Annotated in this window: 46 protein-coding genes and 6 pseudogenes (1 of these 52 running past the window's edge); 28 read left to right on the top strand and 24 right to left on the bottom strand. The window is 72.2% G+C overall.

Annotation, left to right across the window (positions count from 1 at the left end):
- Together ABT263_RS23305 and ABT263_RS23300 are read right to left on the bottom strand one after the other, a co-directional pair.
- Positions 1-128, bottom strand: the start of a protein-coding gene (locus tag ABT263_RS23305; protein WP_352292881.1) for an STAS domain-containing protein. 187 nt of this gene lie to the left of the window's left edge; only the first 128 of its 315 coding nucleotides appear in the window; it begins with the start codon at positions 126-128; its stop codon lies off the left edge, out of view.
- Complete coding sequence (locus ABT263_RS23300) at positions 128-4,303, bottom strand: SpoIIE family protein phosphatase (protein ID WP_352292879.1); 4,176 nt, start codon at positions 4,301-4,303, stop codon at positions 128-130. The genes ABT263_RS23305 and ABT263_RS23300 overlap by 1 nt, the downstream gene beginning before the upstream one ends.
- Positions 4,304-4,603: 300 nt before the next feature.
- Here ABT263_RS23300 and ABT263_RS23295 point away from each other — a divergent pair, with 300 nt between their 5' ends.
- The 9 genes and pseudogenes from ABT263_RS23295 to ABT263_RS23255 form a co-directional block, all read left to right on the top strand.
- Positions 4,604-5,449 (top strand): STAS domain-containing protein, encoded by an 846-nt coding sequence (locus ABT263_RS23295; protein WP_502885851.1) that lies wholly within the window; start codon positions 4,604-4,606, stop codon positions 5,447-5,449.
- Positions 5,446-5,826, top strand: a complete 381-nt coding sequence (locus tag ABT263_RS23290) for an STAS domain-containing protein (protein WP_329485169.1) — start codon at positions 5,446-5,448, stop codon at positions 5,824-5,826. Before ABT263_RS23295 ends, ABT263_RS23290 begins: the two co-directional genes overlap by 4 nt.
- Entirely contained in the window at positions 5,823-6,248 is a 426-nt protein-coding gene (locus ABT263_RS23285) for an anti-sigma regulatory factor (protein WP_352292875.1), read from the top strand. The genes ABT263_RS23290 and ABT263_RS23285 overlap by 4 nt, the downstream gene beginning before the upstream one ends.
- A complete protein-coding gene (locus tag ABT263_RS23280; RefSeq protein ID WP_352292873.1) occupies positions 6,236-7,432 on the top strand; it encodes an ATP-binding SpoIIE family protein phosphatase in 1,197 nt (398 codons plus the stop codon). The genes ABT263_RS23285 and ABT263_RS23280 overlap by 13 nt, the downstream gene beginning before the upstream one ends.
- Before the next feature lie 32 nt (positions 7,433-7,464).
- The gene (locus ABT263_RS23275; protein WP_352292871.1) at positions 7,465-9,219 is read left to right on the top strand and encodes an ATP-binding response regulator; all 1,755 of its coding nucleotides are present in this window, start codon (positions 7,465-7,467) and stop codon (positions 9,217-9,219) included.
- Positions 9,216-10,862 (top strand): SpoIIE family protein phosphatase, encoded by a 1,647-nt coding sequence (locus ABT263_RS23270; protein WP_352292869.1) that lies wholly within the window; start codon positions 9,216-9,218, stop codon positions 10,860-10,862. Before ABT263_RS23275 ends, ABT263_RS23270 begins: the two co-directional genes overlap by 4 nt.
- Positions 10,863-10,943: 81 nt before the next feature.
- Positions 10,944-11,297, top strand: a complete 354-nt coding sequence (locus ABT263_RS23265; RefSeq protein WP_352292867.1) for an STAS domain-containing protein — start codon at positions 10,944-10,946, stop codon at positions 11,295-11,297.
- A 468-nt stretch (positions 11,298-11,765) separates the two neighbouring features.
- Complete coding sequence (locus tag ABT263_RS23260; protein ID WP_352292865.1) at positions 11,766-12,293, top strand: hypothetical protein; 528 nt, start codon at positions 11,766-11,768, stop codon at positions 12,291-12,293.
- A gap of 128 nt (positions 12,294-12,421) precedes the next feature.
- Positions 12,422-12,693: pseudogene (locus ABT263_RS23255) on the top strand (low molecular weight phosphatase family protein); the annotation flags it as partial.
- 295 nt (positions 12,694-12,988) lie between these two features.
- On the opposite strand, the gene ABT263_RS23250 reads toward ABT263_RS23255, so the two are convergent.
- From ABT263_RS23250 to ABT263_RS23235, 4 genes are all read right to left on the bottom strand, one after another.
- A complete protein-coding gene (locus tag ABT263_RS23250) occupies positions 12,989-13,918 on the bottom strand; it encodes a hypothetical protein (RefSeq protein ID WP_352292863.1) in 930 nt (309 codons plus the stop codon).
- Positions 13,915-14,265, bottom strand: coding sequence for a PadR family transcriptional regulator (locus tag ABT263_RS23245; protein ID WP_352292861.1), 351 nt, complete (start codon positions 14,263-14,265; stop codon positions 13,915-13,917). Before ABT263_RS23245 ends, ABT263_RS23250 begins: the two co-directional genes overlap by 4 nt.
- 405 nt (positions 14,266-14,670) lie before the next feature.
- The gene (locus tag ABT263_RS23240; protein ID WP_352292859.1) at positions 14,671-14,862 is read right to left on the bottom strand and encodes a hypothetical protein; all 192 of its coding nucleotides are present in this window, start codon (positions 14,860-14,862) and stop codon (positions 14,671-14,673) included.
- Between the two features lie 237 nt (positions 14,863-15,099).
- Positions 15,100-15,552, bottom strand: a complete 453-nt coding sequence (locus tag ABT263_RS23235; RefSeq protein ID WP_352292857.1) for a winged helix-turn-helix transcriptional regulator — start codon at positions 15,550-15,552, stop codon at positions 15,100-15,102.
- Between the two features lie 95 nt (positions 15,553-15,647).
- Here ABT263_RS23235 and ABT263_RS23230 point away from each other — a divergent pair, with 95 nt between their 5' ends.
- Both ABT263_RS23230 and ABT263_RS23225 read left to right on the top strand, forming a co-directional pair.
- Entirely contained in the window at positions 15,648-16,931 is a 1,284-nt protein-coding gene (locus tag ABT263_RS23230) for an MFS transporter (RefSeq protein WP_352292855.1), read from the top strand.
- A 123-nt stretch (positions 16,932-17,054) separates the two neighbouring features.
- Positions 17,055-17,318: pseudogene (locus tag ABT263_RS23225) on the top strand (integrase core domain-containing protein); the annotation flags it as partial.
- Between the two features lie 94 nt (positions 17,319-17,412).
- Here the strand turns inward: ABT263_RS23225 and ABT263_RS23220 are convergent.
- On the bottom strand, positions 17,413-18,471 hold the full coding sequence (locus ABT263_RS23220) for a HEAT repeat domain-containing protein (RefSeq protein WP_352292853.1): 1,059 nt from the start codon (positions 18,469-18,471) through the stop codon (positions 17,413-17,415).
- Positions 18,472-18,540: 69 nt separating this feature from the next.
- On the opposite strand from ABT263_RS23220, the gene ABT263_RS23215 reads away from it, so the two are divergent.
- Complete coding sequence (locus ABT263_RS23215; RefSeq protein ID WP_352292851.1) at positions 18,541-18,774, top strand: hypothetical protein; 234 nt, start codon at positions 18,541-18,543, stop codon at positions 18,772-18,774.
- A 193-nt stretch (positions 18,775-18,967) separates the two neighbouring features.
- Here the strand turns inward: ABT263_RS23215 and ABT263_RS23210 are convergent, their stop codons facing one another.
- Positions 18,968-20,236, bottom strand: a complete 1,269-nt coding sequence (locus tag ABT263_RS23210) for an ATP-binding protein (protein ID WP_352292849.1) — start codon at positions 20,234-20,236, stop codon at positions 18,968-18,970.
- Between the two features lie 731 nt (positions 20,237-20,967).
- On the opposite strand from ABT263_RS23210, the gene ABT263_RS23205 reads away from it, so the two are divergent.
- A complete protein-coding gene (locus tag ABT263_RS23205) occupies positions 20,968-23,229 on the top strand; it encodes an HAD-IIB family hydrolase (RefSeq protein WP_352292847.1) in 2,262 nt (753 codons plus the stop codon).
- Between the two features lie 345 nt (positions 23,230-23,574).
- Here ABT263_RS23205 and ABT263_RS23200 read toward each other — a convergent pair whose 3' ends face one another.
- On the bottom strand, positions 23,575-23,766 hold the full coding sequence (locus ABT263_RS23200) for a hypothetical protein (protein ID WP_352292845.1): 192 nt from the start codon (positions 23,764-23,766) through the stop codon (positions 23,575-23,577).
- A 1,351-nt stretch (positions 23,767-25,117) separates the two neighbouring features.
- Here ABT263_RS23200 and ABT263_RS23195 point away from each other — a divergent pair.
- The 4 genes from ABT263_RS23195 to ABT263_RS23180 all read left to right on the top strand — a co-directional run bounded on the left by ABT263_RS23195 (position 25,118) and on the right by ABT263_RS23180 (position 28,604).
- On the top strand, positions 25,118-25,687 hold the full coding sequence (locus ABT263_RS23195; protein ID WP_352292843.1) for a DUF5994 family protein: 570 nt from the start codon (positions 25,118-25,120) through the stop codon (positions 25,685-25,687).
- 649 nt (positions 25,688-26,336) lie between these two features.
- On the top strand, positions 26,337-26,492 hold the full coding sequence (locus ABT263_RS23190) for a hypothetical protein (RefSeq protein ID WP_352292841.1): 156 nt from the start codon (positions 26,337-26,339) through the stop codon (positions 26,490-26,492).
- A 308-nt stretch (positions 26,493-26,800) separates the two neighbouring features.
- Positions 26,801-27,406 (top strand): SigE family RNA polymerase sigma factor, encoded by a 606-nt coding sequence (locus ABT263_RS23185; RefSeq protein WP_352292839.1) that lies wholly within the window; start codon positions 26,801-26,803, stop codon positions 27,404-27,406.
- Entirely contained in the window at positions 27,396-28,604 is a 1,209-nt protein-coding gene (locus ABT263_RS23180; RefSeq protein ID WP_352292837.1) for a hypothetical protein, read from the top strand. Before ABT263_RS23185 ends, ABT263_RS23180 begins: the two co-directional genes overlap by 11 nt.
- Before the next feature lie 149 nt (positions 28,605-28,753).
- Here the strand turns inward: ABT263_RS23180 and ABT263_RS23175 are convergent, their stop codons facing one another.
- Together ABT263_RS23175 and ABT263_RS23170 are read right to left on the bottom strand one after the other, a co-directional pair.
- Positions 28,754-29,593: a hypothetical protein gene (locus tag ABT263_RS23175; protein ID WP_352292835.1), complete on the bottom strand. Its 840-nt coding sequence runs from the start codon at positions 29,591-29,593 to the stop codon at positions 28,754-28,756.
- A 544-nt stretch (positions 29,594-30,137) separates the two neighbouring features.
- Positions 30,138-31,394 (bottom strand): serine/threonine-protein kinase, encoded by a 1,257-nt coding sequence (locus ABT263_RS23170; RefSeq protein ID WP_352292833.1) that lies wholly within the window; start codon positions 31,392-31,394, stop codon positions 30,138-30,140.
- 106 nt (positions 31,395-31,500) lie between these two features.
- Here ABT263_RS23170 and ABT263_RS23165 point away from each other — a divergent pair, with 106 nt between their 5' ends.
- Together ABT263_RS23165 and ABT263_RS23160 are read left to right on the top strand one after the other, a co-directional pair.
- Positions 31,501-37,215, top strand: a complete 5,715-nt coding sequence (locus ABT263_RS23165; RefSeq protein WP_352292831.1) for a DNRLRE domain-containing protein — start codon at positions 31,501-31,503, stop codon at positions 37,213-37,215.
- The gene (locus ABT263_RS23160) at positions 37,212-37,451 is read left to right on the top strand and encodes a hypothetical protein (protein ID WP_352292829.1); all 240 of its coding nucleotides are present in this window, start codon (positions 37,212-37,214) and stop codon (positions 37,449-37,451) included. Before ABT263_RS23165 ends, ABT263_RS23160 begins: the two co-directional genes overlap by 4 nt.
- 136 nt (positions 37,452-37,587) lie before the next feature.
- Here ABT263_RS23160 and ABT263_RS23155 read toward each other — a convergent pair whose 3' ends face one another.
- Positions 37,588-37,902, bottom strand: a complete 315-nt coding sequence (locus tag ABT263_RS23155) for a DUF3459 domain-containing protein (protein WP_352292827.1) — start codon at positions 37,900-37,902, stop codon at positions 37,588-37,590.
- Positions 37,903-38,001: 99 nt separating this feature from the next.
- On the bottom strand, positions 38,002-38,784 hold the full coding sequence (gene map / locus ABT263_RS23150; protein ID WP_352292825.1) for a type I methionyl aminopeptidase: 783 nt from the start codon (positions 38,782-38,784) through the stop codon (positions 38,002-38,004).
- Positions 38,785-38,905: 121 nt separating this feature from the next.
- Between map and ABT263_RS23145 the strand changes: the two genes are divergently transcribed.
- Positions 38,906-39,154: a helix-turn-helix transcriptional regulator gene (locus tag ABT263_RS23145; protein ID WP_352292921.1), complete on the top strand. Its 249-nt coding sequence runs from the start codon at positions 38,906-38,908 to the stop codon at positions 39,152-39,154.
- Between the two features lie 229 nt (positions 39,155-39,383).
- Here ABT263_RS23145 and ABT263_RS23140 read toward each other — a convergent pair.
- A pseudogene (locus ABT263_RS23140) lies at positions 39,384-39,905 on the bottom strand (GntR family transcriptional regulator); the annotation flags it as partial.
- Here ABT263_RS23140 and ABT263_RS23135 point away from each other — a divergent pair.
- Together ABT263_RS23135 and ABT263_RS23130 are read left to right on the top strand one after the other, a co-directional pair.
- Positions 39,904-40,251: pseudogene (locus ABT263_RS23135) on the top strand (YbhB/YbcL family Raf kinase inhibitor-like protein); the annotation flags it as partial. The pseudogenes ABT263_RS23140 and ABT263_RS23135 sit on opposite strands and share 2 nt — an antisense overlap.
- 33 nt (positions 40,252-40,284) lie before the next feature.
- A complete protein-coding gene (locus ABT263_RS23130) occupies positions 40,285-41,166 on the top strand; it encodes an SCO6745 family protein (protein WP_352292823.1) in 882 nt (293 codons plus the stop codon).
- 607 nt (positions 41,167-41,773) lie between these two features.
- On the opposite strand, the gene ABT263_RS23125 is transcribed toward ABT263_RS23130, so the two are convergent.
- The gene (locus tag ABT263_RS23125; protein WP_352292821.1) at positions 41,774-42,295 is read right to left on the bottom strand and encodes a hypothetical protein; all 522 of its coding nucleotides are present in this window, start codon (positions 42,293-42,295) and stop codon (positions 41,774-41,776) included.
- 443 nt (positions 42,296-42,738) lie between these two features.
- Here ABT263_RS23125 and ABT263_RS23120 point away from each other — a divergent pair, with 443 nt between their 5' ends.
- Both ABT263_RS23120 and ABT263_RS23115 read left to right on the top strand, forming a co-directional pair.
- Positions 42,739-45,279 carry a DUF7617 domain-containing protein gene (locus ABT263_RS23120; protein ID WP_352292819.1) on the top strand — a complete coding sequence of 847 codons (2,541 nt, stop codon included), beginning with the start codon at positions 42,739-42,741 and terminating at the stop codon, positions 45,277-45,279.
- Positions 45,280-45,980: 701 nt separating this feature from the next.
- Positions 45,981-46,939: pseudogene (locus ABT263_RS23115) on the top strand (IS3 family transposase); the annotation flags it as partial.
- A gap of 617 nt (positions 46,940-47,556) precedes the next feature.
- On the opposite strand, the gene ABT263_RS23105 reads toward ABT263_RS23115, so the two are convergent.
- On the bottom strand, positions 47,557-48,192 hold the full coding sequence (locus tag ABT263_RS23105; RefSeq protein WP_352292813.1) for a TetR/AcrR family transcriptional regulator: 636 nt from the start codon (positions 48,190-48,192) through the stop codon (positions 47,557-47,559).
- Between the two features lie 98 nt (positions 48,193-48,290).
- On the opposite strand from ABT263_RS23105, the gene ABT263_RS23100 reads away from it, so the two are divergent.
- Positions 48,291-49,265 carry a zinc-binding dehydrogenase gene (locus ABT263_RS23100; protein WP_352292919.1) on the top strand — a complete coding sequence of 325 codons (975 nt, stop codon included), beginning with the start codon at positions 48,291-48,293 and terminating at the stop codon, positions 49,263-49,265.
- A gap of 227 nt (positions 49,266-49,492) precedes the next feature.
- On the opposite strand, the gene ABT263_RS23095 is transcribed toward ABT263_RS23100, so the two are convergent.
- The 4 genes from ABT263_RS23095 to ABT263_RS23080 all read right to left on the bottom strand — a co-directional run bounded on the left by ABT263_RS23095 (position 49,493) and on the right by ABT263_RS23080 (position 52,997).
- A complete protein-coding gene (locus tag ABT263_RS23095) occupies positions 49,493-49,708 on the bottom strand; it encodes a DUF6199 family natural product biosynthesis protein (protein WP_352292811.1) in 216 nt (71 codons plus the stop codon).
- Positions 49,709-50,074: 366 nt separating this feature from the next.
- Positions 50,075-50,305: an e9imm peptide gene (locus ABT263_RS23090; RefSeq protein ID WP_352292809.1), complete on the bottom strand. Its 231-nt coding sequence runs from the start codon at positions 50,303-50,305 to the stop codon at positions 50,075-50,077.
- Between the two features lie 5 nt (positions 50,306-50,310).
- On the bottom strand, positions 50,311-50,820 hold the full coding sequence (locus ABT263_RS23085; protein ID WP_352292807.1) for a hypothetical protein: 510 nt from the start codon (positions 50,818-50,820) through the stop codon (positions 50,311-50,313).
- Positions 50,821-51,365: 545 nt separating this feature from the next.
- Positions 51,366-52,997, bottom strand: a complete 1,632-nt coding sequence (locus ABT263_RS23080) for an IS1182 family transposase (protein ID WP_352292917.1) — start codon at positions 52,995-52,997, stop codon at positions 51,366-51,368.
- On the opposite strand from ABT263_RS23080, the pseudogene ABT263_RS23075 reads away from it, so the two are divergent.
- Positions 52,957-53,082 (top strand): annotated as a pseudogene (locus ABT263_RS23075) (IS5 family transposase); the annotation flags it as partial. The gene ABT263_RS23080 and the pseudogene ABT263_RS23075 overlap by 41 nt on opposite strands.
- A 689-nt stretch (positions 53,083-53,771) precedes the next feature.
- Here the strand turns inward: ABT263_RS23075 and ABT263_RS23070 are convergent.
- Together ABT263_RS23070 and ABT263_RS23065 are read right to left on the bottom strand one after the other, a co-directional pair.
- Complete coding sequence (locus tag ABT263_RS23070; protein ID WP_352292805.1) at positions 53,772-54,212, bottom strand: DUF6262 family protein; 441 nt, start codon at positions 54,210-54,212, stop codon at positions 53,772-53,774.
- Positions 54,202-54,345: a hypothetical protein gene (locus tag ABT263_RS23065; RefSeq protein WP_352292803.1), complete on the bottom strand. Its 144-nt coding sequence runs from the start codon at positions 54,343-54,345 to the stop codon at positions 54,202-54,204. The genes ABT263_RS23070 and ABT263_RS23065 overlap by 11 nt, the downstream gene beginning before the upstream one ends.
- 154 nt (positions 54,346-54,499) lie before the next feature.
- Here ABT263_RS23065 and ABT263_RS23060 point away from each other — a divergent pair, with 154 nt between their 5' ends.
- Positions 54,500-55,186: a DUF6000 family protein gene (locus tag ABT263_RS23060; protein ID WP_352292801.1), complete on the top strand. Its 687-nt coding sequence runs from the start codon at positions 54,500-54,502 to the stop codon at positions 55,184-55,186.
- Entirely contained in the window at positions 55,183-55,458 is a 276-nt protein-coding gene (locus ABT263_RS23055; protein ID WP_352292799.1) for a hypothetical protein, read from the top strand. Before ABT263_RS23060 ends, ABT263_RS23055 begins: the two co-directional genes overlap by 4 nt.
- Positions 55,459-55,481: 23 nt before the next feature.
- On the opposite strand, the gene ABT263_RS23050 is transcribed toward ABT263_RS23055, so the two are convergent.
- Positions 55,482-57,326: a tyrosine-type recombinase/integrase gene (locus ABT263_RS23050; protein ID WP_352292797.1), complete on the bottom strand. Its 1,845-nt coding sequence runs from the start codon at positions 57,324-57,326 to the stop codon at positions 55,482-55,484.
- 39 nt (positions 57,327-57,365) lie between these two features.
- Positions 57,366-57,671, bottom strand: a 306-nt coding sequence (locus ABT263_RS23045) for an integrase core domain-containing protein (protein ID WP_352292795.1), incomplete at its 5' end; no start/stop codon positions are given.

Here is a 57,671-nt window from a genome sequence, read left to right as displayed (position 1 = left end):
GACTCGGGGATCCGGTCGATGGCCGCGGCGAGTTCGTGGGCGTTGGCCAGGTCGATCTCGCCGGCCGCCCGCAGCACGGGCGAGCCGCCCGGGCCGTGGCCGGGGGTGAGGACGAGCGCGGTGGTCATCAGGCGATCCTTAGCTGCATGTCGACGGTGGTGCCGCCGCTGCCGGGGGTGATGGTGACCTGCTGCATGAGGGCGTTCATCAGGGCGACGCCGCGACCGCGGTCGGTGTCGGCCCGGTGTCCGGGGATCTTCCAGTGGCCGGTGTCCGCGACGGTCAGGCGCAGCTCGGCGGCCGTGGCGACGGCGGACAGGCGGATCCGGGCGCCCGGCGCGTCACGGTGACCGTGTTCGATGGCGTTGGCGCACGCTTCGCCGGCCGCGACCAGGACGCCCTGCACGGTGGGCGCGGGCAGCCCGCACCGGTTCAACCAGCCGCGGAGGCTGTTCCGGACGGGGGCGAGCTGCCCGGACTCCGCGGGGAAGGTCACCTCCAGCGGGGCGGGGTGGCGGTGGAGCAGGATGGCCACGTCGTCGTCGTACCCGTCGTCGGGGGCGAGCGCGGCCATGAGGCGGGCGGCGAGGTCGTCGACCGGCAGCGCGCGCCCTTCCCGCAGGATGGTTCCGGCCCGGTCGACGCCTTCGCTCAGGGGGCGGCGGCGGCGCTCCACCAGACCGTCGGTGTAGAGCAGCAGGGTGGAGCGCGGCGGCATGGTGCACCGGACCTCGGGCCGGTCCGCACCGGTCCGGACGGCGAGGGGCAGCGCGTTGCCGTCCTGGAGGAGGACGGTGGTCCCGTCGGGGTGGGTGAGGACGCCGGGAGGGTGGCCGGCACTGGAGTAGACGAGGTGGCCGTCGGCGGGGTCGAGCACTCCGCAGAAGACGGTGGTGCACATCGCCCCGGGGATGTCGGCCGCGAAGCGGTCCAGGGCCGCGAGAGTGCGGGCGGGTGAGGGGTCCTGGAGGAGCAGGGCGCGGCAGGCGCTCCGGAGTTGGCCCATGACGGTGGCCGCGGTGAGCCCGCGCCCGACGCAGTCCCCGACCACGATGCCGGTGCGGCCGTCGGGGAGGGCCACGATGTCGTACCAGTCGCCGCCGACCTCCAGGGGGCGGGTGGCGGGCTCGTAGCGTACGGCGAAGCCGCCGGGCAGGTGGGAGGGGCCGAGGATGGCGCGTTGCAGGGTTATCGCGGTCTCGCGCTGCTGGTCGATCCGGTGCACCCGGGCCAGTCCCTGGGCCAGGCGGCCGGCCAGTTGGGAGAGAAGGAGCCGGTCCTGCTCGGTGAAGGGTCGCTGCCCTTCGCGGTCGATCCACAGGAGGAGCGTGCCGCGCGGGTGTTCGAGGACGATGCCGGAGCCGTCGGCCCGGTCGGTGACCGGGGTGAGGGCGGGGCGCGTGCCCAGGGCGGTGAGGGTCTCGCGCCGCTCGGCCGGCAGGTCGTCCCAGCGCTGTTCCGGGTCGGTGGCGGTCAGCACCGGGGCCCCGTCGGGCGGGAACAGCACGGCGAGGACGGTGTCGGCCCGCCAGACCCGTCGCAGCTCGGCCATGGCCGCGGCCATGGCGTCGGGCAGGGTGGCGGCTTCCGCGAGGCGCGTGCCGAGCGAGGCCAGGGCCGTCGCCCGTTGGGCCGCGTGGTGCTCCGAGGTGACGTCACGGACGGTGCCGACGATGACGCGGCGCCCGCTCTCCGGCTCCTGGACGCGGTTGAAGGCGGCTGCCACCCACACCTGACGGCCGTCGCGGTGGGTGGCCGGGATGGTGCAGGTGCCGTGCTCCCGGCCGGTCAGTTCGGCGAGGGCGTCGGCCACCAGCCGGTGGGCGTCGGGGTCGGCGTCGCGCTCGGGCCACCACGGCTGGGGGTACCGGTAGGGCAGGCCTTCGGGCCCGTGGCCGAGGATGGCGGTGAACGCGGCGTTGACCTCGATGACGTCGCCGTGCTCGTCGCAGACGAAGAACCCCTCCTGGAGGGAGTCGACCAGGGCTGTGCGCCAGCGCGCGTGGCGGTTGCGCAGCCGTGTCATGTCGATGGTGGCGCGGACCCGGGCGAGCAGTTCCGCCGCGGCGAAGGGTTTGACCAGGTAGTCGTCGGCGCCGGCGTCGAGGCCCTCGATGGAGGCCTCCTGTCCGGCGCGGGCCGAGAGCAGGATGACGGGGACGGCGGCGGTCCGCGGGTCGGCGCGCAGCGCGGCCACGAGCCGCACACCGTCGAGGCCGGGCATCATGACGTCGCTGACGACGAGGTCGGGGGTCTCGGCACGGACCGCCTCCAGCGCCGCCAGGCCGTCGGCGACGGCCCGGACCAGGTAGCCGGGGCCGGTGAGGAGCCGGCTGAGGTACTCGCGCATGTCGGCGTTGTCGTCGGCGATCAGCACCCGGGCGCGGGGCTGGGCCGACCGCCCGCCGAGGGGTGCGGCGCTGTCCGGCACTTCGGTGGACCGGGAGGGGGCGGCCCGTTCGCTCCCGGGGAGCCAGCGCAGCGCCTCCTCCAGGTAGGGGTCGGCCGCGGCCGACGCGCGGGCGGGCGCCACGGGCGCGGGGGCCAGCGCGTCCTGGGGGAGGTGGGCGTGGCCGAACGGCAGGCGGACGGTGAAGGCCGTGCCCTCGCCCTCGCGACTGCGGGCGGTGATGGTGCCACCGTGGGCCTGGACGAGTTCCTGGACGAGGGCGAGTCCGATGCCGCTGCCCTCGTGGGAGCGCGCGCGGGTGTTCTCGATCCGGTGGAACCGTTGGAAGAGGCGCGGCAGCTCGGCGGCGGGCACCCCGACGCCGGTGTCGGTGATCGTGACGACCGCGTGGTCGTCCTCCCGGTGCACGGCGACGCCGATCGAGCCCTCGAAGGTGAACTTGAGGGCGTTGCTGAGCAGGTTGAGGACGACCTTCTCCCACATGTCCCGGTCGATGTGGACGGGCTCCGCCAGCGGTGGGCAGTCCATCGTGAAGGCCAGGCCGGCCTTGTCGACGGCGGAGCGGAAGACGCTGGCCAGCTCCGCGGTGGTCGCGGCCAGCTCGACCGGTTCGTAGCTGGCCCGCAGGTGGCCGGCCTCGATCCGGGAGAAGTCGAGCAGGGTGTTGACGAGCCTGCCCAGCCGCAGCCCGTTGCGGTGGATGACGTCCAGTTCCTCCCTCGTGCGCGGATCGGCGTCGGCCAGCCTGGTCCGAAGCTCTTCGAGCGGGCCCATGATCAAGGTCAGGGGAGTGCGGAACTCGTGGCTGACGTTGGAGAAGAAGGCGGTCTTGGCCCGGTCGAGTGCGGCGAGTTCGTCGGCGCGCTGCTGCTGGGCCTGGTACTCGCGGGCGCCGGCGACCCCTGCCGCGACGTGGCCGGCGGCCAGCTCGACGAATCCCCGGTAGCCCTCGTCCACTGCCCGGTAGCGGTTGAGCGCCGCCACCAGGAAGCCGTAGGGCGCGTCGCCCCGGCGCAGCAGCGGGACGACCAGGGCATGGGTGGGCGGAGCCGGCCGGCCGAAGGTGGGAAGGTCCGCGAACGCGGGACCGTCGAGGGCGACGACCACCGGTTCGGCCTGCGCCGCCAGCGGGGACGGCCACACCCCGGGTGTGCCGCCCGGGGGCAGGAGGGCCGGGGCGGCGGGGTGCCCGGCGGGCAGGCCGGTCGCGGCGGCCAGACGGGCGGATCCGTCGGGCCGCGCCAGGTAGGTCAGGACGAACGGCAGGTCATGAGGGTTGGCGGCGAGCTGACGGGTGCTGAAGGCCAGTGTCTCCTCCTCGGTGCGCACCACGCTGAGGTCCGACCCGAGGTCCCGCAGGGTCGCCATCCGCCGCTCGCCGATGACCCGGTCGGTCTCCTCGCTGACCACGCACAACAGGCCGCTCACGAGGCCGTCGTCGTCACGCAGGGGACTGTAGGAGAAGGTGTGGTAGCTCTCCTCGGGATATCCGGAACGCTCCACGAACAGCAGCAGCGCCTCGTCCCAGGTCGCCCGGCCCGTGGTCAGCACGGTCCCGATCCGCGGGCCGATGTCGTCCCAGATCTCCGCCCACACCTCGCTCGCCGGCCGGCCCAGTGCCCAGGGGTACTTCCGGCCGAGGGTGTCGCGCCGGTAGGCGGCGTTGCAGAAGAACGTCAGGTCCTCGCCCCAGGCCATCCACATCGGGAACCGGGAGGAGAGCAGGATGCTCACGGCCGTGCGCAGGCTCTGCGGCCAGCCGGTCGGCGCGCCCAGCGGCGTCGCCGTCCAGTCCACCGCCGCGAGATCGCGCCCGACCTCGCGGTCGCCTTCGAAGATGTCGACACCGGCACCCGCCGTCGCCCCGTACTCGACTCCTTCGGGCTGGCCCATCCGACGCGTCCTCTCCTTCCGTACGGTTCGCACCGGCGACCATCCGCACCTCTCGCCACCGGCTCCGACCGTCGCCCCGTCCGTGTCGAGGCACCTGGCCCCATCGTAGAAGCCACGACGCCCCCGTCTGCCCCGGACGGGCGTTTCGAATCGTCCGATGACAGCGCCGCGGGCGCCGCCCCCGCCGCGCGGGAGGGAGCCGGACCCGTGCGCGAAGACGCAGGTTTGGCCCGCCGCGTCCGTGGCATACGGGTGCCGGAGAGCCCGTGAGGTCGGGCATGATCGATGGAGAGTGCCCAAGTGGCGGATAATGCAATGTCGGTGCGTTTGGTGGAGCTCTTGACGGAGCAGCGGAAGGCGCTGGGTTCGGCCTGGGTGGACGCGGTGTCGCGGACGCTTCGGGGGCGGATCAGTGAGGCCGAACTCGACCGCGAGTTGCAGGAGCTGTTCACGGCCCTGGTGGAGGGCCTGCGCCAGGGGGGTTTCGACTGGCAGGGCGAGGACTTCGCGGAGGTGCGCGCGCTGCTCACCGAGCTGTCGCGCAACCGGGCCCGTCAGGGTTTCACCACCACCGAGACCGCGACCAGCGTCCTCGCGTTCAAGGCGATCCTGGCGCCGACGACGGACAGTTCGGCGCAGGACATCACTGTCTACCTGCAACTGTCACAGTTGATGGACGCGTTGGCGTTGTTCACGATGGAGGTGTACGCGCGGACCCGTGAGGAGCTCATCAGCGCGCAGTCGGAGCAGCTCCTGGAGCTCTCCACCCCTGTGGTGAAGCTGTGGGACGGTGTGGTGGCGGTGCCGCTGGTCGGCACGCTCGACTCGATCCGCACCCAGGTGGTGATGGAGAAGCTGCTCCAGACGCTCGTGGACACGGGTTCGGAGCAGGCGATCATCGACATCACCGGGGTGCCGGCGGTGGACACCGAGGTCGCCCAGCACTTGCTCAAGACGGTGGTGGCCGCGCGGCTGATGGGCGCCGAGTGCACCATCTCGGGCATCCGCCCGCAGATCGCGCAGACGATCGTGGCTCTGGGCATCCAGTTCGGGGACATCGTCACGAAGGCGACGCTCGCCGACGCGCTCAAACACGCGCTGCGCCGTGGTGGTGTCGACCCGATGACGGCTGGTGGCCGGCCGTGACCGAACGCGTACCTGTCCTGAAGATCGGCGAGGTCCTGCTGGTGTCCATCCAGGTCGACCTGGAGGACCAGACCGTCCTGGACCTCCAGGACGACTTGGCCGCACGGATCGTGGCGACCGGTGCGAGCGGGGTGGTGATCGACATCACCGCGGTGGAGATCGTCGACTCGTTCGTGGGCCGGATGCTCGCCACCACCGCCGCGATCTCCCGCATGCTGGACGCCGAGACCGTGGTGGTGGGCATGCGGCCCGCCGTCGCCATCACCCTGGTCGAACTCGGGCTCTCGCTCGGGGGCGTGCGCACCGCGCTCAGCCTGGAGAAGGGCCTGGCGATGCTGGGCCGGTCGGCCGACGGCCGCCGTTCGGTCCGGCCGTGACCGGCCTCGCGCCCACGCCCGAGGGTGAGCAGGAGAGCATCCCGGTCCGGTCCAACGACGACGTGGTGCGGGCCCGGCAGTTGGTCCGCTCGCTCGCCCAGCGCTGCAAGCTCTCCCTGGTCGACCAGACGAAGCTGGTGACGGCCGCGAGCGAGCTGGCCCGCAACACGCTGGTCTACGGCGGGGGCGGGGTGATGCGGACCGGGCTGGTCCGCCGGGACACCCGTCTCGGCGTGACGGCGGTCTTCGAGGACAACGGGCCGGGCATCGCCGACGTGGACCTCGCGCTGACCGACGGCTGGACCTCGGGCAGCGGGCTGGGTCTGGGTCTGAGCGGCGCACGGCGTCTGGTCGACGACTTCGTCCTCGACACCGAGGTCGGCCGCGGCACGCTGGTGTCGGTGATCAAGTGGGCCCGGTGAGTGCGGTGTTGCTGGGGACCGAGGATGTCGCCTGGTTCCGGGACGAGCGTTCCATGCCGGCGGCGGCGCGTGGTGCCGCCGCCGCGCTGGCGCGCCGGATCGGCCTCGGTGACCAGCGGGCGGCCGAGGTCGCGCTCGCGGTGAGCGAGGCGGCGACCAACCTGTGCCGCCACGCCGTGGACGGTGCCCTGCTGCTGAGGGTGATCCGCACCGCGACGGACGCCGGCCTGGAGTTCGTGACCATCGACGCCGGCCCCGGGATGGCGGACGTCCCGCGCGCGCTGACCGACGGGGTGTCGTCCGCGAGCACCCTGGGCATCGGGCTGGGTGCGATCTCCCGGCTGGCCGACACCTTCGACGTGCACTCGCTGCCCGGGCGCGGCACCGTGCTGGCGGCCAGGTTCTGGACGAGGGAGGCCGCGGCGTCGGCCCGGATGGCCGGCGAACCGGTGGTGGCCGGGCTGACCAGGCCGATCAGTGGCGAGGAGACCTGCGGGGACGCGTGGGCGGCCCGGTCCCTGGCGGCGCCGGGGGACGGCCCAGGGACCGGCCCGGCCCCGCGTGGCGGCACGGCCTCCCGCGCCCCCCTGAGCTGGGCGGCCATGGCCGGTGTCGACGCCCCCGCGGCGCCGCGAACGGCGCCGGTGCGCGAGGAGAGGAGCGCCGCCCCGGATTCCGACGCCCTGCTCCTGATGTTCTGCGACGGCCTCGGACACGGTCCGCTGGCGGCCCGGGCCGCCCGGTCGGCGGTCGACGCCTTCCACGCCTCGCGGGCCACCCGGCCGGACGCCGTCCTCACGGACATCCACCGTGCGTTGAACGCCGGCCGCGGCGGCGCGGTCGCGGTGGTGCTGATCGGGCCGTCGGCCGGACGGATGCTGTTCTGCGGCGTCGGGAACGTCAGCACCTTCGTCCTCGATCCGGCGACCGGCGGCCGGCGTTCGCTGCCCTCCGCGCCCGGTATCGTCGGCCACCACCTGCCGTCCCTGCGCACGATCGAGCAGGACCTGCCGGCCGGCAGCGCGGTGATCATGCATTCGGACGGACTGACCGAACGGTGGCGGCCGGCGGATCTGCCGGGGTTGCTCGGACACATCCCGCTCGTGGCCGCGGGCCAGCTGCTGCGCGAGGCGGCCGTGCGTCGGGACGACGCGGGGGTGCTCGTGGCGAAGGGAGCGTGGTGAGCTTGCCGGGCGGTACGGGCACCGTCCATCTGATGACCATCTCGGTCGCCACCGAGCAGGACACCTTCGCCCTGCGGCGCTGCGGCCGGTCGGTCGCCGGGGTGCTCGGCGTCGAGAACCAGGACCAGGTCAGGCTGGCCACCGCGCTCAGCGAACTGGGGCGCGACCTGCTCACCGCGACCGCGCTGACGGTGGAGTTCGCCGTCACAGGCGGGGTCCCCGCGGTGCTCCAGGTCACCATGCGCTGGCAGGGCGGCCCCGGACCGAGCCCGGACGCGCTCGGCGCCGTCGCCCGCCTGGTACAGGTCCGCCGGGGGGAGGGGCCCGCGGCCGAGTACCTGGTCGTCGAACAAACACTCCTCACGTCCGGCGAATCACTGGCCGGCCTGATGGAAGGGGCACGCGAGGTGCTCAGCGCACACGGCGGGTCCTCCGCGTCGGAAGACGCCCGGGCCCAGACCAGGGACCTCATCGCGGCCCTGGGGGAGTCCCGCGCTCAACGCGAGGAACTGCAGCGGCTCAACGAGGAGTTGGGGGAGACCAACCGTGGCGTGATGGCGCTCTACTCCGAGCTGTCGCAGGAGCTGGAGGAGACCAACCGCGGAGTGGTGGCCCTCTACGCGGAACTCGACGAGAAGTCACGCCAGCTCCGGGAGGCGAGCGAGGCGAAGACCAGGTTCTGGGCCAACGTCAGCCACGAACTGCGCACCCCCGTCAACTCCGTGGTCGGGCTGGCCGGACTGCTGCTGGCGAGCGGCGCCGACCGCCTCGACGAGGACCAGCGCCAACAGATCGGGCTCATCGCGGCATCCGGGAGCACCCTGCTGACGCTGGTGGACGAACTGCTGGACGTCGCGAAGGCGGAGTCGGGGCGGCTGGAGCCCGTCTGGGCCCGGGTGGATCTGCGGGCCCTGCTCGCCGAACTGCGGGGCACCCTGGGCGTGCGCGCCGGTGAGGGTGTGACGCTCAGCATCGCCGACCCGACGACGGTACCGGGGTTCGTCAGCGACGAGGTGATGCTCACCCGGATCCTTCGCAACCTGCTGTCCAACGCGCTGAAGTTCACCGAACGGGGCACCGTCACACTGGACGTGGCGCTGCGGGAGGGCCCGGACGGCGAGGAACTGGTCCTCACCGTCGCGGACACCGGCGTCGGTATCCCGCAGGAACAACAGGAACGCGTCTTCGAGGAGTTCTACCAGGTGCGCGGCGCGCACCAGCGGGGCCGTTCCGGCACCGGCCTCGGCCTGCCCTACGCCCGCCGCCTGACCGGACTCCTCGGCGGCACCCTCACGCTCACCAGCAGCCCGGGCGAGGGAACACGTGTCGTGGTCCGGCTGCCGGTCCCGGGACCGCCCGTCGAGGAGCCGCCGCAGCGCGTGGCGGTGCTGGTCAGCGTCGACGACGACGAGGCGTACCGGGCGAGTGTGCGCCCGTTGCTCGGTGAGCTGGCGGAGCGGATCGTCGAGGTCTGCGAGGGGGGCCGGGCGGTGGAGACGATCCGGCGTGAGCGCCCGGACGCCGTCCTGCTCGATCTGCACATGCCGGACCTGGACGGGTACCAGGTCCTGGCCCAGCTGGCGGCGGACGCGGAGCTGCGCGCCGTGCCCGTCGTCGTGATCACTTCCGCGAGCACGGCCGGTCTGGAGCACGACCGGCTGGTCCACGCCCGCGCCGTCCTGGAGAAGGCCACTTTGAGGTCCCACCAGCTGGCCGCCGCCTTCGCGGCGCCCGCCCGAGGCAACCACCCCGGTGGGCCGGCCGCCGATGGACGGAGTGTCCGGTGAGCGCCGGGCCCGCCGCCGACGGCGCGGCCGCCACCATCCTGGTCCTGGACGACAACGACATCAACCGCTACCTCGTCCGGAGCTGGCTGGTGCGCGGCGGCCACACGGTGGTGGAGGCCGCGGACGGCACCGAGGGCCTCGCCCTGCTCGCCGCGGCCGGTGACCAGGACCTGCCCGAACTCGCCGTGGTCGACGTCCGGTTGCCGGACATGAGCGGGTTCGAGGTCTGCGAACGGATCAAGGCGGACCCCCGGACCGCGTCCGTCCCGGTCATCCACATCTCGGCCACCGCCATCGAGGTCGACGACCGCGCCCAGGGCCTGCACCGCGGCGCGGACGCCTACCTCACCGAGCCGATAGCGCCGTCCGAGCTGCTGGCGACCGTCACGGCGGCGCTGCGCTACGCCCGCGCCCGCCGTCGCGCCGAGCGGCTGGCCGCCCGGGTGGCGATCCTCAACCGCACCACGCTCGCCGTCCACGGGGTGAGCGGTGCCGAGGCCTTCACGTCGAGAGCGGCCGCCGGCACGGCCACCCTGATGTCCTCCCCGGCCGTCGCTCTCGCCCTCAGCCCGGACGAGCAGGCCCTGCACGTGGCGGTCGTCGACCGGCCCGCCCCGGACGGCGCCACCACCGCCCCCCGACTGAGCACGGCGGACGCGGGCCTCCTGGACCGGCTCACGGACCACGCACTCGGCGACGCGACCGGCGCCGAGACCGCCGTCCTGTCCCGCGCCGACTGGCACGCCCTGGCCGCCCGCCTGGACGCCGGACTCACCGAACTCCTCCCCGGGGAGGTCGCGGTACTCCTGACCCGGACCAAGCACGGCCGGCCGCCGGTCGCACTCGTGGTGGACGCGCCCGCACTGACCGGCCCCGACGACCGCGGGCTCTTCTCCCAGCTCGGCCAGGCCTGCGCACTGGCGCTGGAGGCCATGCGGGCCCGGAGCGAGGAGCACGCGCTCGTCCTCACCCTGCAGCGCACCTTCCTGCCCGACCGGCTGCCCGAGGTCGCCGGGGTGGATCTCGCCGTCCGCTACAAGCCGGCCGCCGACCACACGGAGATCGGCGGCGACTTCTACGAGGCGATCGAGACCCCGGCCGGCCTGCTGCTGGCGATCGGCGACGTCGCCGGGCACTCACTCAAGGCCGCCATGGTCATGGGCGAACTCCGCCACGCGCTGCGGGCCTACGCGATCGAGGGGCACGACCCGCGGACCCTGCTGGAGCGGCTGGACGCGCTGCTCGTCCGCCTGCGGCCGACGATGACCGCCACCGTCTGCCTGGTGCTGGTGGAACCCGGCGGACGGCGCGTCCACATCGCCAACGCCGGCCACCTGCCGCCGCTCCTGCGCCTTCCCGACGGCTCCACCCGCTACCTCACCGAGCACGGGATCCTGCTGGGCCTGAACCTGCCGCACCCGCCGGCCGTCACCCACGCCGTCCCGGCCGGTTCCACGTTGCTGCTGCTCACCGACGGTCTCGTGGAGGTTCCCGGCGAGGACCTCGACGAGAGTCTCGCCGCTCTCGGGAGCGCGGTGTCCGCCGCCCGGCAGGGACTCGACGAGCTGTGCGACCGGCTGTTGGACGACTTCGGCAAGGCGAAGACGGACGACATCGCCCTCCTCGCAGCGAGAATCCACTGACCGTCCCGCACGAGACGACCCGAGCCGGTGCGCACCGCACGGGCCTCCCCGCCTCCCGTCCCAGTCCCTCCAGGAGTTCCGGTGCCCGACTTCGCGTTGGCCATGGCCGTCCACACCCATCCCTCGGGGGCGACGGTCCTCACCGTCACCGGCGAGCTCGACTACCACACGGCCCCGCGGCTCAGCCGGATGGTGGAAGGGCTGCCGCTGACCGCCGTCGTCCCACTCGTCCTGGACGTCGGGGGCCTGTCGTTCTGCGACTCGATCGGGGTCTCGGCGCTGATCTCCGGCTACCAGCGGGCCACCGCGGCCTCGGCGCCGTTCGCCGTCGCGGGCGCGGGCCGGGATCTGGCACAGATCCTCCAGATCACCGGCATCGACCGGATCTTCGGCCTCTACGAGAGCGTGGACCAGGCCGTCGCGGCCCTCGGCTGACCGGCGCGGCCGCGGGGCCGGCGGCTGATGCGACAGGACAGGGAGCAGACCCGCCGGCACCCGGCACGTCCGACCGGCTACCCGGTGGCCGGGCCCACCGAACGCCGACCGGGACGACCAAGGCCTGACCCGCCCTCGATCGTCACCGCGCCTGCTTCCGGGACCGGCCGCGTCGTCGTAACGGCCGCTGCACCCGGCCTTGCCGCGACTGCTGCACCTGACCCGGCCGCAGCACCCTGCGCCCCGCCGAGCGGCGATGACCGCTGGGGCGGGGCGGCCGCCATTTCCCCGTCAGAGGAGCCGTTGGTTCGAGAGCGGGCGGGGGCGGTCAGTGCCACGCTACTTGTTTGTGACGACTGGTCAGGTCACCGCTGGCCGGTGTGGTAGCTGTCGGGTATGCAATGGATGGAGTCGGTTGTCTTCGCGTTCTTTCCGCCGTTCGTGGCTGGGGCGCTCCACAGCCCGGTGATGGCGGTACTGGATCTCCCGGACGTGTGGAAGGGGTGGTGGGTTCCCCCGTGGATCGCGGGACGCGTCCCGGCCCGGGTCGTCCCGGGGCCGGCCGAGATCGCCGGGTACGGCCCGGTGCATTCCCCGCCCGCGATGCTGAAGGAGCACTGCCGCAGGGGAGTTCGACGGTCCTGGGGCGTGGAGACGTGGGCCGCGATCTTCGCCGTCCTCCCCGCGGCGGCGGCTGGAGCGCTTGCCCTGAGCGGCCTCATCCTCACCGTCCACCCGAGTGCTTCGGACAATCCGCAGTACACCCGGCAGCACACGCTGGAATTCTTCTCGCTCTCCGCCGGTCTGGGGAGCGCTGCCGCGCTGACCGCCCTCATCGGTCCTGCGGTGATGTGGGGCAGTGACAAGCTGGGCACGAGGCGCGAACACGCGCAGGCCGTGGCAGCCGCCGTCAACGCCGCCGGCTCCGCGCCCGCGGAACCACCCCCACCGGTGGAGAGTCCCTCAGCGGCGGGCGTGCCCACCCCCAGGGCGTAGCGGGAGATCGTGGCACCTCCGGCACGGTCGCCACGCTCCCGGCGAACCGGGGGTTGCCGACGTCGCCACCAGGTCGGCCGGGTCGAGCGGGGCCTGGACAGCGGCGACGGCCGGTCGCGGTGTACGCCCGCCACTCGGCCCCGGCCGACGGCGTGAACCCGGCTGTGGTCGAGGCCATGAACGAGGTCGGCATCGACATCCGCGCCGGGATCCCGAAGGTCCTCACCGTCGAGGCCGTCCAGGCCTCGGACGTGGTGCTCACCGTGGGCTGCGGCGACGCCTGTCCCTACCTCCCCGGCAAGCGGTCCCTGGACTGGAAGCTGGAGGACCCGGCCGGGGCGTGGACGCCGTCCGTCCGATCCGCGACCGGATCGAGCGGCGCGTCCGCGGCCTGCTCGCGGGGCTCGGTATTCGAGTACGCACGCCCATCCCGGCTACCGAGCGGCGGCCGGCATCTCGGGCGCGGGCGGTGCCCCGGTCTCTCCCCGGCGGCCCGCAGGTCCGCCACCGGGCCTCGGTGCGAAGGCGGTGGCCGGGGTGGCCGTGGTCGGCGTCGGCTGGTCGTGCGGCTGGAGGAGAGTCTGGCCGCGCCGGCCCTCGTGCCTGACGAGGGCCGGCGCGGCCGACCGGGTATCGCGGTCCGACCGGCCGTCCCCCGCACGCCGGTGGGGGACTCGGGGATGGAGCGGGACCGGTCAGGGGTGCTGCGGTTCGGCCCGCCGGGCGAACCGGTCCACCAGCCGTACCGCGAGGAACGTGACCGCGTACCCGGCTGCGAACAGGACCACGGGGCGCACGACGAAGGGAAGGGGGTCCGGGTAGACGTCCACGAGTGCGGGGCAGAGCAGCGGGGGGCCGGCCAGGACCGCCGTGGCCAGGGCCGCGGGCCCCACCGCGCGGGTGGTGCAGGCGATGGCGACGCCGACGACCAGCGGGGCGGTGAAGTCGAAGCCGGTGTGCGGGACCCGCGCTCCGAAGTAGCTCTCGGCCAGGATCAGGGTGGTGTCCGCGGCGGTGATCGAGATGGCCAGTGCCCACGGCATGAGCGTACGCGGGCGTGACGTGCGGTCCGGCGGGGCGACCAGCAGGACGAGGGCGTTGAACGTGAGCAGGACGGTCGCGGAGTCGCTCAGCTCGGGCTCGTAGAGGGCCGCGAGCGGTGGAGTGGTCAGGACGGTGGCCAGGGCCAGGACCCTCGCCGTCGTCCAGCGTCCGGCCAGCACCGCGGCCGCCATCAGCGCCGCCGGGACGGACGCCATCGCCGTGACGGCGACCGTCCGGGCGCCGGAGGGCCCGAACCACTCGAATCCGTGGTCGGTGACCAGCCGGACGACGTACCAGAGGGCCCAGGCCGCGTAGGTGCCGGCCAGGACGGCGGCGAGCGGGGCCGCGGTGGCCAGCGCCCGGCCCATCGGCCGGTGGGAGGTCAGGCCGAGGCGGACCCGGGCGCCGTGTCCGGCCACGTCGGCGACCTCCCGCAGTCCGGCCAGCGGGCCCGCGGCGCGCACGTGGCGCTCGGCGTGGTCGGCGAGTTCGGCCAGCTCGGGGGCGCCGTAGGAGGCGGGGTAGAGGGCGAGGGCGCGCCGCAGGAGTCGGGCGTTGGGGGTGGTTCGGTCCGGGGTCATGCCATGCCTCCGGCGAGTCGGGTGCGGGTGGTCGCCAGGCGCCGGTCGGCTTCGCGCAGGGCGGCCCGCAGCCGCTCGCTCTCGTCGGTGAGGGCCTGGACGCCGGCCGGGGTGAGGGCGAAGATCCGGCGGGAGCGTCCGTCGACGGTCTCCTCCCGTTCGACCCGGACCAGGCCTTCGGCCAGCAGCCGGTCGAGGGTGCCGTACAGGGTGCCGGCGCCGAGCCGTACCCGGCCGTCGGAGATCGCGGTGACTTCCTCGCCGAGGGCGTAGCCGTGCCGGGGCCGGTCGGCGAGGGCGGTCAGCAGGAGGAAGGTTGGCTCCTGCATGGAGCGTTTCTTCGTCATGCCGAGCACCATAGTACGGTCACCGTAGGGTATGGCAAGAGTCACCTGATCGGCCGTCAACATCGTTGCCGAAGAGGCCCGGTGTTCTCGTGCCGGTGGCGCCGGGCCAAAGTCACGGTCGACGGGCGCGCGCCGTGAGGAGGAGGCCGCCCGGGCGCGGCCCGGCCCTGCCGGGCGAAGCGCGGCGAACCAGGTCGACCTCTGGTCGTCTTCGCGGGAGCACCCTGTGCCGGCGCGGGGAGCGGCAGGGCGTACGGGCGGGTGTCCGGTCCCGAGGGTCCTGGGTGGCTGGGCCCGGTGACGGTGCACGGCCTGTGTGGGGCAGACCGTGCACCGCCACCGCCGGTTGCCCCGAGAGTCCCGGGGCACGCCCGGCCGGCCGTAGTTGTGGTTGCTGTTCATGCCTCAGGGCAGCAGCCCGCCCGGGGCCGCGAACACAGGGGTGTGCGCCTGGTCCGAGAACTCCTCCTCACCCTCGACCTGCTCCCGGAACTCGGTGTCGGTGTCGAAGCGCCACCCCGCCGGGCCGCCCGGAGAGCCGGCTACGTGGCAGCGCTTCGTCGGTGGCCGCACGCCCCACTCGCCGTTCGGGTTCATCGCACCGTACGAGTCGACGAACGCCCGGTGATCCGACGGCAGCTGGACCTGACCCGAGCTCGTCCGGGGCCAGCTGCCACGGCACCCGCGCCGGGGTGTGCGCCGACTCGCCCGTAATCGCCCGCAAGCGGTCCCACGCCCCGGTCCTCGCCCGACTCCTCTCCGGGCGTCAGCCCGTCAGAGGCCTTTGACCCCCGATCAGTCCTTGCGGCTCGTCGGGGTGTTCCGGTTCCGGGGTCACTGGGGGGAGACCTTGTGGACGGTGGTGTCGTCGGGTTCGAGCCGCTGCCCGTCCGCCGACAGGACTTCCAGGGGGCGAAGGGGCCGGCCCTGTGAGCGGTCGACGAGTTGCGAGTGGGGTTCGCCGGGGGCGAAGAAGTTCTGCTCGCCCCACTGCCGCAGCGCCACGATAACGGGGAAGAGGGATCTGCCCTTCGAGGTCAGTACGTACTCGCGGTAGGCGCTGCCGTCCGAGGCGGGCACGGATTCGAGGACGCCGCCGGCTACCAGGGCGCGCAGACGGGTGGTGAGGATGTTCTTCGCCACGCCGAGGCTGCGCTGGAACTCCCCGAAGCGACGGCTCCCGTCGAAGGCGTCCCGCACGATCAGCAGAGACCACCAGTCGCCGATGGCGTCCACCGATCGCGCGACGGGACAGTCGCTGTCGTCGAAACGTGTCCGTGCCACCATGCCGTCCTCCACTCAAGCTGGTTGCAAGATGGTACCAAAGAAGTTACGGTCCCCATTGGTGGCAACATAAAACCAATCGCTGGAGGGACGCCGAAATGCCCGGTGACTGCGAGGTCGTGACACCAGAAGCCACAGAGGCCGTGAAGACCGGACCGGCTGCCGCAGCCCGGAGCGGAGGAGGACCCGCGCTCGCACTCTCCCGTCGCGTCGTCCTCCTGTTCGCCGTCGCCTGTGGAGCCGCGGTGGCCAACGTCTACTTCGCCCAGCCGCTCCTGGTGACCGTGGGCCACGACCTCGCGATGAGCCCGGCGCTCGTCGGCGGCGTCGTCACCCTCACGCATGTCGGGTACGGCCTTGGACTCTTCTTCCTCGTGCCGCTGGGCGACGTGATCGACCGCAGACGGCTCGTCGTAGCCCAGCAGCTCCTCCTGGTGGCGGCTCTGGTGGCGGTCGCCACCGCCCACACTTCGGCGCTCCTGCTCGCGGGCATGGCCGTCATGGGGCTCCTCGCGGTCGTCACGCAGACCTTGGTGGCCTTCGCGGCGTCGCTGGCTCCCCCTTCCCAGCGCGGACGCGTCGTCGGTCTGGTGACCAGCGGCGTGGTCCTCGGGATCCTGCTCTCCCGCTCCGTATCCGGTGTCCTGGCCGACCTCGCGGGCTGGCGCTCCGTCTACCTCGCCTCCGCGGCGCTTACCGCTCTGCTCGCCCTGGTTCTGCACCGGACGCTGCCGCGCCATCGAGCCCTCCCGCCGGCCCCGCTGCGGTACGGACAGCTCCTGCGGTCCACGGTCACCCTGTTCGCGCGGGAACGGACCCTGCAGGTGCGGGCCCTGCTCGGGCTCCTGATCTTCGCGGCCTTCAGTACCCTTTGGAGCAGCATCGCACTGCCGCTCAGCGAGCCCCCGCTCGCCCTTTCCCACACCGCGCTCGGAGTGTTCGGGCTGGTCGGAGCCGCAGGCGCACTGGCCGCGGCAGCGGCGGGCCGGCTGAACGACCGCGGGCTCTCCCGGCAGACCACCGGCATCGCCCTGGCACTGCTCGCCGTCTCGTGGCTGCCCCTGGCCTTCATCCGTACTTCGCTCTGGGCCCTGGTCGTCGGCGTGATCCTCCTCGACCTCGCCGTACAGGCGGTCCACGTCACCAATCAGACCCTGATCCACGCGCTGCACCCGGAGGCGGGCAGTCGACTGATCGGCGGGTACATGGTCTTCTACTCGATCGGCAGCGCCGCTGGCGCCCTCGCCGCGACCTCCCTCTACGCGCTGGCCGGCTGGGGCGCGGTGTGCACGCTGGGCGCCGTGATCAGCTGTCTCGCCCTTGTGCTCTGGGCGCTCACCCGGCAGGGCACCCCCGAGCCCACCGCCGACGCCACCGGCTGAGGGACTTCCCTGAGGTCCCCTGACCGTCGAGTTGAGGGGTAGAGCTGCACCGGGAGCGGCGCGCCCGGAGATCGGACCTGCGTCGAGATCGGCGCCGGCGCCTGGCGGGTCTCCTGGTCCCGGGGCATCGCGGCGTCCATCGGCTCGGTCGGCGGCGCCTACGACAACGCCCTCGCGGAGAGCACGATCGGGCTGTTCAAGACCGAGCTGACCAAGCCCCGGCGCCCCTGGCGAACCCTCTCGCAGGTCGAGCTCGCCACCGCCGAGTGGGTCGACTGGTACGACCACCGCCGACTCCACGGCGAGATAGGCCGCGTCCCGCCCGTCGAGTACGAGACCAACTACTACCTGGCCACCGCAAAAACCCTGGTCACAGCCATCACCTGAGCTCCCTACCGAACCCGGGGCGGTTCATTGGTGCCCGCCCCGGCGGTTCGGGACGGGCACCACGGTACGGGTGGTGGTGCTGAGTGAGGGCGCGTCAGCCCGCGGACCGTTTCCTGGTGGAACCGGTGAGGTCGGCCACCACCAGCCCGGCCGCCCGTACCGGGTCCCCGTCGGCGCGGGAGAGAAGCGCGGCTACCTCGTAGCCCGCGTCGGCCGTCTCCCGGTGGGTCAGCCGCATCCCGTGCACCGACTCGTAGCGCGGTGAGCTGAGCGCGGCGCCGATGCCGGGGCGCAGCCGCTCCAGCTCCGTCACGACCGTCCACGCGTCGTCCTCCAGCCGGGCCCGCCGTACCGGGTCGCAGGCCGCGACGGCCCGGTCGGTCTCGGGTGAGGGGTCGCAGGCGGCCAGCGCCGGCAGGAGTTCGGGGACGCCCAGGATCTCCGCCGCGTGGAGGGTGAAGGAGTGGGACCAGTCGTCGGCTTCCAGCAGTCGCGCGATCAATGGGACAGCGCGGGGGTCGTGCCGTCTGGCGAGCCCTCGGGCGCCCTCCTCCCGGACCTCGCCGCACTCGTCGGTGGCGCACGTCCACAGTGCGTCCCGGATGGCGGCCGTGTCCTGCTCCAGTTGGAACCCCAACGTGAAGGCCGCCCAGTGGCGGACCTCCGGGTCCTGGTCCCGGGTCAGCCGGATCAGCGCCCGGACATCGGGCCCGTCGGACAGTCCGCTGGTGACGGAGGTGAACTCCGAGGCGACCAGACGCCGCAGGTCGGCGTCCTCGTGCCTGGACAGCCCGACCAGCACGGGAACGGCACGCCGGTCCTGCGCCCGGGCCAGGGCGCAGACGAGGGACGACAGCACAGAGTTCTCCGTCTCCACCTCGGCCAGCGCCAGCAACGCGGTCGCCGCCTCGCCTCGCAGCGCCTCATGCGTGTCGGCCGCGCTTCCCACCAGATTGCAGCCCACCTTCCGCTCCAGGACGTCGGTCGAGCCCAGCAACCCCGACCCGCAGCGCAACGCCGTCTCCCCGTTCCCCTCCTGCGCCTCCTCCCAGACCAGCGCCCAGTAGGCGTGCTCGTCGTGGTCCGCCTCCGAGGCCTGCGCCACTCGCGCCGCGGTCATCAGCCGCCCTGCCGGTCCCACCCCGTTGTCCATGGGCGCATTCTCGCCCGACGGCCTGGTGCCGGTCACCGGATTTTCATCCAGAGGATCACAGGCCGGCCGGTGGGTGAGGAGATCACCCACCGCGTCATCGACCGGATCGGTCTGCGGCACACCTACTTCCCGGTCCCGGGGGACACCACCGTGCAGGCGCACCCCGAGGGCTACGACCGGCTGACGCCGGGCGGTTCGCTCACCGGCGTGACGCGGCAGGACATGTCCTGGGGTTGGGCCGCGGGGGCGCTGGTCTCCACGAACACCGATCTGAACGGACGAGGACCGCGGGCAGGAGGGTGAGGTTCACTCCCGGAGTGGGGGAGACTCTCGATCGAGGCCCACTCGGTGCCCGTCGCACGGGGAAGTGTCCCGAAGAACCTGGAGCTGACCTCACGGTGTGAGGCCGGATGGTCGGTCGTCCACCGGAGGCGGGCTCGACATGGTCACGGCCGATCAGCTGAGCGACCGAGGGCGACCGCCGACCCGGGCCGCCTCAGGTGCGCCCGTAGCGGACCGCCTGGTCGGCGAACTCCCGGGCCATCTCCTCGGTCACGGTCGGCCGGGTGCGCCGGATGGCGTCCAGGTAGTCCTCGGTGCCGGGTTCGGTGCGTTCCCCCGTGTCGAGGGTGCGCTCGAAGACGGCCTGGGCGACCGCCATGGCGACCTGCCGGATGTCGGCGGGGGTGAAGCCGCTGCTGGCGCCGGCCAGTACAGCCGTGTCGGCCGCCGTGCCCGTCCTGGCGGTGTAGCCGGCCCAGAGGGCGTTGCGGGCCTCGTGGTCCGGCGGCCCCACCGGCAGGACGTAGTCGAACCGGCCGTGGCGCAGGAACGCCGGGTCCAGGGCGGCCACCGAGTTGGTGGCGCAGACGAGCAGCCGGCCCTCCCGGTCGCGGAACCGCACGATCGACTTGAGGAGCTCGTTGACCACGCCTACCCACGCGGGATCGGCGAGGCTGCGGGTGCCGGCGACCTCCTCGACCTCGTCGATGAAGACCAGCACGTGGTCCAGCTGCGCCATCTCCTCGAAGCGGCGGCCGAGCCCCGTGGCGAGCCCTTCCTCCGAGGCGAGTCGCGAGGGGAAGAACTCTACGAACGGCCAGCCGAGCCGACCGGCCACGGCCTTGGCGAAGGTGCTCTTGCCCGTGCCCGGCGGGCCGAACAGCACGACCGCGCGCGGCGGTTCCACCCCGTGGGCGTCCGCGAGTTCGGGATTGGCCAGCGGCAGCACCAGTCGCCGTTCGATGAGCCGCTTCTCGTCGGCCATCCCCGTGAGCTGCCCCCAGAGGCGGGCCTCGGGCACCACCGCGCCCAGCGAGGCCAGCACCGTCGTGCCCTGGCCACTCACCGCCCGCGGTTTCTCGAAGTAGGTGAGCCCCCGGTGAGGGCGGAACCCGGAGTTGCCCAGCGCGGCGGCGCCGGTCTCCTCCTCGGGCAGCAGGGCCGCGACGACTCGCGCCCCGGCATCCTGCAGTCGGTGCTCCAGCGCGGACAGCAGCGCCGTCCCCAGCCCGAGGTTCCGCCAGGCGGGGTGCAGCGCGATCCGCAGCACCCAGGCCCGGTCCCCGTCCACCCGGCCCACCGCGGCGCCCACCAGACGTCCGTCGGCCACCGCGACGACGCTCGGATTCTGCGCCTGCAGCGCGGCGACGAGCTCGGAGAGCCGGAAGACGGCGGGTCGGTCCGTGGTGGCGCTCTCACCGTCGAGCCGCACCACCGCTTCGAGATCGTCGGGAGTGAACTCCCGAACGTGCCACACCGCCATACCGAGCCTCGAACGTCACGCTTCCGGGCTTCCATCATCGTCCGTCCACCGCCCACCCGCTCGCCCGGAGGGCGGAGCCGCGGGTGCGATGCGTCGGCCGAGAGGCGCCGGTGCCCCCGGCCGCCTCGGTGGTTCCAGGCCGTTCAGACGGCGGTCGACGCGGCCGGGGCGTGGGTCCCGGCAGTCCCGCCCGCCGCCACCACGGCCGCCGGCGCGCGTCCGCCGGTCACGGAGGCCATCACCTTCCCCCCGGGCTGAAGCTGGCGGTCCCGCCTCCGGCGCCTCCCAACCCGTCCGTCTCCCTCGGCGCGAGCGGCGCACTCGCCGCCTGCGTGCCGCTCGACCTGCACCACACCTCGGGAACGATCACGTTCACCGGCAGCGGGCCGCTCACCTGCCTGGGCGGCAACCCACCGGAAGCGCGGACGGGTCACGCGGTCTGATCCCGGCACCACCCCCTCCGACTTCACCTTCACCGGCGGGGGCGGTATGCCCCGACGGCGTGACCGCCCTGCCCCTGTCCGGCAGTGTGACGGCCGGCCGTCAGGCGCCCGGCGCACAGATCGGCGCCTGGCGCACCACCGAGCCCCGCTCCGTCCGTCACCACCGTTCCACGCCCGATTCACTCGGCGCTCGGCTCGTGTTAGCGTCCGATGATCCTGATCCGAGCTGCGCCCAGGCCCGTCGGCCGGAGCGCAACTCCATGGGGCGATCGGCGAGGGGGCACCACCATGGCAGCACCGGAGACGAATCGGCGGACGGCGGAGCAGCGGACCGGGTGGGCTGCCGGGCGGACGACCACCGCACCACCCCGAGCAGGACGTTCGGCGAGAGTCCTGGTCACCGATCTGGACGGCACGCTGCTCGGCGGCGACCGGGCCGACCGCCACCGGCTGCACGACGCCCTGGCCCGGCACCCGGAGGTGACCGTGGTCTTCGCGACCGGCCGGGGGCTCTCCTCGGTACGCGAGGTGCTGCGGGAGCCGCTGGTGCCCAGACCGCGCTGGATCATCGCCGATGTCGGGGCGAGCGTCATCGACGGCACCGACCAGAGCCCGGTCGCGGACCTGCAGCACCGACTGCGCAGCGGCTGGCCCGGGGCCGACCGCGTGAGGGCCGCGATGCAGCGCTTCCCGGCGCTGGTCTACCAGCACGGCGTGGCTCAGGACGGCCGCTGCTCGTTCCACCTGCGCCCGGACCAGCTGACCCCGGAACTGACCGAGACCGTCCGGGCACTGGGCTGCGGCTGGCTCTACTCGGCGGACCGCTACTTCGACGTGCTCCCGCCCGGTGCGAGCAAGGGCGGCGCGCTGGCGGCGCTGGCCGCCCAGCAGAACTGGCCGATGAGTTCCGTCCTGGTCGCCGGTGACTCCCTCAACGACTTGTCGCTGTACGGGCTCGGCGCGCACGGTGTGATCGTCGGCAATGCCGAACCCGCCCTGCGCGCCGCCGTCCCCGACGACCGAGCCGTCCACCGGCCCGACCGGCCCGGCGCCGCCGGCATCCTGGCTGCCCTGCAGGAGCTCGGCTGGGTGGAGCGCGACTATCCACTCGTGGTCGGCTACCACCGCCCGCCCGTCCGCCTGACTCCCGGCGGCTGGCGCCCGCCGGCGAGCCCGAACGGCATCCTGCCCACCCTGCGGAGCCTGTTCACCGCCAACCCGCAGGCCATCTGGGCCACCGCCGCCGTTCTCGGACCGCACGCCCGTCCCGGCCGCCTGGACGGGCACGACACCGGTCTGCCGCTCTCCTTCGTCCCGCTGACTCCCGCCGAGTGGGCCGCCTACTTCCACCGTGCGTGCAAGGAGACGCTCTGGCCGGTGCTGATGTCGCAGCCCCAGCGGCTGCGCTTCGACCCGGAGACCTGGACCGGCTACCGCGAGGTGAACGCCCGCTTCGCCGACCACATCGCCGCCCGCGCAGCACCGGGCGCCACCGTGTGGCTGCACGACTACAACCTGTGGCTCGTTCCCGGGCTGCTCCGCCCGGTCCGCCCCGACCTGCGGATCGGCCTGTTCCACCACACCCCGTTTCCTGCGCCCGAGGTCTTCGCGGTCCTGCCCACCGCCGCCGAGATCCGCGACTCGCTGAGTCACCTGGACTGGGCCGGCTTCCACACCGAGACCTTCGCCGAACACTTCCGCCGGACCCTCGTCGGAAGCCGGGGCGCGGCCCGCGTCGACGTTCCGCGGATCGGTGTCCACCCGCTCGGCATCGACCGCGAGGCCATCGCCTCGGCGGCCCGGGCCAGCGTCCGTACCCGTTCCCCGGCCCGCACGGAGGCCCCTACCGACCCTCCCCGGGCCGGCTCGGCCGACGGGCCGCTCGTGCTCTCCGTCGAACGGCTCGACTACGCCAAGGCCCCCGTGCAGAAGGTCGATGCCCTCGCGGCCCTGCTCGCCCGGCGTCCCGAGCTGCGGGGACGACTGCGGTTCCGGCTGGTCTGCCCGCCTCCCGAGCCCGGCATCACCTCGTACGACGTGACCCGGCAAGTGCTGGAGAGCCGCATTGCTGAGGTCAACCAAGCCTGGGGAAAAGGGGGTTGGAAGCCCGTCGAGTATCTTCCGCGCAGCCTGCCCTTCACCGAGGTGATCGACCACTACCTCGACGCCGACGTGCTCTGGGTGACCTCCCTGCAGGACGGGATGAACCTGACCGCGAAGGAGTTCATCGCGGCCCAGCGGGCCGTCGGCCGCTCCGGGGTGCTGGTGCTCTCCCGCCACGCGGGAGCTGCCGCCCAACTCGGTGCCGCGGCGCTGCTCACCGACCCCCACTCGCCCGGGGACCTGGCGGACACCCTGCACCGGGCGCTGACCCTCGGGTCCGACGAGCGCCGTCGGCGGTTGGAACGCCTCGCCGACCTGCTCGGCGACGACCATCCCGCCGTCTGGGCCGCCGAGATCACCGCCGCCATCCGCGGCGACGACTCCCCTGATGCCTCCCGTGATGCCTCCCGGGAGGGCTCCGACGCGATGTCGGTCGCCGAGCGGTGACGGTGCGCGGAGCCCGCCGTCGGCTCTCGTGCGCCGGAACCGGCGGCGCAGGCTGGGGGAGGGGCCCCACCGGCGCGACGTCGCCACCTCCCACCCGCATGCGTGTGCGGTGTTCAGGACCTGCGACGGGCCGCCCCCGGGTAGGACACCCTTCGTTCCGTGCCGTCACGCCGACACGGCCACCTGCCTCGTCCGCCGCCCAGCGGATTGTCGGGGGGGGAATCACCATGCCGCCGCGAGTTCTTGACCGACGGGCAGGACGCCGGAGACCTCTCCTCATGGCGACGGATCGCGGTTCGGAGTGTCCCGTGTCGCCCGGCCGGCCGTCGCCCCCGGCGGGCGGTACTACGCGAAGGACGGCCTCCGGCCGAAGGGGCGTCGCCGCGGGCGGGTGGCGGTCGTGGCGTCGTCACGCTTCGCCATCCCGGCCAGCCGGTCCGCCTGGTGGCCGGTCAGCCGGGGCGGCGGGCCCGAGCCGTTGTCGGCGCGGCTGTGGAGTGGGATCAGGGCGGTGACGAGTGTCAAATAGTCGCTCATTCCAAGGTTCCTTTCGGTCTTCATCCTCTGACCTCAAGGGTGACGTATCGTCATGACGACAGTTTTGCAGGGGTGTCTCGTGTTGGTGGCCGTGAGGTGGACGTCAGGCCCTGGACGTTACCGGGGGCCGCGTGAGTGTTACGGCATGCGTGATGGGGGAGGCTGGAACGTCGACGAACCAGGCAGGCGGCACGGCGTGCGGATCCCCACGGCCGTGACCCGGCGGGACGACCCGCGGGCCTTGGTCGGGCCCACCGGTGAGTGGAACGCGACGACGCGGCCGCCGACGAGCAGTTCCGACATGCGGCCCTGCTCCACCAACCTCGCCGGAGGGCTGCGGCCACCTTCCCCGCCCGTAGCCGGACACCACCCCTGCCCCGTCCGGCGCCGTATCGCCGACGTCACCGCCGGCCCGGTGGCACCGTCGGTTCTTTCGGGTCAGTGGCCTGCGGCTTGATGCGGAGCATGTGACTTGATGCGGGGCATGTGACATGAGCAGCCCCCTATCCAGCCGACAGGCGTGGGCGCCACGGTCTGGCGACAGCGCCCCGCCAAAGCCACAGAGCCGGCCCGTGCGCTGGGGCGCGGTGGCGCGGTTCGTGGTCGTGGAGCAAAGAGGCCGCTCCCGCATTTCTGCGGAAACGGCCCACGCCCTGCATGGAAGCTGAGCTGATCAGCAGGATTTGTACCTGCACCCCCGACGCCCAAGCGACCCCGCTATCCCTCGACCGAAGGGCCGGGTCGGGATTTCGCGATCACGAGCCGCAGAATCAGGGCTCCTGCTTCTCTGATCTGCATCTGCACCTCCTCGTGATCGTCCTGCCGGTAAGTCCTCCGGCGCTGTCCAGGTTACTCCGGGAAGGCGCGAATTGGGGCAATTCAGCTGCACCGGCGGTGGACCGCAACGCGGGCCGCAGCCGCAGTCGATGCTTACAGGATCGATCTGGTCCGGGTGTCGCGGGGTAGCCGGGGCGATGCTCAGACGACAGGACGCCGGTGTGGCGCTCGCGCGGCCGCGTCGGACAAGGCAGGTGCGCCGGCCATGAAGGGGGTCGCCGGCGGGATGGAGGTGCCCGTGGCGGAATCGGCACATGAGGTACGTCCGCCGCCCACGACCGCCGGGCCGACGTCGGCCTATGGCTCGGCGTCCAGGCCGTCGTCGTTCCACCCTGCTCGGATGCGACGACGCGGCAGGAGGCCTTGCGATCATGCGAGGTTCGGACGATACGAGGAGTAGCCTGGGCATCACCGAAGGTACTTCGCATGCCGGCACTTGACACCGGCGTCGTCTCCGGCGAACGGCTATGCCGGATCCGGGCCCCGCTCGGGTTCGGAGACAGGCCCATTGATCATGACTGCGATCCTCGACCGTGCGCCGACCACCTCTGAATCCGCCCTGCGGCTCTCCCTGGCGCCCGGCGGGCGGGCGGGTCGGCTGGACGGGGCCTGGTGGCCTCGGTCTCGTGACCTTCTTCTCGAACTCCCCGACCTGGCCGCGGCTCTCGACAAGCAGTGGGGCCGGGTCACCCGGATCACCGTGAACCCCGCACAGTGGCCGGTCATCCCCCGGCGGATCCCGGTCGCGGGCCACACCGTCCACGCGGGCTGGTTCACCCTCGAACAGGACGAGCACGTGGTCACGGTCTGCTCGTACGCCCCCCGTCGCCTGAACCTGCTGGTCGTCCCGCCGCAGACAGATGCCGTCGATGCCGCCCGACTGATGGCCGAGGCGGCCGACCCCGCGAACACCAGGACCGCGAGCGCCCTGCTCGCCGCCGGGACGGGCGGCGGTGCGGCACAGCCGAAGGCCCCTTCCGACTTCCTGCCGTCGGCCGTAGCACCCGCCGACGGCGCGGGTGCGGCCGGCGAGCGAGCGGATCTCGCCCGGAGCCGGGCCGCCTCCTGGCCGGTTCCCGCGTAGTCGAGCGGCCCCTGCGCTGCCAGGATCACCGTCCGGGTCGGCGAAGCCGACCGGAACGATCGGCGAGGCCGTCCCCGTAGGACAGGCCCTGGGCGGTGACGCCGACCACCCCGAGCACGATCGCCATGATGACCAGGAACAGCGAGAGTGCCAGTGCCGGTTGGGCCTCCCTCTGAATCCGGCCGAGGCCATCGGCGGACCGGCGGTGGGCCGGGAACCGTCCCCCGCGCCTCGGCGAGGGCGCCGGCGGCGGACCTGACGCCCCGCACTCTCGGGGTGGCCCGGCCCCCTGGGGTGTCGGTCACCGGTCTGGTTCGTGGCGGAGTCCACCGGTCGCGGTTGATGGACGTTCCCCGGCTTCTTGTGGCGGGACGTGGCCATCGGCATCAGCGGGCCGGCCCTGGCCTCGCCGAGGCGGGTAGGGGACTGGCCTGTCCGCGCAGCCGACCGGCGGCTGCGGCAGCCAGACCGTTCGTCCCGGTGTGCTTCGGCGCTTCCGTGGTCGTCATCTCGGCGCGGGAGCAGCGCCGTTGAGGACGAGGTTGGTGATCTGCCGGCTGGCTTGTTCCGTGTTGAGCCGGTTGGTGTCGCCCGATGCCATGCGGGCGAGCACGGGGAGACGAGGACGTCGGCGAGAAGGTCGAGGTCGATGTCGGGACGGATCATGGGTGACCGGGCCCAGAGCAGGCCACCCGGCCCGCTGCGCCTGCACCCATCGGCTGAGCGGCTCACCCTGGCCAGGGGCAAGGTGGTCCAGTCGGCCAAGCCGTCGGAGGCCAGCCACCACAGCCGGGTACTGGCATAGGCACGCTGCCGGGCGGCCGGCCCGATGTACCGGGTCCTGCGGGGAGTTCGCCGTACTCCGGGGTGTCCGCGCTTGTACGGTGTGGGTGCGGTCGCCGTGTGGTCGAGCCGCCCAAGCGCCTGTGGGACCCGACCGAGGCAACCGTGGAACGGCCCGTTCCCCAGCCTGACTGGATGCCTCCCAAACCCGAAGTCAGCTCGCGGCGCGGCACCGTCGTGCGTGCCACCGTCCGGACGCGGGTGCGAGTCCGTGGAAAGATCCCTCGCCTCCACTGCCACATGACGGCGGGTCGACGACGTTAGAAGGACATGGACCACTCAACGAGCGCGGAACAGCCGGCCGAGCCGGTGCCGCCCGACTTCCCGGCCTTCGCGGTGTCGCGGGGCCGACACCTGTTGCGCACCGCCTTCCTGCTCACCGGCGGCGACGCCCACCTGGCCGAGGACCTCCTTCAGGAGGCACTCGGGCGCATCTTCGTGAAGTGGCGCCGGATATCCCGCCTGGACAACCCGAGCGGGTACGCCCAGACCGTGCTGGTGAACACCTTCCTGTCGTACCGGCGGCGGCGCAGCAGCTCGGAGCGGGTGACCGACACCCTCCCGGACATCGCGGTGGACGGCCCGGACCCGACGCTGCGGCTGACCCTGTTGCGCGCCCTCGGCGAGCTCCCGGCGCAGGACCGGGCGGTGCTCGTGCTGCGGTTCTGGGAGGACCGCAGTGTCGAGGAGACCGCCGCGGCGCTACGGCTGAGCAGCACGGCGGTGCGCTCGCGCAGCAGCCGGGCGCTGGCCCGGATGCGCGCCACGCTCGGCGAGAGCCTCGGCGCCGACGGGCAGGCCGCCGGCGGCGACACCGGTGGCCGCACCACAACGGATCCCACTGGCAGGAAGGCGGTGCTCGGTCGTGTCCTTTGAGGATGAATTCGCCCAGGCCCTGCGCGGCGCCGTGGCGCTCGCGCCCGAACCGGGGCTGCACACCCTAGCGGCCGCCGCGCAACGTCGCGGCCGGCGCCGGCGCAACCAGCGGCGGGCCCTGGCGGTCAGCGGGCTGGCGGCCGTGCTCGTGGTCGCCGTGAGCCTCACCGCCGTCGTCGGTGGCGGCTCGCACGCGGCCCGCCCGGCCACCGAGCCGGTGCGGCCGATGACCGCCGAGGAGTCGGTCGGACTGTTCACCTCGCTGCTGCCACCGGGGAAGTCCCGCGTGCTGTTCGCCGCGACGCCGGCCGAGGCGGGCCCGAACGGCGACCGGTACCAGACCGGGGGCACGGTGCTGTTCGACGACGGCAAGGGGGAGAGCATGATCTCCTACACCGTCAGCCGCACCGAACTCACCCCGGAGGCGGGCGCCGTCTGCATGGACGGCTTCAGTGAACCCCAGGAGGCCTGTGAGCGCGCCGTCGACACCGACGGCTCCGCGCTGGTGGTCGACAAGCTCAAGGACCGGAACTCCGACAGCCACCGCGAGTGGCGCGCCACCTGGGCGGCGCCGGACGGCCGACGGGTGACGATCATCGAGCACAACGGGCAGCCGGCCACCCCCAACCGGGAGAACCCGCCGCTCGACGCCGAGCAACTGCGCGCCCTGGTGACCGCTCCGGCCTGGGCGCGGCTCTTCGACGCCCTGCCGGCGCGGGACATCGCGCCCAGGCCACCGACGCCCGAGCCCGGTCCGAAGGCGGAGGATCTTCTGGCGGCGCTCGTCCCGCTGCTCCCGCCGGGTGCCGTGCCCTCCGGGCAGGACGGCCGGAACGGGCCGCACCTCACGGTGACGTACGAGGGGCGCACCAGCATGCTCTCGGTCAGTGTCACCGAGCCGGGCGAGCGGGGCGTCAAGGACAAGGAGTACGCCGAGGCGGAGGGATCGGCGGGCCCGCTGGCGGTCCGGGAGCGCCGGCCGGACGGCAGCACCGTCGTCACCAACATGTTCGGCAACGGCAAGACGGCGGTCGACCCGGTCCTGCACTGGGCGGCGGCGGTCCACTACGCCGACGGCCGGGCCATCGAGATCAACGAGTGGAACGGGGAGAACGGCTACACCTTCCGCCCGGGAAACCCGGCACTCGGCGTCGACCAGCTCAAGGCGATCGTCACCGCCCCGGTCTGGCTCCGCTGACCCGGGGGCCTCCCACCGCCGCACGGGGAGCAGCGGTGCGAGGCCCCATCCGGCACCGCCCCACCGGCCCCGGCCGCCACCCTCCCGACCCGCGAAGCCCCCGGGCCCGAGGCCGCGCTGGCCGCAACCGCCCTACCCGACGCATCTGGCTAGGGTCGTTCGAAGTACTGCAGGACGCCGCCGACCGAGAAGCACGCCGCGCCGGCGAAGGTTCCCCAGTTCGCGATGTCGGCGTTGAGCGGACTGCCGGTCTCCGGGCGGGTGAAGGCGGCCAGCGCCGACGCCAGGAAGAGCACGGACCCGACCTGGTCGACCACCACGATCCACCAGCCGAGGTTGCGCGCGTGCAGGCACGGGGGGCCGTGACAGGCCTCGACCAGGGCGAGATGTCCGGAGATCAGGAACAGCGCGCACCCCACCATGTCGGGGGCCCAGACCAACCGGTTGACCTGCTGGGCCGAAAGCCCTTGAAGGAACGAGTCCAGCAGGTTCACGCCGAAAACGAGGGTGCCCACGAACAGGACGAAGGTGCTCAGCCAGTCGATCCGCGTGGGCTCGTAGCTCCACCACCGCCAGCCACCCGTCACCAGCGAGTCCGTTTCACCCGAGCGGCGCGGGGCGTTGACCGCCTGGAGCAGCGAGGCGTAACCGCCGGTGTTGAAGAACAGGCCTCCCGCGAAGTAGATCGAAGCGGCCGCGGTCGCGCCGGCCGAGCCGATCTCGGTGACGGCTGCCCCCAGGGCGAAGAGGGCACCGCCGAGCGTGAACGCTCCGGCCGCGACGGTGTTGAGGATGCGCAGCCGATGAAGTGCCGTGTCGTCCGCGGTGCGCGGCGGACCCTCCGTCCCTTCCTCGGCGCGGATCCTGAGCGTCCCGCGCTTGCGTGCCAGGCGCGACTCCCAGACGGCCGAGCCTCCCTCGGCCGGCCGCCAGGTGAGCCGGGTGGTGAACGGTCCGGCGCCTTCGGCGCGCTCGTCGGGGTGATCCACGGGCCGAGCCTAGTCCCACGTGCTGCCCCAGCCCGGGACCGAAGGCATGTCATCGTCGGGTAGGCGCGGGAGGCGGCGTGGTCAGGCCACCGGTCGTAGTCGCGAGCGAGGCGCCGGTGGAGCACAAGGATGGCGGTGGCGGTCGGACCGCCCCCACCGTCGACGCGACCTCTCCGGGTCACCGAGCTGCGCCTGCGCCTCGGAACCGGTCTCGTACTGACCCTCAGCTGACGGTCCGTCAGGTGTCGGGAAGGGCTGGAGACAAACCTCGCGGTGTGCTCGGGGCAACGGGTGGGCCGACGTTCCTCCGGGTGGTGCGATCATCGCCCAGCCGCAGGGCGGCCGGGCGGGCCCCCGGAGGCCGCCCGGAGCCGGCGGTCGACGACGCGGGGAGGCCGTCCGTCCCGGGATCCGCGTTCGACGTCGGCAGCCGCCTGGTCCGCCTTCTCTCCGGGCGAGGTGACGGTGTTCGCCCAGGCAGGTCCGGGTGCGGGGAGCGGGTGGTCGAGGTGCCGGCACCTCCGGGCGCCGGCCGGGACGGTCGCTACTTGGGCTTCTTCCCGTGGGGGCCGTCGTTCTTCCGGCCCTGCTGCTTCTGCTTGTCCTCGCTCCGGTGGCCGGCGGAGGACCGGGCGGGTGCGGCGGTGGGCGCGGGGGCGGCCGGCTGGGCGACGGGACCGACGGTCGGCGCGGAGGCGGGGGCCGGGGGCGGCGTGCTCGGGGCGACCTCCGTGGCTGCGGGTGCCGTCGCGGGTACGGGTGCGGGTGCGGGTGCGGTGGACGGGGGTGCCGAAGGCACCGCGGCGGGGGCCGGGAGCGCCCTCGGCGGGTCGTTGACGAAGGCCGTGCTGCCTCCCGCACCCGCCAGCGCCAGCACGGAGGCCGCCAGCAGGAGGACGGGCCGGGGAGCGGCGACGTGCGGCCTCCTCGACGGTCGCGGTACGACCGCGGTCCCGGCCGCGGCCGGTTCCGTCGCGGGCGGCGGTGCGGCGAGCAGCCGGGCGCAGGTCGCCGCCGACGGGCGGTGGTCGGGGTCCATGTCGGTCATCCGGCGCAGGACGGCTGCCAGGTCCGCGGGCAGGTGGGGCGGGATGGCGGGCGGGCGGTGGAGCCGGGCGGCGGCGGCTTCGATGGGGGCGCCGGTGTACTCGCGGTGCCCGGTCAGGCATTCGATCAGGAGCAGGCCCAGGGCGTATATGTCGGCGGACGCCAGGGCTCCCCGGCCGCGGATCTGCTCCGGTGCCAGGTAGGCCGGGGTCCCGACGATCAGCCCGGTGCAGGTGAGTGCCTCGTCGCCGGACGAGGCCTGCCGGTCGAGGAGCCGGGCGGCGCCGAAGTCCGCCAGCCGCGGGCGGCCGGCGGCGTCGACGAGCACGTTGGACGGTTTGACGTCCCGGTGGACCATCCCGTGGGCGTGGACGAAGGCGAGGGTCTGCGCCAGGTCCCGCCCCAGGCGTCGGACGTCGGCGGCCGGCAACGGGCCGGACCGCAGGACCGCTGCCAGGGTGGGACCTTCCACCAGCTCCAACGCCAGGTAGGGCTGCTCCGCCACGGAGCCGTAGTCGTACACCTCGATCAGCCCGGGGTGGCTCAGGCGGGCCAGCATCCGCGCTTCGGTGGCGAACCGCCGGACGGTGTCGGCCGTCGCGTCCGGGCGGGGGATCTTGAGGGCGACGGCCCGGTTGAGCCGTTCGTCCACGGCCCGCAGCACGTCCGCGCCGCCGCCGCGCCCCAGGACCGAGTCCACCCGGTACCGGCCCGCGAACAGTGTCCCGGTGCTCCTGCTGGCCGTCACGGTCATGTCGCTCTCCGATGCTGGATCCTCGCGCCTGCGGGACGCGCCCTTGGCCGCCTACCCGGGGATCCCGGGTGGACACGGGTCGGATCGACAGCGGTCGCCGGGCCGGGTGGGCGCGGCACGCGGCGGCCAGTGGAAGGGCGGGCTGCCCAAGCCCGTCCTGGACGGGACGAAGGCCACCTACCGGGACGCGATCGCCGACGGCGCGGCCGACCTGGTGGTCGAGGCCACCCGGACCGGCTTCGAGCAGTACACGGTGCTCAAGCAGCGCCCGGCCGCCGCGGGCTTCTCGTACACGATGCCGTTGAAGGCCGAGGGGCTGCGGGCCGAGGCCCAGCCGGACGGCAGCGTGCTGTTCAGCGACCGGAAGAGCGGCGAGAAGCGGGCCGTGCTGCCCGCACCCGTGATGTGGGACGCCACGGCCGCCGCGCAGGGCTCCGGCGAGCACGCGCGGCAGGCGAAGGTCGGGCTGAAGGTCGTTCAGCACGGCGACGGCGTCGACCTGGTGTTCACCCCCGACGCCTCGTTCCTCGCGGATCCGAAGACGCAGTACCCGGTGACCGTCGACCCGTCCACCACCGCCCTCGGGAACGTCTTCGACACCCGGGTGCAGCAGGGCGAGACCGTCGACTGGTCCGCCGACACCGAGATCTACTGGGGCAACTCCGGCACCAAGAACGCGGACGGGTCCTCCCGGCAGGCGCGGTCGTTCATCAACTGGAACACCGCCCCGATCGCCGACGCGCTGATCACCAGCGCCAACCTGTCGCTGTACAACTTCCACTCCGGCAACAGCGACTGCCAGCCCTACGCGTGGGACGTCTGGGACACCGGTCTCGCCTCGACCTCCTCGCGGTGGACGGCGCAGCCCTCCTGGAACGCCAAGAAGGCCACCGGCACCGAGACCAAGGGCCGGGACGCCTGCGGCGGCGACGGCTGGATCACCGCCGACGTCACCAACCTGGTGCAGACCTGGACCTCGGCGAAGAACACCACCTCGGGCATGGGCCTGCGCGCTCCCGACGAGACGAACACCAAGTACTGGAAGGAGGTGAACTCCGCCAACGCGGCCACCAACGTGCCGAAGCTGACGGTGACGTACAACTACCGTCCGCGGACCGGCACCGACCAGCAGGCCGGCTCCCCGTTCTACAAGGACACCGCCGGTACCTGGTGGGTCAACTCCACCACCCCCACGCTGCGGGACACCTTCGTCGACCCGAACAACGACAAGGTCGACGGCACCTTCCAGATCTTCGACGCCGCCACCGACACCCAGGTCGGCAACGTCCTGGTCTCGCCGTTCGTGCCGAGCGGCCGGCCCGCGTCCGTCAAGGTCCCCGCCGGGGTGCTGACCAACGGCAGGACGTACAAGTTCCGCACCTCCCCGTACGACGGGCTGCACTACAACACGGGCTGGTCGGCGTGGGCCACCTTCACGGTCGACACCTCCAGCCCGTCCGCGCCCGGCGCGGTCTCCTCCGCCGACTACCCGGCGGGGCAGTGGGTCAAGGGCCCCGGCCAGGCCGGCTCCTTCACCGCGATCCCGCCGGCCGGTGACCAGAACGCCCTGGAGTGGACGCTCGACGGCACGACCTGGACCAAGGTCGCGACCAACGGCTCCACCGCGCCGGTGACCTTCACCGCCACCCCGGCCAGGGGCGGCACCCACACCCTCCAGGTGCGGGCGGTCGACCGGGCGGAGAACCGCTCCGAGGCCCTCTCCTACACCTTCCAGGTCGGCGCGGGCGGTGTCACGTCGCCGAACGACGGCACCCGCACGGCGGCCCGCGTCCCGCTCCTGGCCGAGGCCGACGCCGCCCGGTACGACCACGTGGCCTACTCCTGGCGGCGCTCCGACGCCGATGCATGGACCACGATCCCGGCGGGCGACGTCACCAACGGCGGCGCCGCACTGGCGGCCTGGCCGGTCGCCCTCGGCGCCGGCCGGAGCCCGGCACTGACCTGGAACGCCACCTCCACGGTCACCCCCGACGGCACCGTCCAGCTCCGCGCGGACTTCACCGGCCCGGGCGCGGCCGCCGTCTCCTCCGTACCGGTCAAGGTGGTCGTCGACCGCAAGGCCGACGGCGCGGCGACCGAGAACGTCGGACCGGGCGCGCTGAACCTGCTCACGGGCGATCTGCGGGTCCCCGCCACCGACGTGTCGCTGTTCGGCATGACCATCGGCCGCACGCACTCCTCCCGCGACCCGAAGGCCGCCGCCGCGCAGGAGGGTCAGGCCGCCATCTTCGGCCCCAACTGGGTGTCGAGCGTGTCGTCGAGCCTCTCCGCCTCGGAGTACACGGAGATCCGCAGGACCTCCGCCACCTCGCTCAGCGTGATGGCGGCGGACGGCTCGGCCATCGCGTTCACCTCCGACGCGGCCGGCAGCGGCTGGGTGCCGGAGCCGGGCAGCGAGGACCTGGCCCTGAGCGGCGCCTTCGGCGGCGACTTCACCCTGTCCGGCACCGAGGGCACCGTCACGACCTTCTCCAAGGTCGCCCCGGCAGCCGCCACCTGGACCGTCACCTCCACCCTGCTGGGCGGCCTCGCCAACACCGCCACCAGCGTCGTGTCGGAGACGACCGTCGGCGGCGGCAGGACGCTGGCCCGGCCGAAGCTGATCATCGCGCCCACCTCCGCGGTCACCCCGGCGGCGTGCGCGGCGAACCCGGCCGCCAAGGGCTGCCGCGTACTGCAGTTCGTCTACGCCGCCGCCACCACCGCCACCGGGATCAACACCGGCGCCGAGTTCGGCGACTTCGCCGGCCAGGTCAGCGCCGTCCGGCTCTGGAGCACCGCACCCGGGGCCACCGCGGCCACCGCCACCGACGTCGCCGCCTACCGCTACGACTCCGCCGGGCGGCTGCGCCAGGCCTGGGACCCGCGGCTGGGCCAGGGCAGTCAGAGCCAGTACACCTACTACACCCAGGGCGCCGACGACGGCCTGCTCTCCTCCGTCCAGCTGGGCGGCACCCGTGCCACCTCGCTGGCCTACGGCACCGTCGGCTCCAACCCGGCCGCGGGGCCGGGCATGCTGACCAAGGTCTGGCACGACACCCTCGCCCCCGGCACCACCGGCACGGTGAACGGCACCGCCACCAGCACCGTCGTCTACGGCGTCCCGCTCTCCGGGCCGAAGGCACCGGAGGACCTCTCGGTGACGGCGGCCGCGGCCTGGGGCCAGACGGACCTGCCGACCGACGCCACCGCGGTGTTCCCGCCGGACCGGGTCCCCGCCTCCAGCGACGCCGCCGACCTGACCGCGGCCGACTACACCCGGGCCACCGTCGACTACCTCAACGCCTCCGGCCGCCAGGTCAACCAGGCGACCCCGGGCCACCACCTCACCACCACGGAGTACGACAACCGCGGCCACCAGGTCCGCAGCCTGACCGCGGCCAACCGTGAGCTCGCCCTCGGCGCCACCGACCCGGCCAGGGCGCAGCTCGCCGACCTCGGCATCGACACGCTGCCCTCCGCTGACCGTGCCCAGCTCCTGTCGAGCACCAGCGTCTACAGCACGGACGGGCAGCAGGAGACCGACGTCCTGGACCCGCTGCACCGGGTGACCCTGGCCGCCGACGCCACCGCCGGCGCCACCGTCCTGGCCCGGGCCGGAAGCCAGCTGCCCGCCCGTCAGCACACCGTGAAGACGTACGACGAAGGCCGACCGACCGACGGCACCGCCAAGATCAAGAACCAGATCACCCTCACCACCACCGGCGCCCGACTCCGCGCCTGGCCCGACCAACTGCTGGACACCCGGCAGGACCGGACCGGCTTCGACTGGACGATCGGCGTGCCGACCACGCAGGTCAAGGACAGCGGCGGCCTGGCCCTGACCACCACCACCGCCTACGACGGCCAGGGCCGCGTCGTCTCGACCCGGCTGCCGGGCTCCACCGGCTCCGACGCGGCGGCGACCTGGACGTCCTACTACACCGCGGACGGCGCCGGCACCTGCGGCAACCGCCCCGAGTGGGCCGACCTCGTGTGCCAGAGCGGTCCTGCCGGCGGCATCACCGGTGGCGGCTCCAACCCGGCCCAGCTGCCGACCAGGACCACCCAGTACGGGCGGTTCGGCGAGGTCACCCGGACGACCGAGACCGCCAACGGCGTCACCCGTACCACTGACACCGCCACCGACGCCGCCGGCCGCCCCACCACCGTCACGGTCATCGACGGCCTCGGGACCCCGGCACCCGCCACCACCACCTACCACCCGGGCACCGGCGCCGTCACCCAGCAGACCTCCGCCACCGGTGGCACGATCACCAAGGGCTACGACGAGCTGGGCCGCCTGATCTCCTACACGGACGCCGACGGCGCCGTCACCACCACCGAGTACGACGCCCTCAACCGGCCCACCAAGGTCACCGACAGCTCCCCGTCCACCACCACCTACACCTACGACACCGCCGTCGACCCGCGCGGCCAGGCGACCTCGGTGACGGACTCCGTCGCCGGCACCTTCACCGCCCGCTACGACGCGGACGGCGCGGCGCTCACCCAGGGCCTGCCCGGCGGCTACACCCTGACCGACGTCAAGGACCCGACCGGTACCACCACCGGCCGCACCTACACCCGGGACAGCGACGGCCTGGTGCTGGTCTCCGACGGCATCGGCCAGACCGTCCACGGCCAGCGGGCCACCCACACCGGGACCCCCGGCGTCACCGCCGCCCAGACCTACGGCTACGACCGGGCAGGCCGCCTCCTCCAGGTCCAGGACACCTCCACCGACGCGGTCTGCACCACCCGCACCTACACCTTCGACAACCACACCGACCGCACCGCGTCGGCCACCGCCGTGGCCGCCCGCGGCCAGGCCTGCACCACCAACGGGGGCACCAGCCAGACCAGTGCCTACGACAGCGCCGACCGCCTGGTGAACCCCGGGTACGCCTACGACGCGTTCGGCCGCACCACCGCCCTGCCCGGCAGCACCCTGGCCTACTACAACACCGACATGGTGCAGCAGCAGACCACCGGAGCCGCCCGACAGAGCTGGACCCTCGACTCGGCCCAGCGCCTGCGCGGCTGGACCACCGAGACCAACGCCGCCGGCACCTGGACCCGGACCGGGGCCAGGACCAACCACTACGGGTCCGACACCGACAGCCCGCGCTGGATCACCGAGGACACCGCGGGCAGCGTCACCCGCAACGTCACCGGCGCCGCCGGGGGCCTCGCCGCCACCACCACCAGAACGGGCGCCGCGGTCCTGCAACTCGCCAACCTGCACGGGGACATCACCGTGCAGCTCCCGCTCGACCCGGCCGTCGCGCCGACCGTCCTCGACTACGACGAGTACGGCCAGCCGCGCGCCGGCCAGAGCGGCGCCCGCTACGCCTGGCTCGGCGACAAGCAGCGCTCGGACGAGACCCCGAGCGCCCTCACCCTGATGGGGGTGCGCCTCTACAACCCGGCCACCGGCCGCTTCCTCTCCCCGGACCCCGTCCAGGGGGCGAGCGCCAACGCCTACGACTACTGCAACGCCGACCCGGTCAACTGCACCGACCTCAACGGCCGGATGCCCGGCTGGCTCAAGGCGGCGCTCAAGGCCGCCGTGGCCCGCGGCGTCCAGCTGGCCGTCACCGCGGCCGTGGCCGCCTGGGTGCCCTTCCTCGCGCCGTGGGCCCTGCACATCGGCAACTGCGCGGGCGGTGCCTGCGCCGGCGTCCTGTTCGGCAGCGGCGGCTGGAAGCAGCGCATCGTCTGGGCCGTGGCAGGATGCCTCGCGGGCTTCGTCTTCGACCGCGGGGTCTCCCAGCGCATCATCGACAAGGTGATCGGCGTCGTCAGGAGGTTCATTTGACCGCGACGGAGGAACCGGGCCGGCGCCGGCGCGATCCGCTGCGCCTCGCCGTCACCAACGGGGCCTGGCTGGCCCCGTCCTTCTTCCTCGCCCATCTGCTCGCCGGCCGCCTCACCGCCGATGCCACCACCCGCACCTGGAGCACCCTGCTGCTCGCACCGGTGATCGGCCTCGCCCTGGGCAGCGCGGCGGCGGGCGTGCGCCGCCTCCGGCGCTCGCGTCCCACGCGTCGCTGACCCGGCGCCCACCCGGCCGGGCACCCGCTCGGCCCCGTACGGGCCGGTCCACCGCACCAGCGGTGGGCCGGCCCGTACGTCGTCCACCTCCGAGTGCCCTCCCGGTGGAGGCACCGCCCGCCCCGCCCGCCCCGGGTCAGCCGGCCAGCCACCAGTCGGTGCTGTCGGCTGCCAGCAGCACCTCGCCGGGGTGCTCGGTGACCGGTGGTTCGGCCGAGCAGAGCAGGAGGGCGCCGAGTCCGCCGTCGGTGACGCGGACCGGTGCGCCGGTGGTGTTGACGGCGCAGACCACGGCGCCCTGGTCGCTGTCGCGCCGGAACGCGAGCACCCCGGGTGCCAGGTCCAGCCATTCGACGGACCGGCCGGCGCCGAGCGCGGGGTGGGTCCGGCGCAGGCGCAGCGCGCTGCGGTACAGCTCCAGGACATTACTCCCCGAGACCGCCGACCCCATGCCTGAACAGCGGAAACGCAGCACTCAGGGCCGGAAGGACAACAGCCACTTACCCCAGCATCCCGACGTGGAGATCCTGCTGTCCTTCCCGGCGCCCTCTTATGATCGTGCCTGCGTGGGCAGGGTGAGAACTTCGGCTCCGTTGTCGGTGATGGCGATGGTGTGCTCGCTGTGCGCGGTCCGACAGCCTGTCGCGCTGCGCAGCGTCCAACCGTCGGCGTCTGTGACGAGCGTGGCAGTGTCGGCCATGACCCAGGGCTCCAGGGCGAGCAGCAGTCCGGGGCGCAGCTTGTATCCGCGGCCGGGCCGTCCGGTGTTCGCGACGTGTGGGTCCTGGTGCATGGTCGAGCCGATGCCGTGGCCGCCGAACTCGGTGTTGATCGGGTAGCCCGCCTTGCTGAGGACCGTGCCGATGGCGTGGGAGAGGTCGCCGATGCGCGCCCCAGGCTTGGCGGCGGCGATGCCGGCGGCGAGTGCACGTTCGGTCGTCTCGATCATAGCAACGCTCTCCGCTGGCCTGGCCTTGCCCACCAGGAAGCTGATCGCGGCGTCCGCGGCCACCCCGCCCCTGGCCACTGCGAGGTCGAGAGTCAGCAGATCCCCGTCTGCCAGCGTGTAGTTGTGAGGCCGCCCGTGGAGCACCCCGTCGTTCACGGCCGTGCAGATGTAGTGCCCGAACGGGCCGCGCCCGAAGGAAGGCGCGTAGTCGACGTAGCAGGACTGCGCTTCCGCCTCGGTGATCATCTCCTTGGCCCACTGGTCGATGTCCAGCAGGTTCGTCCCGACCGTGCTGCGCTGCTTCAGCGTGTGCAGGATGTTTCCGACCAGGGCGCCGGTGTCTCTCGCCCGCTCGAGCTGCGCGGAGTTCAGGATCTGGATCATGGGGGCCTCTCATGGACGTCCAATAACTATACCGGTCTAACTGTACCGGTATTAGAATGGGGTCATGGTCCGGTTGCCGCTCGCCCCCGCCGAGGTAGAACGCGGATAGCGCCTTGGCGCCCTGCTCCGCCGAGCCCGGGGCCGCCGCTCAATGCTGGACGTGGCGCTCGCTTCGCATCTCTCGCCGGAAACTCTGCGGAAGATCGAATCCGGCCGTGTGGCCACCCCCGCCTTCCCGACCGTCGCAGCGATCGCCGACACCCTCGGCCTGTCTCTTGACGCCGTCTGGGCCGAGATCAACCAGGTGGAGCGAACCGTCGAGGATCAGTCGGTCCTGCCTGTCACACGGCATCCATCGCTGGTTTCGTAACACCCACTCCACATCAAGTACACATTGGCCGGTGAGCTTGTCGTGGCCTCGTCAAGATCGCCGGCACAGGGCTACCGGCGAACGGCGATGTGCACGAGACCGGCCGGTGCGATCGCCACTGTGGCCCGGGGGCCCAGGCCCTCGAAGCGGCTCCGACCCACGTGAACCCCTACGGCCGGTTCGAGCCGGACTTGAATTCTCACCTCGACCTCGCTGTCGTGGCGTAAGCCTAGGTGGCCTGGCCTGAACCGTCGGTCAGAGCAGCCGCGGTCAAAGCGAGGTGCTGGACCAGGACCGCGGCTGCGGTGTCGGCGTCACGGGCCAGCGCCGCCTCCTCCAGTCGGCGGTGTTCCTTGGCGCCGTCCCGGTCGGGATTGCGGTGCGCCGACCAACGGCGGGCCAGCTCACTCTGGGTCCACAGCCGGTCGAAGGTCTCCAGCAGCGCGCGGTTGCCACACCCCTCCAGCAATGTGCGGTGGAAGGCTCTGTGAGCTTCGGCCCAAGCGCCGGTGTAGTACTCGCTCTCCTCCGGCGCGAATGCCGGAGTGCGCACCAGGCGATGGTGGGCGGCTCGCACGCGGGCCTCCCAGTCGACGTCGCCGCGCTCGATGGACATGCGCAGTACGACCGGTTCGACGGTCCGACGGGCTTCCGTGATCTCCTGCCAGCGGCGGTCGGAGAAGGACGGGACGGCGAAACCGCGGTTGGGCAGCCGGTCGGCGAGCCCCTCGCCGACCACTCGCACGAGCGCCGTCTACGACCCCGACGCCCCCACAGGGTCCGGGTTCTGGCACTGGGCGGTCGCCGACATCCCTGCCACCGTCACCGAGCTGCCCGAGGGCGCCGGTGGCGACACCGGCTCACAGATGCCCGAGGGCGCCTACCAGTTGCCCAACGACGCCCGCGTGGCCCGCTACATCGGTGCCGCCCCGCCGGCCGGACACGGCCCGCACCGTTACTTCGTCGTCGTGCACGCCCTCGACATCCCCTCCACAGGCGTCCCGGCCGATGCCACACCGGCCGTCCTCGGCTTCACCATGGCCGGTCACACCCTTGGACGCGCGGTGTTGACCGCCACCGCTGGAACACGCGCCTGACAGCGCCACCCGACTCCTGGAGACACCACCGCCATGCACCTCGATGCCCTTCCCGACCCCGCCCGTACCGGCGACGGCCCGATGGACCTGAACGCCGTACGTGATGTCAGCCGCGCCATCAGCGCCGCTCACCTGTTCATATATCTCGTCCCCGAGACCGCCGAGGAGGCGGCCGAGCTCGGCGTGACCGACCGCGGACCGACGTATCTGGCCTTCCGGTCGGCCGCGATGGGCGCGGTTCCGTGGCAGGTCACGCTCGCGGCCTTCTACAACTTCAGCCCGCGGGCAGCGCGGGCCATGGCGGGCGTATGGGACGCCGCGCCGCCCGAGCGGTGGCAGGCCGCCCGCTTCCTGGCCGCCGGCCGGGCGATGCTGCGCGTCGGCGTACATCTCATCGACGACCACCTTGCCGAGGCGCGCTCGCTGATCGACCCGGTCGTCGCCGGTGCCGATTACGCCGGTAAAGTGCTGGCCGCCGCGAACGCCTCGGTCGGGCTTCCCCCCGATCCTCTCGTCGCACTCTGGCAGCAGATCACGGTGGCGCGCGAGTGGCGCGGCGACGCCCATCTCGTCGTACTCGCCGACAACGGCCTCGGGCCGTGCGACTGTCTCGTTCTGCACACCGCGACCGGCCGCCTCCCGACGGCTCTGGCGCGAGCGACCCGCCGGTGGGACGACGAGGAGTGGAGCGCGGCGACGGCACGCCTCGTCGCGCGCGGCTGGCTCGACTCCCACGGCCTGGTCACCGACGCCGGCAGTGCGGCGCGCGAGCGCATCGAAGTGGAGACGGACCGGCACTGCGCCGCGCTATGGGCACCGATCGGCAACGCAGGCGCCCGCCGCTTCGCCTCGCTCATCTCGCCGATCACCCACGCATTTACCGCAGCAGGGACGTTTCAGGCCGTTCGCGGATAGTCTGATCTCGCATAAACGGTCCTTTCCCAGAGCAAGATCAAACAAAGTCGTACGGAGACCGTAGTGACGAGTTTGACGAAGAACGATGCTCGACGGGAGGCGTTCTGTACGAGGCGGTGTTCGACGAGCCGGGGGAGCAGCGTCCGGCCGACGACGTCGTCTGGGAGCGGGTGCGCTGGTGCGTGGCGATGCGCGAGGCGGCGCCCCTGGAGGAGATGCACGTCGACGATGCCTCCCGCTGGCACCGGCTCGGTGACGGCACGTTCGATGCGCTGCGCGCCGGGTTGGCCCCGCGGGCCCGGCTGGCGCTCTGGCCGGACCTCTCCACCGATGTCCCCGTAGTTGTGGCCGGCCTCCCGGACGGGGCCTGGTCGAATTCGCCTGGGAGGACCGGGACGGCCGGATCGCCAGCACGGTCGCCGACGAGACCCAGTTCACGGCACTGGCCGCCCAGCTCTGCGGTGTCCGTGCCTGCCGTCCTGCCGTCCTGCCGATGGCCGTCGATGGGCGCGGTCCCGTGTTCACGGCCGTGCTGCCCGACGGGGACGGCGTCCTGCGCGCCCGGTGGCGCACGGAGGCGACCCCGAGCGACCGGGACTGGGGTGTTCTAGCCGGCTGGCTGCACGGTCCAGTGGTGCGGCTCGATGGGGGCCGGCCTCACCACGAGCCGGCCGGTCACGCCGGGATCGTCGACCAGCTTCCCCCACGAGGCGGACCGGTCGCCGGGGGTGTGCTCGATGTCGGCCCACACCGTGCTGCCGGGGCCGGCGGAGCCGTAGAAGACGGTCCATTCGGCGTACCGGTCGCAGTTGTCGCTGATCCCCACCTTGTGGTCGTCCGTCAACCTCAGGCAGCCGCGCGGGGCCGAGTTCGGCACGGAGACGTTCATCGTTCCGTTGGGCCGTTGCTGTACCTGCCAGTTCGCCGAGGTGTACGTGCTGTCCGTGCAGTCGCCCAGTGACACTGTGCCGACAGGTCCGTGCAGCTTGGGCCAGACCAGGCACTTGCCGTCCGTGAGGACCGCGAACCGGTAGACCCCGTCGATGAGGGGGGCGGCGTGGGCGGGCTGCGTGAGCGCCGAAGTGGCCGCGATGGCGGCGGCCATGAGGGCGATGACTCGTGAACGCATGGGACGGACTCCTCGAACAGCCGTGGTCGGACCGATCGCACGGCACTGACACGGTTTCACACGATCCGCCGGAGACGGCGACGGCACCGATCATGGAACACCGGCCTGCCCGGGGCGCAGTCGGCGGTCGTCTCCGTCACTCGCCTGGCTGAGTCACGTCACCCGACGGTGTGGCGGCTCGGGCTGCGGGTGTCGTACGTCAGCGGCCCAAGGGCGTGCGGGCATCGACGTGATGTTCGGGGACGATCGGCCCTCGGAGGTCGTGCGGACGATCGAGGGGAAAGATGTCGAGTCATATTCGTTCACTATGTGACCAATATGAAAAGTAGCTCCGGTCCGTACTTACCGAACCTTTACCCTGATCGACGGACCGGACTGACGACCTGTCAGTTCGACTGCCGATCAGAGGTGGAGAACCAGTGCTGAGAAGCCCGCGTCCGCCCATGCCGATCACCGCCCGAAGCCGTCGCACCGGCCGCCGTCCGCTCGGCGCCGCCACGGCCGTCGCCGTCACCTCCGCGCTCCTGCTGCTGGGCCTGGGGGGCGTCGCCCCCGGGGCCGGCGCCAGCCCGGCCGACACCACCGTCGGGGCGTCCGCGCTGGTGAAGACCGTGCAGAACGCCACCCACCCGGGCGCCGCCACCGCCGAGCACGGCGACACCCTGAACTGGGCCGTCACCTACCGCGGCGGCACCTCCGGCGGCGCCGCCGCGCCCGCCGCCGTCACCGACCCGATCGCGGGCGCGGGCGACTCCCAGACGTACGTACCCGGTTCGCTGAAGGTCCCGCCCGGGTGGACGCCGTCCTGGTCGACCGACGGAAGCACGTTCGGCGCCACCGACCCCGGCCCCGCGACCACCGCCGTCCGGGCCGAGAACCCGGTGCTGCGCGGCGTCGGCACCGGCGTCTCCCCGCTGCTGCTCGCCCCCGTCCAGCCGACCGCGCAGTCCACCGGCGGCGACGGGTTCACCCCGATCCTGCACCGGACGGCGTCCGGCGAGATCCAGTCCTGGAACATCTACCACCACGCCGCGCGTAGCGCCCCGCAGGTGGTCTGCCTCAGCCTGACGGCCGGTCAGCCCTGCACCGGCGGCCCCTGGCCGCGGCCGCTGAACACCACCGTCGGCCCGCTCGGCAGCGGCGCCACCGGTGACATCGGCAGCCCGCTCACCCCGCAGTACGTGTTCGACCCCGCGCACCCGAACCAGGTGCTGTACCCCGCCGTCACCGCCGCCGCGGTCGGCGTCGGCTGCCTGGACCTCGACGCGCAGGCGAACTGCGGCTTCACCGCCCTCACGCCCACCGGCGGCTCGCCCAGCAGCGTCAACAACCTCGCGGGCCTGGTGCGTTCCGGCGACAACCTGTACGGCGTCGCCAGCAACGGCCGGGTGCTCTGCCTGGCGCTCGCCACCCGCACCCCGTGCGCCGGCCAACCGTACGCGCCCGTCGCCCCCGGCAACCGTGACCTGCCGAGCACGCCCACCGCGCTCTACTTCGGCGCGCTCACGGCGATCGGCGACAAGGTCTTCGTCTCCAGCTCGCCGCAGGCCGGCACCTCCACCGTCCCCGGGCCGCCCGCGCTCGGCTGCTTCGACACCGCCGCCCGCACCGCCTGTGCGGGCTGGGACACCCAGCACCCCGCCGGGCCGAACGCCAACTACTACACCTACAACGCCTACACCGCGTACGACACCGCCGGGCACCCCGACGGCGTCTGCACCAGCACCGTCGGCGGCGCGAACGTCCTGACCACCTGCTACGGCCTGGACGGCTCCGTGCACGCCGCGCCGAGCAGTCTCGGCACGCTGGCCGGCAACGTGCTGACCTTCAACCCCGAGACCGTCACCACCGGTACCGGCACCCGCAGCTACTTCCCGATCTGGGGCGGCGGGGTGGCCGGCGCGACCGTCTGCCACGACTGGGCCACCGGCGGCCCCTGCGCGGGCTTCCCGCTCCCGGCCGGGCACCCGAGCGCCCACGGCGGCGACACCCGCGACTACGGCTACAGCTACGACTCCACGACCCGTTGCCTGATCGGCCTCGGCGACGCCGGCGTGCTGTTCTCGCTCGACCCGACGACCGGCGCCAGCCCCTGTGTGCACAGCGGCGCCTCGGTCACCCTCGAACCCGGCGACTTCTACTGCGACGGCGCGAGCGGCCACGTCCAGGGCTACGACAAGGTCCGGCTGACCGACATCGACCTCTCGCACATCACCCTGTCGGCGTCCCGGGTCCTGGTCACCGACCCCGACGGCACACCCGTCGCGACCCCGGCGCTCGGCGCGGACGGCACGGTCGACCTGTCCGGCATCTCCGTCACCGCGCACCCGGCCCTCACCGTCACCGCGCAGCTGGTGCTGACCACCTCCGCGGACTTCACCAACGGCAACCACCCCTCCCTGGTCGTCGAGTACCGGGGTGACGGGCCGCAGGTCTGCTTCCGCACCACCGTCGCGGCCGCCTGCACCGCCACCGCCGTCACCAACACCGCGAACGGTAGCGACGCGAACGGCGCGCTCACCTCCAACACCGTCACCACCGCGGTCGCGCCCGGCACCGGCTGCCAGCCCCGGGTCACCGTGGAGAAGGAGATCTGCGGCTCCGCCAACTCCCACGACTGTCTGCCCGGCGGCCCCGGGCCCTGGGCCAAGACCAGCCCCGTGGGACTGCTGGGGCTGCTCGGCACCGCGCACTGGCGGATCACCGTCAGCAACGCCGGACCGGTCGACGCCGCGTCCGTCACCGTCAACGACGCCAGCACGCCCGCCTGCCGGCAGGCCGCCGGCACCTTCGCCCTCGCGGCCGGCACCAGCCGCGCCGTCTACTGCGACTCCCTGCTGCTGGCGCTCCCGCTGAAGAACACCGCCTCCGCGAGCTTCGTCGCCGCGAACGCGCCCGCCGGCACCACCCCCACCACCACCGCCCCGTCCGCGGCGGTGGCCTGCTCCCTGCTCTGCATCCTGGCGGTGCCCGGCAAGGACTGACCACGCCCCCGATCGGTACGCCCGACGCCCCGCCCCCGAACAGGTGGATTCAACAACTCGTCGCAACGCAGCGGGGGCTGGGGGTTGGGATCGTCTTCAGGCAGCTCGAAGAAGCGCTTGGCTGGGGTGTCCCAGCCAAGCGTCTTCCCGGGCCTGGGGTTGAGTAGACGCTAGAGGGCGGTATGTCCATTTCTGGATGATCTGGTGCCGCCCGTTCGCGGGTGCGGAGTCGTTCGGGCTGACGTGCACGTCGTGTGCATGATGGCATCGGGGGATGAAACGGACGCCGTACTCAACGGATTCGTCCGACGGGCACCGGGCCTTGGTCGAGCCGCTGCCCACGGCCTGGAAGCAGGAGCGGGTGTCGCGCCCGGCGACCCGGGAGCCGACCGACGCCGATCGCGCCCTGGCCACCGCCGTCGACCCGCGCATGACGACGCCCGCGAGGGCTCCCGAGCCGGCCGCGAGAGCGGCCTTCCACTTCGCCGACGTGCCGATCTACTCACAGCTGGCAGCCTCATGGTGGGTGAGTGGCCGGACCGTGCCACTGCACTGCCTCGGGCAGGGCCTGGCGGATCGCCTGGCCGTAGGAGCCGGAGCCGTCGCGGCAGACGTATTCGGCCCCGGGGTGCTCGCGCAGCCACGCGACCAGGGTCGGAGTGGTGCGGTCGGGCAGGATGTCGATCCGCTCTCTACCGAGGGCAGGTCGAGAAAGAGATCCTGCGCCGGGCAGCGGCGTATTTCGCACGGGAGAAGAAGTGAGGGCCCGCCGCTGGGACTTCATCTCCGCCCACGCCGGTGAAGTTCGGTGTCCAGCGGTTGTGCGAGGTCCTTGGCGCCGCCCGGTCTGGGTACTACGCCTGGCGGGCCGGTGCCCGGGCCCGCGCCGATCGGGCGGCGGCCGAGGCCGCACTCGTGCGCGCGATCCGCGACGTCCACCAGGAGACCCGGGGCGCTTACGGGGTGCCGAGAGTGCATGCCGAGCTGAGGGCTCGGGGCCGGGTGGTCAATCGCAAGCGGATAGCCCGCCTGATGCGCGAGCACGGCATCGTCGGCCGCCACCTGCGTAAACGCTGCCGGACGACGGTCCAGGACAGGAGCGTGCCGACGGCTCCGGACTTGATCGGGCGGGACTTCACGGCGGCGGGGCCTGATCTCCGGTGGGTCGCCGACATCACGTATCTGCCGGTCGGCGGGTCGTGGATGTGTCTGGCCACCGTCATCGACCTGCACTCGCGGCGTCTGGTGGGCTGGTCGTTGGCCGACCACATGCGCACCGGGCTGGTCACCGACGCGCTGGAGGCCGCGGTGGCGGTCCGTGGCGGTCGTGTCGGTGGCGTGATCTTTCACTCGGACAGGTGGTCGCCCAATACGGCTCGGCCGAGTTCGCGAGAGTTTGCCGGCGCCACGGTGTCCGTCGGAGCACGGGAAAGGTCGGCTCCAGTTACGACAACGCCGGCGCGGAGAGCTTCTTCGCCTCGCTGAAGAGGGAGTTGATGCACGGAGTGCGCTCTCCAGCCAGCACGAGGTGAGGCTGGACGTGTTCCGCTGGATCTCCTTCTACAACGTCCGAAGGCGTCACTCCACGCTCGGCTACCTCAGCTCGGTCCACTTCGAACAGCAGACAGCTGCGTCCCGTAGCATCACACTCGCCACATGAAACTCCGGTGTCCACGTCCCGGGGGAAGGCTCAGTGTCCGACCTCGCCCCTCGCGTGAGGCACGGCCAGGACCAGCGACGGGGACGCGGTGGCGCAGGTCCCCCCGGGCGGTTCGCCGCCGTCTTCGCCTGCCTCGATCACCGCGCCGCGCCGTGCGTCGACCCGGACCATGAGCAATCTCGGCGTCCTTCTACCAGCCCCGTCACCCGCGACCATCCGGTCCCGCCCCGCCCGCACTGGTATGACGCTTCCTCGGTCGAGCCGACGGTGGGCACCAAGCCCCGCCCGGCTCCCGGTGCCCACTCTCGGGTTGGGCCGCATGCCTGCTCGCTCGCTCGGCCCTGCGCGGAGCCGGCATCGCCCTCGGTCGCTCGGTCGGGTCCCGGTGCGCAGGCCGTGCTCACCGCTCGTCCCCGCCGCAGTGGTCCGACCGGTCCAGTAGCGGCCGCCGCTCTCGCGTCCCTTCGTCAGGTCCCCGGTGGGAGAGGCGACTCCGACGTGAGAACTCTGCCCTGGGTCCCGGTTGCCAGCACTTCTGGCTCCCTACCGGGACGTTTCGGCCAACTCCCGACGGGGCGGTGGCTGCACCGGCGCGGCGCTGGTGTCATGGCGGCTCTTCACGATCGAGGTCGGGGTCGCGGTCCGGAGCTTCCCGTTCGCGCGGCGCTACTGGCACGGGTGCCTGGCTCGGCGTCGGCGCCGCGGAGGCCGTCGATCATGAAAGCCGCGAGGCGTCGTGCCGCTGCGTCGCGCGTGGAGGCGGGCGCGGCGGTCAGTCCGCGGCCGGCGAGGAGAATGACGACGAAGTCATCGAGCACGAAGTCCGGACGCAGCCGGCCCGCAGCTTGCGCGCGGCGGATGAGGGTTGAGACGGCGCGGCCCAACTCCTCGCGGTGTGACTCGAAGTCGACGATGCCGGGGTGTGCCGACATGAACGCGTCCGTGAAGCCCTGGTTGCGCGCGTTGAGGAGCAGGGCGCGCTCGATGACGTCGCAGAGCCCGCGCCACGGATCCGGGTCGGCGGTGCCGTCGTAGACGATCGAGCTGCACTCGGCGAGCTCCTCCTCGAACGCCTCAAGCACCAGGTCCTGCTTCGTCGGGAACCGGCGGTAGAGGGTCGCGGGCCCGACGTCCGCACGCCGGGCGATCTGTCGTATCGTCACCCCCAGCCCGGACTCCGCGAAGAGCGACCGGGCCGCGGCGAGGACACGATCGCGGTTCTCCCTCGCGTCGACACGCAGCAGGTGGGTCATCCTTCAGGCGATCTCTCTCACAACAGCAAGTGGACGGATCCGTCCGTTACGTTCGATCGTACGGGAGCCAACCGGCCCTAACCAGTCAGGAGCGATGCATGCGAGCAGTCTCGATCCGTACTTTCGGCGGCCCGGAGGGCATGGAGGTCGTCGATGTCCCCGTCCCCAGCCCGAGGGCAGGTGAGGTCGTCATCCGGACCGCGGCGATCGGGGTCGGCGGAGTCGACGCGGTGATCCGGCGCGGCACGCTGGGCGCGCTCGGCCCGGCCATGCCTCGCGACGGTCTGGTGCCGGGAAGTGAGGTGGCCGGGACGGTCGCGGCCGTGGGAGCGGGTGTCGAGGCGTCGTGGCTCAACCGACGCGTCTGGGCGTTCACCGGCCTTTCCGGCGGCTACGCCGAGTACGCGGTCGCGCGGATCGCGAACGTCACGCCGCTGCCCGCCGGCCTGACGCCCGTCGATGCGGTGACACTCGGCAGCGCCGCCCCGGTGGCGCACTTCGCCCTGCAGCAGGCGCACTTCGCCGAGGGCGAGACCGTGCTGGTACGTGGCGCGGCCGGCAGCATCGGCATCGCAGCCGTCGAGATCGCGGCCCGGGCCGGTGCACGGGCAGTCGCGGTGACCACGTTCTCAGCCGAGCGGGGCGAGCGGTTGATGGAGCACGGCGCGACACACGTGCTCGACCGTGACGGGAACAGTACGCGTGGTCCCGAGCCGGCCGGCTTCGATGTGATCGTCGACATCGTCTCCGGGCCGGCGCTGCCCTCGTTCCTCGCGCGGCTCGCACCCCGTGGCCGGCTCGTGCTGGTCGGCCTCGTCGCCGGGCCGCCTCCGGCGGACTTCGGGTCGGCGCTGCTGAGCCGGTTCCGGCAGTCGCTGTCGGTCGCGACCTTCAGTCTGGACACGGTGCCGCGAGCTGACCTGGCCCGGATACGCGCCGACCAGTTGGAGGCCGCGGTGCGAGGTGACCTCAGCGCCGTCGTCCATGCCGTCCTCCCACTCGAAGCTGCGGCAGACGCCCACCGGCTGATGGATGCCGGCGAGGTCTTCGGGCGGGTCGTCCTGACACCGTGACGCACCGCCGCCCGGTGACGTGGGTTCTACTGGTGCACCAATGTGCCGCGCAGGGGTGAGCGTCGAAGTTGGCTACAGGGCACGCATTCCCGGAGCGTGTAGCGGCTGGGCGGGGCATCCGGCTGCGGCTGTCGAGGTCAGGCCTCCTCGGGGCCACCTTGGTGGCCACCCCGGCAGGCTGCACGCACGCTGACGCCCACCCCTGGCCACCGCCGCTCTCCAGGGGCTCACCTCAGGTGGGAGATGAGGATCCATACGGCAACAGCGAGGAACACGATCCCGACCACGCGCTGCATCGTGTAACCCCTGCGCGTGGGCTCCGCGCCATCGGGGTCCTTCACCCACCCTCGCTGAAGCCGCCGGTTCACCCCCCGCACGAGCTGGGGCCGCAGTACCTGAACAAGCCCCATGGCGAACACCAAGCACGCCACCACGATGAACATCTGTCCCCCCTCGCCGGCCGCTGTGGGCGCCCTCTCATCTGACGCTCTCTCATGCGACGCCTGCCCTGCGGGCCACGCATGAAACAGGGAGTCCGTAAGGCACCGCCGACTACCGGCGATGATCGCCGCGGCGGCGGGCGCCGGCTCATCGGGTCCGTTCTGCGTGGACAGAACGGACCCGATGAGCCGGTAGGAGCTTCCTCCGGGGCACGGTGCGGTCGTCGGGTGCGCGAGGCGCCGGGACCGACGGGTGCCCCTCGGCGGACCGGTGACCAGCGGGCACGGAACGGCCGGCGCCCGGGGAGGCGGGAGGACGTTCCGCGGCGCAGCAGCCGTGGTCGTCCGGCGTCGAGCCCAAGACCGTCCTCAGAGTGCAAAGGGCCGGTACTCCAGAGCCTGATCGACAACCTCCGCAGCCGTTGGTGCCGGTCCCTTCGGCCAGAAGACCAAGTCGCTGACAGAGCCGCTTGGGCATCCGAAGGCCCTGTCCAACGCCGCCAAGGCCTGGGCAAGTTCGGCGTCGGTGGCGTAGTCCGCGTCCGTGTCCTTCTGCACCATCGCCACGGCGGTCTCGCGAGCCATCACCACTGCGGTCACCCCTTTCAGGCGAAGGGGAGCCTATCGACCCGCAACGTCGGCCGGACAGCTGTCAGATGTTGGTGAGGCTGACGTTCTCGAAGCTGGGGTGCGGCCCGGCCGTGGGCGCTCCCGGGGCGGCCTCGGCACCCTCGGGCGCGCCACGATCGAGACCGTGAGCGGACCGTCCGCAGCAGCGCCTGGTCCTGGAGCCGCTGGACCTGCTCGGCAACGTCGAAGTGGATGTCGTGGCCGCCGCCGTGCTCGGGCCCGCTGTCGACCTCGGCCGCCCCGAAGAAGGAGGTCCAGCCGACGAGGTAGGGGCCCTCCGGATCGAAGTCGCTGCTCGGGCCGTTGAGTAAGACGTGGAACGGCGTCCCCGGCGGCACGTCGGTGCGCACGTCGTGCACGGTGAGGATGAGGCAGCGCCGGGAGCGAGGCAGGGCCAGCACGGCGGCCCTCGACTTCAGCCACGCGCGCGGCCGCGCCCACGGCGCCAGCCTCCGATGGGCGAGCGGTGGCACGGGGATGGTCATCGCTGCTCCGGAGGGATGGGGTGGACGGCCGAGCGGATCGCCATGTCGACGCCCGACTCGGAGGTCAGGTCCTGGAGGTGGCTGGCCGCCTCCGAATCGGCGCAGCACGTCTGCGACCTCCGCAGCCCCGGAGCCTCTCAGGGTGCGCAGCCAGTTCAGGGTGGCCTGTTGCGGGGGCCGCTGGTTATGGGCCTCGTCCCAGGAGCACGAAGCGGTGGCCGCCTCCGTCAGCAGCTGAAGGTCGCCGGCGCGGCCCGCCGCCCGGGCGATACATCGACGCCGACTCACGCCCATCCTCGGGCCGGGCGCGTCATGTGTTCAGGCCGCAGCGCGGAAGACGTACGCGGTCATCGGGGCGGTGACTGGCCCCGGTCCCAAGCGGGCAGTCATCTCCTCGATGACAGCCGCCAGGACAACTGGTCCGTCGCCGCGCTCCTCAACGGCCGCACGCACTGGTGTCCCGGTGAGGTACCCGGTTGCAAGGTCGGCGGTCGATGCGGCCCGGCCCTTAGCTTGACTCTGTCGGGGATCTTGGACGATCGCGCTCAAGTGCCGAGGGTTCGCCAGGACTTCGGACGGGGGATGTCGTTCTCGTCCAGGTAGGTCTGGAAGGCGGTCGGTGATCTCGGCGAGGGGACTTCCTCGGTGTCTGGCCGACCGCTGAGCCGTTCGATGTTCACGGCGATGGCTGTGAGGACGTGTTGCAGGTGGGCTTTCGGCAGTCCTCGGTAGCGGCAGCGGCGCATGGCGTGTCCGTGGGCGAACTCGTTGATGGTGCCCTCGATGCCGGAGCGGACCGCGTAGCGGGCCTTCCAGCCGGGTGTCTGCTGCTCGGCGCGGACGCGGCTCTGCAGGTCGAGGAGTTCTCGCGGGGGAAATCCCACGTTCCGGGCGTCACCAGTGCTCGTGCACCGGGGGCGGGCGGGACATGGCTGGCACTGGGTCTTGGTGAACCGCGCCACGATCAGTGGTGCCGCAGTGGGTGAGGAGGTCGGGTAGGGGCCGTGCCAGCCGGCGCTGACCTGGCCTCGGGGGCAGGTGACCTGTCGGCGGTCGAAGTCGATGTGGAAGTCGTCCCGGCCGAAGCCCTCGTTGCGGCGGTGCTGGCGGGTGGGGTTGCCCGGCAGCGGCCCGCTGACGGTGACCTGGTGTTCGCGGGTGGCTCGTTCCAGGTGGACCAGTGAGGTGTAGCCGCCGTCGACCAGGTGCTCGGCGGGCAGCAGTGCGCGACGTGCCAGGCGGGCGTGGATGCCGGGCAGGGCCTGGCCGTCGTTCGTGGCGGCCGAGGTGGTGGCCACGTCCGTGATCACGTTGACGCTGTCCAGGGCGCAAGTTTCGGTGACATGCGCGGCGAACCCCTTCCAGCTGATGATGTGCCCGTGACGGACGTATCGCGCCGTGGTGTCGTAGGGGGAGACGATCGCCGTCGAGGAGGGCGGCAGGCCACCGTCGTCGGCGGTGCGCCAGCGCAGGCGGCCCGCCGCGTCGCGGTAGTAGTTCTGCACGACGATCCTCCGCAGCGCCTCGGCCTGCGGGCCAGGGCGGTACTGCGACTCGCGTCGCTGGAGGTGCTCCAGCAGTCGGCAGGCGTCGTCGCCGGCGGCGAGGATCCGGGTTTTGGGACGGGTCGGGTTTTTGCCCAGCCGGACCGGACGGCCGTAGCGGCGCCCCCACTCCTCGTTGACCAGGCCGGTCAGCAGGTGCGAAGCGGTGCGGGCCACTTCTTCGAGCGCGGCACGGACCGCCTCGGTGACCAGCTCCAGCCTGGTCAGTTCGCGGACTGCGGCCAGGACGTGGGTGGAGTCGGTGCGTTGGGTGGTGCGCTCGCGCACGAGTCCGGCCTCCTTGAGACGCGCGAGTGCCAGATCGAGGAGACGGTCGGCGCGGTCGTCCTGGACCAGGCGTTCGCGGAAGTCGGCCAGCACGCTGTGGTGGAAGCCGGGATCGTCCAGTTCCATGGCCAGGGCGTATTTGAAGTCGATGCGGCAGCGGACCGCTTCCGCTGCCTGTCGGTCCGACAGGCCGAGGAGGAACTGCAGCACGCAGACGGTGGCCAGCTGGGCAGGTGAGATGCCAGGGCGTCCGTCGCGCGGGTACCAGCCCGCGAAGTTCCGCGACCGGCTGCGGGACCGGGTCCGCGAGGCGGCGGGCCGCGATCCGGAGCCGACCGCAGGCATCATCGACGCGCAGTCGGTGAAGGGCGCCGCGTCCGTGCCGGCCGCCACGCGGGGATTCGACGGCGGGAAGAAGGTCAACGGCCGTTATCTTGAGCCATCGCGATGAGGATGAGGCTGACCAGGGACAATGCGTTGTGGACGGTGTCCTCGACGCGGAGGGTTGGGGGACCTTTCCTGCTGCGGAGATTGTGTCGCCCGGCGTGTCGCTCGCTCCGGGCAGTCAGCCGGACGATGTCTCGACTGTCACTCCGACGGAATGGTGTCGGAGCCGGGAGGCTACGAGTTCCATCTCGACGAACGTGCCCGCGAGGCCGGTCGTCTTCAACTCGTGTGCCATAGAACGTGCTTGTGCCAGTGATAGGCCGTGCATCTCTCGAAGGGCGCGAAGGACGGGCACTGCACTCGCCTCGGGCGCTGTCAGCCGGAGCCGGGCGGGTCCGTGTTCCGCGAGGAGGGCCTGGCGGATCGCCTCCGGAGTCGCGTCGCCGAAGTCCTGCTCGCACCAGGCGACGGGGCAGGATTGGCAGGCCCCCTCGGTTCCCCACCACAGGCGTCCGCCTCCGATGTGCTGGCCGGTGTCGAGTATCAGCACACCGCCGCAGGCTTCGCATCGTGTTGTGATCTTCACGCCCTGGCTTATCATCGTGCTCCTCATCATCGGGCCTTGCCCCGGATAGTGCCGTAACAGCGTCCCCTCGTCGACCGCGTATCCTCGCCGACCTCCCGGGTTGGCTGCGGGAACAGCTGCGGTCGCGATGCTGGTGCGTCAGCTTCTCAGCACGGGCCGATCGCTCTTGCGGCTGGTGACGTCGCCGTGGCGCGGGTGCCGCAGACCTCGGCCGTGCGGCGTTCGCCCAACGCCAGGGCCAGGGCCTGCCTGAGCTCGCGGTTCTCGGCCTCCAGCTGCCGGTTGCGCTCGGTGGTGGCTTCCAGACGCCGCAGCAGGGATGCTTCGGAGGCCCGCTGCCGGTCGGGAACCGGCCGGGCAGCGGGGACGGGGCGATGCCGGGCTCGGAGACGTTCGATCTCGGCTCTCAGGTCCGGCTGGTTGTAGAGCCAGGACCGGGAGACACCCGCCTCGCGGGCGACTGCCTCGAAGGTGATCACGGTGCCGGTCGCATCCATCCGCCGCAGGGCCGAGGTCGCGCGTCGGCGGGTCGACGCGGCCCGTCGGCGGGCTGCGTCGACGATCAGGTGGGAGTTGTCAGCTGGCATCCGCGGTCTCCTCGTGTTCGGCCTGGCTGTCTTCCAGCTCGCGGATCATGTGGTCGAGGTTGTCGGTGACCTGCTGGTTCATCTCGGCGACGCGGGTGTGGCCGCAGCTCTTCGCGTGGTCGATCAGCGTCAATGTGCGGGTGCGCTGTTCGCGAAGCTCGGGCAGGAACTCGGGTCCGGTGAGGAAGACTGGGCAGGTCAGGCAGGCTTCTCTGAACTAGCGATCGCCAATCGAGGCTCTGTGTAAATCGCTGGCAGCTGGGTCCTCGCCGGGCAAAGATGCAGCCATGCGCTATGCCAACACCGACCCCGAGCTGATGGACCTGGTCCGACGATTCGTCACGCCCGGCCGCCGGTACCTGCGGCTGGGTGGAAGCTCGCTGCGGTTGAGCGGGCCTGAGCGCGAGTTGTTCGTGAGGGAGCTGGTCCAGGCTGCCGGGGAGATCACTCCCGCTGAACTCGGCATCCTTTTCGAGGGCGGGTGGCGAGAGTGCAGGACTGCCTCCTGGCTGGTTGCCGTGGCCGGCAGGACCGAGTTCCGCAGCCGCATCGGCGAACTCCTGCTGGCCAGCGGAGGCCCCTACGGCGGGTCGTACTGCATCACTCTTGCCACTTTCGGCACCAGCGCGGACGCCGATCTGGTCTGCAGATACCTTGATCGCTACTTGCCTCAACCCGACCTCGTCTGGGACCAGACCTTTGCTCTCAGCACACTGCTTCACCTGGATGCCGTCCTTGGGACCGAGCGAGCGTCCCGATACCTTGCCGCCGGTGGCCTGTGGCAGCAGTGGACCGATGCCACGTCGAACATGGTGCGGGATCCGCAGGAGTACCGGCAGGTCGTGGACCAGCTCTGTTCCTTCGCCAGTGAGTGCGCTGAACTCTTCGCCAGAATGGAAACCAGGCGCTGGTCCTCCCGGCCTGACCGCTGGACGCCGACTGCTTCGGACTCCTCGGTAGAGTCTGGGGAATGACAGGAAACCAGGGTCGCTGGCCAAAGATTGACCAGGATGGTGGCATCGAGGACGTGACGCTGCTCATCCTGGAATGGCTGGGCGAGCAGGGCGTGAATGCCATGATCAGGGTGGACGCGGAGCGGGTGGCTGATAACGCGCCAGCGTGGACGTTCGCCGCCAGCGGAGGTCCCCTGGAGCACGGCATGCGCGCTGATGGGAGAACCGTGCAGCAGTGCATGTCCGCCGCCCTGGTCCTGCTGCGCGAAGCCGGGTTGTCTGTTCCGTTTTGATCTTCGTTCGGCACTTGCTTCGATCACGGCGTTGCTCTCCTGGCCTCTGTGGTGCCTGCCGGCTGGCGGACGCCCGGCATACCGAGTTCGACAGCGATCGACTGTCTCTTGACGAGTGCGTCGACCTGGGCGAGCTTGTCCTCGGCGCCGGCAAGGCTGACCTTGAGTCCTTCGACCTCGCCGAGCCAGCCTTCGCGTTCGGCTTCGGCGATGCGGGCGATGAGGTTGTCGCGGATCTCCTCGATGCGGGAGCGTTGGTCCGGGTCCGGCCTGAGGAGTGCACATCTGACACAAGCGTGCTCATGAACACACGGGGTGGAAAATGCGCGGCCGCAGGTGCCGATGGACACCTTGCGCTTCTCGAAGTGCGCGAGGAAGGCATCCCACTCCTCCTCGGTGGGAGTTCGGTATTCTTCGCTGGGCCGGGTGGACCGGCGGCGGGCGATGAACGCCCTGTGCGCCTCGATCGTCTCGGCCGGGTAGACGGCTTTGTAGCCCATCGTTGTATCGATGTTCTTGTGTCCGCAGATCACTTGGGCGATGTGCGGTGGGAGGCCGTTCATGATGGCGTCGGTGACGAAGATCCTCCTGAAGTCGTGCGGGGAGATCGTGAGCGGTGCGCCGGCGGGGTCGGTGAGCCCGGTGGCCGTGATCGCGCCGATCAGCAACGTGCGCAGGAACGTGGGGGTGAAGGCTCGGTGCTCGGTTCCGATCTGCCTCTGGAACAGCAGCGGCATCGGCGGGTTCCAGACCTTCTCACGGACGTCGTAGAACGGGGCCAGCGGGATCGCTCCGGCGGGGCCGCGTAGCCTGCGGACGATGGCTGACAGGACGTCCGCCAGTTCCGGGCTGACCAGCAGGAGGCGCTCGGTGTCGGTCTTGGACGGGGCGATCTGGAGCAACGGAACGATCTCGCCGGTAGCCGGGAGCCGGTATTGGGTGATGCTGTGGTGGGTCAGCTCCAAGAGCTCTTCGTTGCGGATGCCCGTCAGGCGAAGGACCTCGACGGCGGCGAACGCCCAGAATGCTTCCTCCTCCTCGAAGGAGAGGTTCCGGCGTCGCCCGGTGGAGGTTTCCTCGGCCCAGGTGAGGTGTCCCGCGGCCTTGGATGTGACGGCTCGGCGAAGCGATCCTTCGGTGCCGGGGATCACCGTCCCGGGCTCGGTGGCCTGCGCAGTCCGGAGCAACTCGGCGGCCGCGAGCCTGCGGCGGTTGGCGATGCTGACCAGGACGGGGAGCACGGGAAGGCGCTCGCGGGTGCGCTGATCCATCCGTGCCTTGCGGTGCTTGCGCTCCTTGGCCTTGCGGATCTCGTCATCGCTGATCGGACAGCGGACGACCCACGGTCCCCAGCGGGCCGGTTCCTCCGTGGCCCAGTGGGCGAGGTCGAGATAGAAGGCTCGCACCCGCATCAGCTCGTCCTTGGCGTTGAGCCGGGGGCTGGCGATCTCGACCGTCGTCCCGTCGGGACCGGTGCTGGTGCGTCGCTTGGTGCTCAGGTCTTCCTTCCAGGCGCGGGCCAGCGCCGGCGGCAGCAAGAGCGTGTCGATGCCCGGTGACAGCGCTTCGACCCGCGTCCAGAACAGCCCTGCCAACGTCCGCGAGATCGCGTCCAAGCTGGCGAAGTCCAGCGAGGGCTGCCGCTCGCGGAGGTAGTCGACCAGCAGATCCCGGATCGGGCGGCACCGGATCGGGTAGCGGTCCACGAGCTCCTCGATGCTCAGCTGACCCAGGGCCTGTCCGAACGCCCGGATCGTGGCCGGGGCGTCGTCGGGGAAGATGCCCAGAGTCCGCAGCCGCAGGTAGAAGTCGACCTTGTGCTGTCCGCCGCGGACGTGGACCCGCCGTTGGGTGTCGACCAGCTCCACGCAGTCTGAAGCTCCACCCTGCGGCTGGACACTCTCCGTCTACGCCGCGAGGGTGTGACCTTGCAGGTGCCGCTGGCGGATCTCGAGGGGCGTGAGGTATCCCCACTCAGGGTGCCTGCGTAGGCGCCTGCGGTTGTAGAAGGTCTCGATGAACGCGAAGACCTCCGCGCGGGCGCTGGCGCGGTCAGGCCAGACCCGAACGCCGATCTCCTCCTTCAGCACGGCGAAGAAGCTCTCGGCGGCGGCGTTATCGTAACAGGAGCCAACTCTCCCCATCGACTGCCTCATGTCCAACTTGCTTATCTCACTGCGGAATTCACTCGATGTGTATTCGCTGCCGCGATC

Source organism: Kitasatospora sp. NPDC001603 (assembly GCF_040298365.1).
Classification (GTDB): domain Bacteria; phylum Actinomycetota; class Actinomycetes; order Streptomycetales; family Streptomycetaceae; genus Kitasatospora.
Note: the sequence above shows the minus strand (reverse complement) of the source record. Positions and strands in the feature narration are given on the sequence as shown.

Coding starts and splice junctions, on each gene's coding strand:
- ABT263_RS23260 (WP_352292865.1), top strand. CDS start 11,766: ATGGCGGTACTGGATCTCCCGGACGTGTGGAAGGGGTGGTGGGTTCCC.
- ABT263_RS23210 (WP_352292849.1), bottom strand. CDS start 20,236: ATGGCGGTGTGGCACGTTCGGGAGTTCACTCCCGACGATCTCGAAGCG.
- ABT263_RS23300 (WP_352292879.1), bottom strand. CDS start 4,303: ATGGGCCAGCCCGAAGGAGTCGAGTACGGGGCGACGGCGGGTGCCGGT.
- ABT263_RS23250 (WP_352292863.1), bottom strand. CDS start 13,918: ATGACCCCGGACCGAACCACCCCCAACGCCCGACTCCTGCGGCGCGCC.
- ABT263_RS23060 (WP_352292801.1), top strand. CDS start 54,500: ATGCGCTATGCCAACACCGACCCCGAGCTGATGGACCTGGTCCGACGA.
- ABT263_RS23170 (WP_352292833.1), bottom strand. CDS start 31,394: ATGACCGTGACGGCCAGCAGGAGCACCGGGACACTGTTCGCGGGCCGG.
- ABT263_RS23080 (WP_352292917.1), bottom strand. CDS start 52,997: ATGCCTGCGGTCGGCTCCGGATCGCGGCCCGCCGCCTCGCGGACCCGG.
- ABT263_RS23230 (WP_352292855.1), top strand. CDS start 15,648: ATGCCCGGTGACTGCGAGGTCGTGACACCAGAAGCCACAGAGGCCGTG.
- ABT263_RS23185 (WP_352292839.1), top strand. CDS start 26,801: ATGGACCACTCAACGAGCGCGGAACAGCCGGCCGAGCCGGTGCCGCCC.
- ABT263_RS23085 (WP_352292807.1), bottom strand. CDS start 50,820: ATGACCATCCCCGTGCCACCGCTCGCCCATCGGAGGCTGGCGCCGTGG.
- ABT263_RS23220 (WP_352292853.1), bottom strand. CDS start 18,471: ATGGACAACGGGGTGGGACCGGCAGGGCGGCTGATGACCGCGGCGCGA.
- ABT263_RS23205 (WP_352292847.1), top strand. CDS start 20,968: ATGGCAGCACCGGAGACGAATCGGCGGACGGCGGAGCAGCGGACCGGG.
- ABT263_RS23195 (WP_352292843.1), top strand. CDS start 25,118: ATGACTGCGATCCTCGACCGTGCGCCGACCACCTCTGAATCCGCCCTG.
- ABT263_RS23125 (WP_352292821.1), bottom strand. CDS start 42,295: ATGCGTTCACGAGTCATCGCCCTCATGGCCGCCGCCATCGCGGCCACT.
- ABT263_RS23240 (WP_352292859.1), bottom strand. CDS start 14,862: ATGAACCCGAACGGCGAGTGGGGCGTGCGGCCACCGACGAAGCGCTGC.
- map (WP_352292825.1), bottom strand. CDS start 38,784: ATGATCCAGATCCTGAACTCCGCGCAGCTCGAGCGGGCGAGAGACACC.
- ABT263_RS23190 (WP_352292841.1), top strand. CDS start 26,337: ATGTCGGGACGGATCATGGGTGACCGGGCCCAGAGCAGGCCACCCGGC.
- ABT263_RS23070 (WP_352292805.1), bottom strand. CDS start 54,212: ATGCCAGCTGACAACTCCCACCTGATCGTCGACGCAGCCCGCCGACGG.
- ABT263_RS23105 (WP_352292813.1), bottom strand. CDS start 48,192: ATGACCCACCTGCTGCGTGTCGACGCGAGGGAGAACCGCGATCGTGTC.
- ABT263_RS23235 (WP_352292857.1), bottom strand. CDS start 15,552: ATGGTGGCACGGACACGTTTCGACGACAGCGACTGTCCCGTCGCGCGA.
- ABT263_RS23245 (WP_352292861.1), bottom strand. CDS start 14,265: ATGACGAAGAAACGCTCCATGCAGGAGCCAACCTTCCTCCTGCTGACC.
- ABT263_RS23155 (WP_352292827.1), bottom strand. CDS start 37,902: ATGGGGTCGGCGGTCTCGGGGAGTAATGTCCTGGAGCTGTACCGCAGC.
- ABT263_RS23055 (WP_352292799.1), top strand. CDS start 55,183: ATGACAGGAAACCAGGGTCGCTGGCCAAAGATTGACCAGGATGGTGGC.
- ABT263_RS23120 (WP_352292819.1), top strand. CDS start 42,739: ATGCCGATCACCGCCCGAAGCCGTCGCACCGGCCGCCGTCCGCTCGGC.
- ABT263_RS23100 (WP_352292919.1), top strand. CDS start 48,291: ATGCGAGCAGTCTCGATCCGTACTTTCGGCGGCCCGGAGGGCATGGAG.
- ABT263_RS23200 (WP_352292845.1), bottom strand. CDS start 23,766: ATGAGCGACTATTTGACACTCGTCACCGCCCTGATCCCACTCCACAGC.
- ABT263_RS23130 (WP_352292823.1), top strand. CDS start 40,285: ATGCACCTCGATGCCCTTCCCGACCCCGCCCGTACCGGCGACGGCCCG.
- ABT263_RS23095 (WP_352292811.1), bottom strand. CDS start 49,708: ATGTTCATCGTGGTGGCGTGCTTGGTGTTCGCCATGGGGCTTGTTCAG.
- ABT263_RS23275 (WP_352292871.1), top strand. CDS start 7,465: ATGACCATCTCGGTCGCCACCGAGCAGGACACCTTCGCCCTGCGGCGC.